Source organism: Orenia metallireducens, assembly GCF_003001995.1.
Taxonomy (GTDB): Bacteria; Bacillota; Halanaerobiia; order Halobacteroidales; family Halobacteroidaceae; genus Orenia; species Orenia metallireducens_B.
This window is the reverse complement of sequence record NZ_PVNB01000024.1, coordinates 1-57,671: the sequence shown is the minus strand read 5'-3', so window position 1 is coordinate 57,671 and position 57,671 is coordinate 1. Positions and strand designations below refer to the sequence as shown.

Annotated in this window: 48 protein-coding genes and 1 other RNA gene; 4 read left to right on the top strand and 45 right to left on the bottom strand. The window is 34.1% G+C overall.

The features are described 5' to 3' along the window. Positions 1 to 78 precede the first annotated feature (78 nt). The 32 genes from BX659_RS14570 to BX659_RS14415 all read right to left on the bottom strand — a co-directional run bounded on the left by BX659_RS14570 (position 79) and on the right by BX659_RS14415 (position 33,796). Positions 79 to 687, bottom strand: coding sequence for a YczE/YyaS/YitT family protein (locus tag BX659_RS14570; RefSeq protein WP_097017018.1), 609 nt, complete (start codon positions 685 to 687; stop codon positions 79 to 81). Further along, positions 687 to 1,313, bottom strand: a complete 627-nt coding sequence (locus tag BX659_RS14565) for a YigZ family protein (protein WP_097017017.1) — start codon at positions 1,311 to 1,313, stop codon at positions 687 to 689. Before BX659_RS14565 ends, BX659_RS14570 begins: the two co-directional genes overlap by 1 nt. A 69-nt stretch (positions 1,314 to 1,382) precedes the next feature. Next, entirely contained in the window at positions 1,383 to 2,690 is a 1,308-nt protein-coding gene (locus tag BX659_RS14560) for an AAA family ATPase (RefSeq protein ID WP_097017016.1), read from the bottom strand. Between the two features lie 268 nt (positions 2,691 to 2,958). Beyond that, positions 2,959 to 3,747, bottom strand: a complete 789-nt coding sequence (locus tag BX659_RS14555; protein ID WP_097017015.1) for a Cof-type HAD-IIB family hydrolase — start codon at positions 3,745 to 3,747, stop codon at positions 2,959 to 2,961. Between the two features lie 124 nt (positions 3,748 to 3,871). Further along, positions 3,872 to 4,447 (bottom strand): 5-formyltetrahydrofolate cyclo-ligase, encoded by a 576-nt coding sequence (locus BX659_RS14550; protein WP_097017014.1) that lies wholly within the window; start codon positions 4,445 to 4,447, stop codon positions 3,872 to 3,874. A gap of 556 nt (positions 4,448 to 5,003) precedes the next feature. After that, positions 5,004 to 5,185, bottom strand: a non-coding RNA gene (gene ssrS / locus BX659_RS14545) — 6S RNA. Positions 5,186 to 5,354: 169 nt separating this feature from the next. Beyond that, a complete protein-coding gene (gene aspS, locus BX659_RS14540; RefSeq protein WP_097017013.1) occupies positions 5,355 to 7,136 on the bottom strand; it encodes an aspartate--tRNA ligase in 1,782 nt (593 codons plus the stop codon). Positions 7,137 to 7,154: 18 nt separating this feature from the next. Next, positions 7,155 to 8,417: a histidine--tRNA ligase gene (hisS, locus tag BX659_RS14535; RefSeq protein WP_097017012.1), complete on the bottom strand. Its 1,263-nt coding sequence runs from the start codon at positions 8,415 to 8,417 to the stop codon at positions 7,155 to 7,157. 79 nt (positions 8,418 to 8,496) lie between these two features. Continuing rightward, positions 8,497 to 10,056 carry a peptidylprolyl isomerase gene (locus BX659_RS14530; protein WP_097017011.1) on the bottom strand — a complete coding sequence of 520 codons (1,560 nt, stop codon included), beginning with the start codon at positions 10,054 to 10,056 and terminating at the stop codon, positions 8,497 to 8,499. Positions 10,057 to 10,403: 347 nt separating this feature from the next. Then, positions 10,404 to 11,894 carry a coproporphyrinogen dehydrogenase HemZ gene (hemZ, locus tag BX659_RS14525; protein ID WP_097017010.1) on the bottom strand — a complete coding sequence of 497 codons (1,491 nt, stop codon included), beginning with the start codon at positions 11,892 to 11,894 and terminating at the stop codon, positions 10,404 to 10,406. Between the two features lie 66 nt (positions 11,895 to 11,960). Continuing rightward, positions 11,961 to 12,584 (bottom strand): MBL fold metallo-hydrolase, encoded by a 624-nt coding sequence (locus BX659_RS14520; RefSeq protein ID WP_097017009.1) that lies wholly within the window; start codon positions 12,582 to 12,584, stop codon positions 11,961 to 11,963. Positions 12,585 to 12,608: 24 nt separating this feature from the next. Next, positions 12,609 to 13,058, bottom strand: coding sequence for a D-aminoacyl-tRNA deacylase (gene dtd / locus BX659_RS14515; RefSeq protein WP_097017008.1), 450 nt, complete (start codon positions 13,056 to 13,058; stop codon positions 12,609 to 12,611). Between the two features lie 18 nt (positions 13,059 to 13,076). Beyond that, positions 13,077 to 15,233 carry a RelA/SpoT family protein gene (locus tag BX659_RS14510; protein WP_097017007.1) on the bottom strand — a complete coding sequence of 719 codons (2,157 nt, stop codon included), beginning with the start codon at positions 15,231 to 15,233 and terminating at the stop codon, positions 13,077 to 13,079. Positions 15,234 to 15,272: 39 nt separating this feature from the next. After that, positions 15,273 to 15,788, bottom strand: a complete 516-nt coding sequence (locus tag BX659_RS14505; RefSeq protein ID WP_097017006.1) for an adenine phosphoribosyltransferase — start codon at positions 15,786 to 15,788, stop codon at positions 15,273 to 15,275. Continuing rightward, the gene (gene recJ, locus BX659_RS14500; RefSeq protein WP_097017005.1) at positions 15,772 to 19,440 is read right to left on the bottom strand and encodes a single-stranded-DNA-specific exonuclease RecJ; all 3,669 of its coding nucleotides are present in this window, start codon (positions 19,438 to 19,440) and stop codon (positions 15,772 to 15,774) included. Before recJ ends, BX659_RS14505 begins: the two co-directional genes overlap by 17 nt. 352 nt (positions 19,441 to 19,792) lie before the next feature. Continuing rightward, entirely contained in the window at positions 19,793 to 21,463 is a 1,671-nt protein-coding gene (locus tag BX659_RS14495) for an ABC1 kinase family protein (RefSeq protein ID WP_097017004.1), read from the bottom strand. Positions 21,464 to 21,626: 163 nt separating this feature from the next. Continuing rightward, complete coding sequence (locus tag BX659_RS14490; RefSeq protein ID WP_097017003.1) at positions 21,627 to 22,100, bottom strand: DUF456 domain-containing protein; 474 nt, start codon at positions 22,098 to 22,100, stop codon at positions 21,627 to 21,629. After that, positions 22,090 to 22,446, bottom strand: a complete 357-nt coding sequence (locus BX659_RS14485) for a phasin family protein (protein WP_097017002.1) — start codon at positions 22,444 to 22,446, stop codon at positions 22,090 to 22,092. Before BX659_RS14485 ends, BX659_RS14490 begins: the two co-directional genes overlap by 11 nt. 176 nt (positions 22,447 to 22,622) lie before the next feature. After that, complete coding sequence (gene secF / locus BX659_RS14480; RefSeq protein WP_097017001.1) at positions 22,623 to 23,462, bottom strand: protein translocase subunit SecF; 840 nt, start codon at positions 23,460 to 23,462, stop codon at positions 22,623 to 22,625. A 5-nt stretch (positions 23,463 to 23,467) separates the two neighbouring features. Continuing rightward, positions 23,468 to 24,685 (bottom strand): protein translocase subunit SecD, encoded by a 1,218-nt coding sequence (secD, locus tag BX659_RS14475; protein WP_097017000.1) that lies wholly within the window; start codon positions 24,683 to 24,685, stop codon positions 23,468 to 23,470. A 351-nt stretch (positions 24,686 to 25,036) separates the two neighbouring features. After that, entirely contained in the window at positions 25,037 to 25,720 is a 684-nt protein-coding gene (locus tag BX659_RS14470; RefSeq protein WP_253250681.1) for an HD domain-containing protein, read from the bottom strand. Positions 25,721 to 25,980: 260 nt separating this feature from the next. After that, positions 25,981 to 26,367 (bottom strand): DUF134 domain-containing protein, encoded by a 387-nt coding sequence (locus tag BX659_RS14465; RefSeq protein ID WP_097016999.1) that lies wholly within the window; start codon positions 26,365 to 26,367, stop codon positions 25,981 to 25,983. A gap of 140 nt (positions 26,368 to 26,507) precedes the next feature. Next, positions 26,508 to 26,837 carry a DUF5320 domain-containing protein gene (locus tag BX659_RS14460; protein ID WP_097016998.1) on the bottom strand — a complete coding sequence of 110 codons (330 nt, stop codon included), beginning with the start codon at positions 26,835 to 26,837 and terminating at the stop codon, positions 26,508 to 26,510. 95 nt (positions 26,838 to 26,932) lie between these two features. Beyond that, a complete protein-coding gene (locus BX659_RS14455; RefSeq protein WP_253250684.1) occupies positions 26,933 to 28,063 on the bottom strand; it encodes an MFS transporter in 1,131 nt (376 codons plus the stop codon). Positions 28,064 to 28,206: 143 nt separating this feature from the next. Next, a complete protein-coding gene (locus BX659_RS14450; protein WP_097016996.1) occupies positions 28,207 to 28,698 on the bottom strand; it encodes a flavin reductase family protein in 492 nt (163 codons plus the stop codon). 18 nt (positions 28,699 to 28,716) lie between these two features. Further along, a complete protein-coding gene (locus tag BX659_RS14445) occupies positions 28,717 to 29,556 on the bottom strand; it encodes an MBL fold metallo-hydrolase (protein WP_097016995.1) in 840 nt (279 codons plus the stop codon). Between the two features lie 3 nt (positions 29,557 to 29,559). Further along, the gene (locus tag BX659_RS14440) at positions 29,560 to 29,967 is read right to left on the bottom strand and encodes an acyl-CoA thioesterase (protein ID WP_097016994.1); all 408 of its coding nucleotides are present in this window, start codon (positions 29,965 to 29,967) and stop codon (positions 29,560 to 29,562) included. A gap of 391 nt (positions 29,968 to 30,358) precedes the next feature. Continuing rightward, positions 30,359 to 31,165 (bottom strand): Mrp/NBP35 family ATP-binding protein, encoded by an 807-nt coding sequence (locus BX659_RS14435; protein ID WP_301178923.1) that lies wholly within the window; start codon positions 31,163 to 31,165, stop codon positions 30,359 to 30,361. 124 nt (positions 31,166 to 31,289) lie between these two features. Then, on the bottom strand, positions 31,290 to 31,649 hold the full coding sequence (locus BX659_RS14430; protein ID WP_097016993.1) for a NifB/NifX family molybdenum-iron cluster-binding protein: 360 nt from the start codon (positions 31,647 to 31,649) through the stop codon (positions 31,290 to 31,292). Positions 31,650 to 31,710: 61 nt separating this feature from the next. Further along, the gene (locus BX659_RS14425; protein WP_106231935.1) at positions 31,711 to 32,583 is read right to left on the bottom strand and encodes an ATP-binding protein; all 873 of its coding nucleotides are present in this window, start codon (positions 32,581 to 32,583) and stop codon (positions 31,711 to 31,713) included. Then, complete coding sequence (locus BX659_RS14420; protein WP_106231934.1) at positions 32,580 to 33,422, bottom strand: ATP-binding protein; 843 nt, start codon at positions 33,420 to 33,422, stop codon at positions 32,580 to 32,582. The genes BX659_RS14425 and BX659_RS14420 overlap by 4 nt, the downstream gene beginning before the upstream one ends. Before the next feature lie 8 nt (positions 33,423 to 33,430). Further along, on the bottom strand, positions 33,431 to 33,796 hold the full coding sequence (locus BX659_RS14415) for a NifB/NifX family molybdenum-iron cluster-binding protein (protein ID WP_106231932.1): 366 nt from the start codon (positions 33,794 to 33,796) through the stop codon (positions 33,431 to 33,433). A 413-nt stretch (positions 33,797 to 34,209) separates the two neighbouring features. On the opposite strand from BX659_RS14415, the gene BX659_RS14410 reads away from it, so the two are divergent. Together BX659_RS14410 and BX659_RS14405 are read left to right on the top strand one after the other, a co-directional pair. Further along, complete coding sequence (locus BX659_RS14410; RefSeq protein WP_106231931.1) at positions 34,210 to 35,472, top strand: DUF1576 domain-containing protein; 1,263 nt, start codon at positions 34,210 to 34,212, stop codon at positions 35,470 to 35,472. Between the two features lie 6 nt (positions 35,473 to 35,478). Further along, the gene (locus BX659_RS14405) at positions 35,479 to 35,829 is read left to right on the top strand and encodes a hypothetical protein (protein WP_097016988.1); all 351 of its coding nucleotides are present in this window, start codon (positions 35,479 to 35,481) and stop codon (positions 35,827 to 35,829) included. Between the two features lie 40 nt (positions 35,830 to 35,869). On the opposite strand, the gene BX659_RS14400 is transcribed toward BX659_RS14405, so the two are convergent. Continuing rightward, entirely contained in the window at positions 35,870 to 36,556 is a 687-nt protein-coding gene (locus BX659_RS14400) for a cell wall hydrolase (RefSeq protein WP_097016987.1), read from the bottom strand. A 353-nt stretch (positions 36,557 to 36,909) separates the two neighbouring features. Between BX659_RS14400 and BX659_RS14395 the strand changes: the two genes are divergently transcribed. Both BX659_RS14395 and BX659_RS14390 read left to right on the top strand, forming a co-directional pair. Continuing rightward, a complete protein-coding gene (locus tag BX659_RS14395; RefSeq protein WP_097016986.1) occupies positions 36,910 to 37,620 on the top strand; it encodes a YetF domain-containing protein in 711 nt (236 codons plus the stop codon). A gap of 110 nt (positions 37,621 to 37,730) precedes the next feature. Beyond that, positions 37,731 to 38,201, top strand: coding sequence for a cell wall hydrolase (locus BX659_RS14390; RefSeq protein ID WP_097016985.1), 471 nt, complete (start codon positions 37,731 to 37,733; stop codon positions 38,199 to 38,201). 107 nt (positions 38,202 to 38,308) lie between these two features. Here BX659_RS14390 and BX659_RS14385 read toward each other — a convergent pair whose 3' ends face one another. The 12 genes from BX659_RS14385 to BX659_RS14330 all read right to left on the bottom strand — a co-directional run bounded on the left by BX659_RS14385 (position 38,309) and on the right by BX659_RS14330 (position 57,445). After that, positions 38,309 to 38,989 (bottom strand): redox-sensing transcriptional repressor Rex, encoded by a 681-nt coding sequence (locus tag BX659_RS14385; RefSeq protein WP_106231929.1) that lies wholly within the window; start codon positions 38,987 to 38,989, stop codon positions 38,309 to 38,311. Positions 38,990 to 39,133: 144 nt separating this feature from the next. Next, positions 39,134 to 40,066, bottom strand: coding sequence for an AEC family transporter (locus BX659_RS14380; protein WP_106231928.1), 933 nt, complete (start codon positions 40,064 to 40,066; stop codon positions 39,134 to 39,136). Between the two features lie 334 nt (positions 40,067 to 40,400). Then, entirely contained in the window at positions 40,401 to 41,327 is a 927-nt protein-coding gene (locus tag BX659_RS14375; RefSeq protein WP_106231926.1) for a rhamnogalacturonan acetylesterase, read from the bottom strand. A gap of 20 nt (positions 41,328 to 41,347) precedes the next feature. After that, positions 41,348 to 41,791, bottom strand: a complete 444-nt coding sequence (locus tag BX659_RS14370; protein WP_097016982.1) for a DMT family transporter — start codon at positions 41,789 to 41,791, stop codon at positions 41,348 to 41,350. Between the two features lie 53 nt (positions 41,792 to 41,844). Continuing rightward, positions 41,845 to 43,839, bottom strand: a complete 1,995-nt coding sequence (locus BX659_RS14365; protein WP_097016981.1) for an FAD-dependent oxidoreductase — start codon at positions 43,837 to 43,839, stop codon at positions 41,845 to 41,847. Between the two features lie 87 nt (positions 43,840 to 43,926). Further along, entirely contained in the window at positions 43,927 to 45,114 is a 1,188-nt protein-coding gene (locus BX659_RS14360) for a Gfo/Idh/MocA family protein (RefSeq protein ID WP_106231924.1), read from the bottom strand. Between the two features lie 157 nt (positions 45,115 to 45,271). Continuing rightward, on the bottom strand, positions 45,272 to 46,582 hold the full coding sequence (locus BX659_RS14355; protein WP_106231923.1) for an ABC transporter substrate-binding protein: 1,311 nt from the start codon (positions 46,580 to 46,582) through the stop codon (positions 45,272 to 45,274). 290 nt (positions 46,583 to 46,872) lie between these two features. Then, the gene (locus BX659_RS14350) at positions 46,873 to 48,189 is read right to left on the bottom strand and encodes an extracellular solute-binding protein (protein WP_106231921.1); all 1,317 of its coding nucleotides are present in this window, start codon (positions 48,187 to 48,189) and stop codon (positions 46,873 to 46,875) included. 256 nt (positions 48,190 to 48,445) lie between these two features. Beyond that, positions 48,446 to 53,041, bottom strand: coding sequence for a bacterial Ig-like domain-containing protein (locus BX659_RS14345; protein WP_106231919.1), 4,596 nt, complete (start codon positions 53,039 to 53,041; stop codon positions 48,446 to 48,448). Between the two features lie 142 nt (positions 53,042 to 53,183). Beyond that, positions 53,184 to 54,119 carry a porin gene (locus BX659_RS14340; RefSeq protein WP_097016976.1) on the bottom strand — a complete coding sequence of 312 codons (936 nt, stop codon included), beginning with the start codon at positions 54,117 to 54,119 and terminating at the stop codon, positions 53,184 to 53,186. Positions 54,120 to 55,028: 909 nt separating this feature from the next. Continuing rightward, entirely contained in the window at positions 55,029 to 56,378 is a 1,350-nt protein-coding gene (locus BX659_RS14335; protein ID WP_172431838.1) for a hypothetical protein, read from the bottom strand. Positions 56,379 to 56,422: 44 nt separating this feature from the next. After that, on the bottom strand, positions 56,423 to 57,445 hold the full coding sequence (locus BX659_RS14330) for an alpha/beta hydrolase (RefSeq protein ID WP_097016974.1): 1,023 nt from the start codon (positions 57,443 to 57,445) through the stop codon (positions 56,423 to 56,425). Positions 57,446 to 57,671 lie beyond the last annotated feature (226 nt).

The window sequence follows — 57,671 nt, the reverse complement described above, 5'->3', positions numbered from 1 at the left end:
TTCCCTAGTATTAATATGTGTTTTATAGATTAAATCAGTATCATATTTATCAATTATATAAAATTTATCTACATTAAATTAAGCATTAATTTTACCCCTCTTTCTAGAAGATAGGTTCATTAATTTTAAGGAAAACCCCATAATAGGACCTATAGCCAAAGCACTCAAAACAGTTCCAATACCTACTGGACCTCCTAATATATATCCAATAATTAAAATAAAGATTTCAATGCTAGTTCTAATCCAACTGATATCGACCTTTAATTTTTTATCCAATGCTACCATCAAACTATCTCTAGGACCAGTTCCACATTCTGCAGAGATATAAACCCCCACTCCAAAACCAAATACTATTAACCCTAAGAATAAGTAGATATATCTAAAGATTAAACTAGCAGGATCAGGTAATAATAACATTATCCCATCTATTACGAAACCAACTAAGACTATATTAATCACTGTTCCCCAAGTTGGCTTAATTCTAGCCATCAGGAAACTGAGTATTATAATTACAAAACCAGTTATTTGACTTGCCCAACCTACAGTTATATTAAAATAATTAGTCAAACCGATATGAAATACATTCCACGGTGACACCCCTAAGTCAGCCTTAATGGTGAAGACTATACCGACACTTACAATAATTAAACCTAGCACAAATTGTAGCCAATCATGTATTGATTTCATTATCTAAATTTCTCTCCCTTTTCTTCAAAGCTAGCTTCTCCCCTAGTTGCATCTGTTATTCTCTTCTTAAAAGCAGCAATATAACTTGGTTTCATAACTGCTATCACTTCCACTCCATCATTCATATAATTGATAGTTTGAACCTCACCTTCATGCCCTTCTAAATCATTAATAACTTCTCCCATCCTATCATAAGAGATTGAAATCGCCAGCTCTACATACCTTATCTTCTCTACAATACCAGCCTCTCTAATAGCCTCTCTGGCTGAACCACCATAGGCTCTAATCAATCCTCCTACTCCATGCTTTACTCCCCCAAAATAACGGGTAACCACTAGTGCAACATTGGTCACCTCTTCCCCTTCAATCGCTTGTAAAGCAGGGGGTCCAGAAGAACCTGCAGGCTCTCCATCATCACTACACCTTTTGCTCGCTCTATCTCCTATCCCAACTTTAAAAGCATAAACATTATGCCTAGCATCAGCAAACTCTTCATTAATCTCTTCAATAAACTCTTCGGCTTCTTTGACAGTATTAACATTCTTAACTGAGGTAATAAACTTACATTTCTTTATTTTAGCTTCTACCCTAAGATTTCTCTTAATAGTCTTGTAACTATCTGACATATTACCGCTTCCTTTCAAGCTCTTTTAAATATTATATCTATTTTAATTTTTAGTAACAAGAGTTATTGGTTAATCTAAATTTTCTAAAAATTCTTTTATCTTCTTTTCATAACCATTTGTAGTGGCTTGATAAAATTTACTCCCTAGCAATTCATCAGGTAAATACTGCTGTTTTACATAATTATTAGCATAGGAATGGGGATATTTATAACCTTTCCCATGACCTAAGTTCTTAGCTCCATCATAATGGGCGTCCTTTAAATGGGCTGGTACCCCTGAAGTAGGTTGAGATTTAACTATCTCCAAAGCTTTATCAATAGCTACAAGCGCAGCATTACTTTTTGGTGCACTAGCTATATATATAACAGCCTGAGCCAAAGGTATTCTAGCTTCTGGCATACCTACATACTCTAAAGCCTGAGCTGCCGAAACTGCCACCATCAAAGCATGGGGATTAGCATTTCCAATATCTTCAGCAGCATGTACAATCATTCTCCGCACAATAAATCTTGGATCTTCACCTGCCTCAATCATCTGTGCCAACCAATAGATTGCAGCATCAGGATCAGAGCCCCGTAGACTCTTAACAAAAGCTGAAATAATATCATAATGGTTATCCCCAGACTTATCATATCTAATTGCTTTCTGTTGAATACTCTCTTCTGCCACCTCTAAACTTATTCTTCTAAGACCATTATCTTCTGGAGTAGTCAACACAGCTAATTCCAAAGCATTTAAAGCTCTTCTAGCATCTCCATTAGCAACCATTGCTAGATGGTCTAAAGCCTCTTCGCTTATTTCAACTTCATATCCTCCTAATCCTCGTTCCCTATCTGCCAGTGCTCTAGTTAAAACTTTAATCAAATCCTTCTTATCTAGTTCTCTCAACTTAAATATTCTGGAACGGGATATCAGTGGTGAATTGACCTCAAAATAAGGGTTCTCCGTTGTTGCACCAATTAAGATAACAGTCCCATCTTCAACTGCTGGTAATAAAGCATCCTGTTGGCTCTTATTAAAGCGATGTATCTCATCAACAAAGAGTACTGTTCTCTTATTATACATCCCTCTTCTTCCTTCAGCCCGCTTAATCACCTCTCGTAAATCCTTCACCCCAGAAGTAACTGCATTTAACTTCTCAAACTCTGCCTCAGTACTATTTGCAATAATCTGAGCCAATGTGGTCTTACCTGTCCCTGGTGGTCCATAAAAGATAGCAGATTGTAAGCGGTCGACTTGAATTGCTCTTCGTAATAACTTACCTTCACCTATGATATCCTCTTGTCCAACAAACTCATCTAAATTACGTGGTCTCATTCTAACTGCCAATGGTTTATCTTGACCATCACCTTGGTAGTTTTGACTAAATAAATCCATCATTACACCCCATTTTATTTTAAAATTTATAGCTTATAATTAGTTTTAATCTTATATGGATATATAACTCTAAAGTGAAACCTATAGTATTTTTACTCTCTTGATTTTTACTTGTCACTCATCACTCGTTACTGTCATCTAAATTTACTATAATTTTAATTTCATTCTAAAGTTGGATGACTATATTATATCATAAAAATAGCGTCGGAATATTCCGACGCTATCAAATAATCTATTTTTCTGTTAACAACTTATTAATCATTGCTTATTATTCAGAAAGAAATCTCTCTAAAGCATAAGCCACTCCATCTTCCAAGTTGGTCTTAGTAACAAAATCCGCCTGATTCTTTACCCCCTCAGGAGAGTTAGCCATCGCTATAGACAATCCAGCTATCTCAAACATAGCCACATCATTAAATTGATTTCCAATAGCAATTACCTCTTCAGAATCGATGTTCATCTTATCCATCATATATTTAAGAGCATTACCTTTTGAAACCTCTAAATCCATTACCTCAACATACTCTTCATCAGACTGAGTAATATATAGTTTATCCTCATACCTCTCAGCCAATAAAGCAAAAAGTTCTGACATCTTCTTAGGATCACCAGAGAATAGAATTTTTGTCGGTGCTTCTTTCAGCTTATGCTTTTCTTCAATAATAGCCTTTATTCCTTCTAAATCATTATGTACTTGAGCTATTGATTCTCGATTGGTAATTACCTTATCACCAAAATATAAGCTTATTCCATGAGAATTATTATAACCATATTCCAATATCTCTTCAGCCAAATCCAACTGAATCTGCTTATTATGATAAATATTATCAGTTAAAGGGCACTTAACTATTGAGCCATTAGATGTAACTAACGGTAAATATACTTCTAGTTCCTTAGTATAAGGATACAAAGATTGATAAGGTCTACCACTGGCTAAAATAAAATTAACACCTTGATCAGCAAACTTCTTAATAGTCTCTCTATTCTTATTAGAAACCTTATGCTCATCATTGAGTAAGGTTCCATCCATATCTACAGCTACTAACTTATACTTCACATTATCACCTCTTATTTAGTAATATCCAATTTGTATACTTCTTTATCCTTGATCAAAATCCTCTTATGAAACAATAATTTTATAAATAACTTTTAAACCAGATCATCTACAAAACTTAATTTTTTTAATAACAGATCAGCTCTCTACTTTCACTTATTATCTTATTCATCTTAATATCATATTCATCAACTACCACCTTATTAATAATCTGAAAATCAAAACAGATAGCTACTCTATTGATAGTTAAATCCTGAGTTAATAATCTATCATAATATCCCCCACCATACCCTAAACGATTACCCTTTCTATCAAAAGCAAGACCTGGACAGATAACTAGATCAGCATTAGAGAAATTAACTGGTCTTCTATATTCCTGCTTAGGCTCTAGAATTCCATAAGTACCTTCTGTCAACTCCTGATCATAATCCTTTAATTCTGATAACTCAAGTTTATTCTCCTTTATATTTGTAATTGGAACAATAACTCTCTTCCCTAAATCAAGAGCCTCTTTGATCATTGCTTCAGTTCTAACTTCATTCTTAAAAGATACAAAAAAGATTATACTCTGAGCAGCTTTGAACTTAGCTGAATCAAATAATTTGGACTTAATCTCATTGCTCTTAGCTATTATATCTTTTTGACTAAGTTTCCTTCTTAGACTTAACATCTCTTGGCGTTGCTCTTTTTTAGCTTCTATCATATGGAATCCCCTTTACTTTTTGGTCTTTATTATAAGGGAGACTATAGTTAATTGCAAGGATTAATAATTTGTGATAGTTAAATTTTAATATAGGTGATGATGGTTAATGGGTATATTGCAACACTTTTCACTTTAAAAAGTTAGTAAAATTATTAAAACATTTTTCGGGAAAGCTTATCAGCTTTTTTCCCGAGTGACTTTTACCATTGCCACAAAAGTCACCAAAAGGTCTAGAAAAAAATTTAACTCACTCAGCAATTAAAATAATGAACATTATCACTTATTAGACTCTCTAAATTAAAATTTTATAATACTCTAAATCCTAGCTCAATTTTTGCTTCGTTCAAACAGAAATTTTTTTCGAATTAAAAACCTTAAAATCTGTTTAATTATCAATTGTACACTGTTAATTGTAAATGCAAAAGTGTCGCAATATCTATATATTATCTCATTATTGCTTCTACTATATAAAAAATATATAAACTACTCTTTATCAACTTAATAGTTTTATCTTATTGCAAAAAATAAAAAAATCTAGCATTTCAGCTAGATAAAAAATTGTCCCGCAGTGCCGTACTAGATTTTGTATTTTGCTCTTGGCTTCAAAGTGGGTGCCCTCCCATCTGCTTTGTACTTCCTCTCTAGTTGGAGGCTTGTACGCCCCAGATGAAGTCCAGGCTCCCTTATAATATAGTGTTGGGCAAAATATTAATCCGATCTCGCACACCGCAGGACATTTATATTAAGTTTTTGTATGTCGTTCTTTTATGCCTTTCCTTAACTCTATTAAGATAATAACATACTTTAATATTTATCGCAAGTGAAATTGCTTGATAATTTATGGAAAATTTATTTTTAACCTTACGTTAACTTATAGTTAAGCAGAACAACCTCCAATAAATACAACTTAGTCTATCTCTATCTGTTCTTCTACCTCTATACCAAGCTCTTCTAATTGAGCTTCTGCTACCATTGATGGTGCTTCTGTCAATAGGCAGGTAGCCCTTTGAGTTTTAGGGAATGGGATCACATCACGAATAGTCTCTAATCCCCCAAGTAACATTACCAATCTATCAAGTCCAAAAGCAATTCCTCCATGTGGTGGAGCACCATATTGGAAGGCCTCTAATAAGAAACCAAACTTCTCTTCAATCTCTTCTTCATCCATATTCAATAGATTAAAGATTTTAGACTGTAATTTACTATTATTAATCCTGATACTTCCTCCACCAATCTCAATACCATTTAATACCAAGTCGTAGGCTTGAGAAAGCACCTTACCAGCATTGTCCTTATCTAATAAGTCGATATCCTCTTCTTTAGGCATAGTGAATGGATGATGTAAAGCAACATACCTCTTAGCTTCTTCATCCCACTCTAATAATGGGAAGTCAGTTATCCAGACAAAGTTAAACTCATCTTGGTCAATTAGACCCAAATCTTTTCCAATCTTCAATCTTAAGTTACCCAAAGAAGCTGCTACCACCTTTGGAGTATCTGCTACAAATAACAATAAGTCCCCTGTCTCAGCCCCCATAGCATCTAGCATACTATTCAATTCATTCTCAGCCAAAAACTTAGCTATTGGAGATTGTACTCCATCCTCTTTGATCTTCATCCAAGCAAGACCTTTAGCACCATAAATTCCAGCAAAGTCAGTTAATTCATCGATATCCTTACGAGAAAAATCAACTCCACCTTTGACATTGATACCTTTAACCTGTCCACCTTTAGCAATGGTACCACTAAAGACTTTAAACTCTGCATCCTTAACTGCATCAGATACATCGATTAATTCTAAACCAAAGCGGATATCTGGTCTATCACTTCCAAAACGATCCATAGCTTCATGGTAGCTCATGTGCGGAAATTCCGTTGGAGCCTCAAATCCAGCAATTTTAAATACCTCTTGAATCATACCTTCAATTAAGTCCATAATCTCTTCTTGGCTCATAAATGACATCTCTATATCGATTTGAGTAAATTCTGGTTGACGGTCTGCTCTTAAATCTTCGTCTCTAAAGCAGCGAACTATCTGATAATATCTCTCTAAACCTGATACCATCAATAACTGCTTAAATAGCTGTGGAGATTGAGGTAAAGCAAAAAACTGACCTTTGTTGACACGACTTGGTACCAAGAAGTCTCTTGCACCCTCTGGAGTACTCTTAGTCAACATTGGTGTCTCAATATCTAAAAAGTCCTTATTATCTAAATAATTTCTAACAGCTTGCTTGACCTTATGGCGTAAGATGATATTATCTTGCATCGGCTTTCTTCTTAAATCTAAATATCTATACTTTAATCGCATCTCCTCACTAGAGTTGATATCATCCTCAACTTGAATTGGAGGAGTCTGAGCTCTATCTAAGATATGTAATTCTTCAGCATAAATCTCAATTGCTCCAGTTGCTAAATCTTCATTAACCATCCCTTCAGGTCTAGCAATAACCTCTCCCTTAATAGCTATAACAAACTCTTTTCTCAACTCATCAGCAATTTCAAACATCTCTTCAGATACTTCTGGACTGAATACTACCTGTACCAACCCAAATCTGTCCCTTAAATCTATAAAGATTACTCCTCCATGGTCTCTTCTACGGTTAACCCACCCCATTAGAGTTATCTTTTCTCCTACATGCTCTCTTCTCACATCACCACAATAGCAGCTTCTCTTTAATCCTTTCATCTTTCAATTACCTCCCAATTAGTCTATACGCTTTGTCATCTCTTCAACTAGATTCTCTAATTTAATCTCTACCTGTTCCCCAGATTTCATATTTCTAATAGTAGCTACACCCTTATCCAACTCATCTTCACCTAGGATAATACTATAATTAGCATTATTTCTATCGGCAGTCTTCATTTGACTCTTGACACTTCTACCTAAATAATCCATCTCTACCTTTAAATCAGCTTTACGCAGCTTAGCTAAATACTTAAAAGCTTCCTCCTCTGCCCTCTCACCGATAGTTGTAATAAATAAATCTATACTATCATCTATTGGTAGCTCAATGCCTTGCTCTTCTATAGTTAGCAAGATTCTCTCCATTCCCATGGCAAATCCTATACCTGGGATATCCTTACCACCAACCTCTTGGGCTAATCCATCATAGCGACCTCCACCAAAGATAGTATCTTGAGCACCCAACCCTTTATAAATTACTTCAAAGGCTGTTTTAGTATAATAATCTAGCCCTCTTACTAAATTAGCATCAAGGATATAATCGATCCCTAATAAATCCAGATGCTTCTTAACATTAGCAAAATGTGTTTCACACTCTTCACATAACTCTTCATAAATCTTAGGTGCTGTTGACATAAACTCTTTATCTCTATCTGCTTTACAGTCTAGGATACGTAAAGGATTTCTCTCATAACGGTCTTGACAGTCAGAGCATAAATCTTCAAGATATGGTTTAAAGTATTCCATCAACTTCTCTCTATATACCTTCCGACACTTAGGACAGCCAACACTATTTAAGTGTAGCTCTAAATCCTTTAAACCTAACTCTTCTAATAAGTGAATACCTAAAGAGATAATTTCAGCATCTATTGCTGGATTATCTGCCCCTAAGACCTCTGCTCCTAATTGATGAAACTCTCTATAACGACCAGCTTGTGGTCTTTCATATCTGAACATTGAACCTATGTAAAAATACTTAGTTGGTTGAGCTTGTCCATAAATCTTATTCTCTAAAAAAGCTCTGACTACAGAAGCCGTTCCCTCTGGACGTAAAGTGATACTTCTACCACCCTTATCTTCAAAGGTATACATCTCCTTCTCTACAATATCAGTAGTCTCTCCAATTCCCCTTTGAAACAATGCAGTCTCTTCAAAGATTGGTGTTCTAATCTCTTTATAGTTATAACTGCTGAATATCTTCTTTGTTAAATTTTCTAGATACTGCCACTTGACTGTATCTTCAGGGAATATATCCTTAGTTCCCCTTGGGGCTGTAATACCCATTCTATCCCTCCTAAAATATTGAAAACAGTACATAAAATTTAGTAGTAGGGGCGTAATAAATTACGCCCCTACTTAAAAGTTACTCTGCACTCTCTTCTTTAGTTTCTTCTTTTTTTGACTCTTCTCTTTCTTGTTTTGCTGCTTCTTGCTGCTTACTTTGAATCTCTTTTACCTTATCCATCTGAGCTTTGGCTTTATCCTCAAGACCCATTTGGCTATAGATATTTGCTAATCTATATTGAGCCATGAGATCATCACCAGCTAGCTTGGAGAAAGTTTCATACTCTTCAAGTGCTTTTTCATTATTATCTTGCTTTCTATAAGCATCACCTAATGATAAGTGTAACTCAGCATTATCTTCATTATTAGACAATCCAGTTTGATAAACTTCAATAGCTTTATCAAATTTCTCATCCTTTGTATATAAATCAGCTAAGCTCACATAGAAATCAACTTGTTCAGGATAATTTTCAATTGCCTCTTGATAAGTTGAAATTGCCTCTTCTTGATTTCCATTCATCTGGTAAATTTGAGCTAAATTGTGATATAGATAGTATGCTCCTTGATTATTGGCAATAGCAGCTTTATAGTTATTAATTGCTGTTTCAAGATTACCATTTCTTGCTGCATCAAAGGCCTTAATCTCTTTGTCTTCAATTACAATCTTAGCATTATCTCTAACTTCTTCTAACCAGTTATTAACGGCTTCCTTCTCTTTTTGAGCTACTAATTTTTCTTTTATTTCTTCTTTCTTCTCTTCAAACTCTTTACCAGTAGCTTCTTTCTTATCAGTTACCTTAATAATATGATAACCAAACTCTGTCTTAACTAAATCACTAATCTCTCCAACTTCCATGGAGAATGCAGCTTCTTCAAAAGGCTTAACCATTCTACCACGAGTGAAAGAACCTAAATTTCCACCTCTAGAAGAAGATGGACCTTCTGAATACTCTTTAGCTAATTTAGCAAAATCTTCCCCAGATTTAGCTTTTGCTAATACTTCTTCAGCCTTAGCTTTTGCTTCTGCATCTTCTTTATCATCAGTCTTAATTAAGATATGGCTTGCAGTAACCTCTTCATATTGCTTTGCAATCTCTTGATCAGTTACCTCTATATTATCCTTTACTGAATCTAACATTGCTTCAATTCTCTTTTGAGTAGCCATATTCTCTCTAATAGTATTCTTTACATCTTCAATTGTTTGTCCATTCTTCTTAATAATCTCTTCAAACTCTTCTTTAGAAGAAGCATAATAATCGATCACCTGATCTAATTGAGCTTGAACATCCTCATCAGTAATCTCTGGCTTAATATCATTCTTCTTAGCTTCTTGAAGAATTAACTTTTGATTAATTATATTGTCCAAGATATTAGCCTTTAACCCTACAACTTGATTTGGAGCAATCTGATTTTGGTATTGGCGTAAATAACCTTGTAATTGATAAGCATATTCTTGATATGGTATCTCTTCACCATTTACAGTTGCTACAGCTTTATCGAACCTTTGAGCATAAGCCTCTTGTTGAGCCCCACTTTTTGTTCCTGGAGTATTCAAATAAACCAATGCACCTGTTGCAACAAAGGCAACTACTACTACATAAATTATAGCTTTTGTATGCTTTCTTAATAAATCCATCATAATTCTATTTTCCTCCCTCTATATATTTAATTAAAAGCTTTACCATAAGGTGAGTTCTTAGTTTCAGAGTGACTTTGAAACTTATCCATAACCACAGTATCTCTTTAGAACTTACTTAATAGAAGTGAGCACTTTAGAGGCACTAGGTATCGGATAAACTGTAGCCTATAGCTTATAGCTCATAGCCTTAAATTCTTATAGATAGGCTAATAATAAAAACCTTAAAATCAGACAACTAAGTTATATTGTAACGTATCAAAGTTAAGATGTCAATTTCAGCTATTTTGATAAAGAAGATAATTCAACCTTAAGAAGATGTTTGTGGTATAACTAGACAGAACTAGCACCTACTTAGTGTAAAATTTCTTTAATTTACTTATTTTTTCAATCGCTCTTTCTTCAATCTCACTACTATATTGTTCAGGAAATTTAGGGTTATATAACCTCTCTAAAGACCAGTCCTTAGGATTAACCAATTTAGTTATTGCTCCTCCCCCAAGTCCAATTACCGTCTCTCGCTCTTCCATCATGATAATATTATAAATAGATTCCTCTCCAGACCTAGCATATCCCACATTCTCTAAATTACCTAAAATATGCTTCTGCCTATACATATAATAAGGTATTAATCCTAATTTTTCTGCTAGCTCTTCTGTTAGCTGTATCATCTTCTCTACTTCTCTAGCAGAAGATAAATCGTTATCAGCTAGATTCTTTTTTAAGCGAGAAGCACGTTTAATTGCTAAGGTATGTACAGTGAAACTATCAGGCTTAAGCTTCTCAATCTCATCTAAGGTGTGCTCAACATCAGATAGATCTTCATTAGGAAGCCCAATAATAATATCCATATTGATATTTTTAAAACCAATCTCTCTAGCTTCATTAAAAGCTTCTATTACCTCTTCAACACTATGGCGACGTCCAATCTCATCTAAAGTTACTTGATTCATAGTTTGGGGATTGATACTTATTCTTTCTACCCCATAATCTTTTAAAAGTTTTAGCTTAGCTCTATTAATAGTATCAGCTCTACCTGCCTCAACTGTAAACTCTCTTAATTTAGGGTGTACAAAGTATATCTTCAATAAACTTAGTAACTTATCTAACTCTTCAGCAGATAAGACAGTTGGAGTTCCTCCTCCAAGATAAAGAGTATCTACCTCTAATCCTAGCCCATTGACTACTTTCCCCACCTCTTCTATCTCATAGTAGAGAGCTTTTAGAAAATCAGGCATATACCTTTGATTACTCTTGATAGGGTAAGAAGCAAAGGAACAATAATTACATCTAGTTGGACAGAAGGGGATTCCTACATAGATATTTACTTTATTCTTAGCCTTCTCTTGATTAGGAAGATAGTTGCGTTCTAGCTTAATCACATCTAGTAGTAACTTTCTTTTTTCCTTAGCAACACCATAGATATCTTCCAAGTAATTATCGATTGTTGGGTAATCAAATCCTCTATCCAATAAATAATGCCCAATCTTAGTTGGGCGTACCCCGATTAAAATCCCCCAAGGGCTCATCTTCTGCTTTAAATATTTAGTTAATAATCTATAAAGGCTTAATTTAAGCCGCTCTTTAACCCTCTTGGTAAAATCCTCTTCACTATAGATATCAGATAAAATCTCCTTATCCTTGATATTATCCTTTAAGAAGCTCCCATCTTGCAAATAGCTATTAACCTCAATTCCCTCAGAAGTATCCAATTCACCAATAACTGTTACTCCCTCTACTACTTCTTCTGTATGATAAAAATCTACTTCTGGCAACAATACCTCTAATGTACTTTTAACTGATTGATAATATTTTGGTCCTATATCTAGGTTTACTTTCATAGTAAAAATCCTCTCTAGTATAAATTAGCTACTAGCTGATAGCTAATAGCCAATAGCAATTTATTACTATATATATGAGTTTTCACTTCTAGCACGATTTAAAGTACTCTCTGGGCCATGACCAGGGCATATCTTTAAGTCTTCTTCAAAATCTAATATTTTAGCTATAGAGTCTCTTAAAGCAGAGTAAGAACCCATTGGAAAGTCGGTTCTACCAACTCCTCTAGCAAAGATGGTATCCCCTGTAAATAAGGTATCATCCAACTTTAAACAGATACTACCTGGTGTATGACCTGGAGTATGAATTACCGAAAAGACTAAACTACCACACTCTATCTCTTCACCATCTGCTAACAATCTATCAGCCTTAGGGCACTCCAACTGCTGACCCATCTCACCTATAAAAAAGGATAGGTTCAACTCAGAGTTCTGTAAAAACTCAGCATCATCCTGATGAATCAACAACTCAGCACCAGTTTCCTCCAATAATTGAGGATTAGCAGCAATATGATCATTATGTCCATGGGTATTGATCACATATTTGACCTTTAAATCATTGTCATCAATCACCTTTAAAATATCTTGAGCTTGTGAACCAGGGTCTATCACTACCGCTTCTTTACTACCTTCATCAGCAACAACATAACAATTAACACTCAATGCTCCTACAGATAATCTCTTAATAAACATCTCCCTACTCGTTCCTCCTTAAAATCAAAAATCTTTCTTACTATCTAATAGAATAGTAACAGGACCATCATTAATTAAAGTAACCTTCATATGGGTTTTAAATTCACCAGTCTCTACCTTCAACCCACAGTTTTTTATATAAGAAAGGAATTCTTCATAAAGCTTCTCTGCCTCTTTTGGTGAGGCCGCTAAATCAAAACTAGGTCTTCTCCCCTTACGACAATCACCATATAAAGTGAATTGAGAAACAACCAACAGCTCTGCACCTATATCTAAAGCAGATAGATTCATCCTGCCATCTTGGTCAGAGAAGATTCTTAAGTTAACTATCTTATCTACTAGATAGTTAATATCATCTATATCATCATCTTCTCCTATTCCCAAGAGAATAAGTAAACCTTTCTTGATCTCTCCTACCTTCTTAGCTTCAACCTCAACATCACTAGAAATTACCCGCTGTAAGATTACTCTCATTTATCATCCTCCTTATAGTCAAGCAGGATTTGCCCGTTGTACATTCAATACTCCATCAATATCTTCTAATTTACGAATAATATCCTTCATATGCTCTAAGCTACTTATCTCTAAAGAGAGGTTAATATAGGCTAGCAGATTCTTAGTAGTACGGGCATTAATTGATGTTATATTCACTTTAGCTTCTGAAATGACAGTAGTTACATCATTTAATAGTGATTGCTTATTCCAAGCTTCAATCTTCAACTCAACCTCATAAGAAGTCTGCTGGTCTACATACCACTCTACATCTACAATTCTCTCTTCTTCAGTCTCCTCTAAATTCTTAAGGTTAGGGCAATCTCCTCTATGAACCGATACTCCACGACCTCGAGTAATATAACCAACTATATCATCACCAGGAACTGGATTACAGCATTTAGAGATTCTAACTAAGAGACCATCCATCCCTTTAACTTTAATCCCTTTGTTCTGTCGCTTTCTTTTGATAATTCTCTTCTTTCTTAATTTATCAAGTTCATATTCTGGACAGTCCTTCTTTTCTGGTGGAATTAGTCTCTTAACCACCTGAGAGACTGAGAACTTATTATAGCCAATCCCTGCATAAAGACCTTCAACATTAGCAACCCCTAACTTCTTAGCTATCTCTTCAAGCTTTTTAGTCTTCTCTGCTTCTTTTAAGGTAAAGTTCTCTTTCTTCAATTTTGATTCTAGCATCTCTTTGCCCTTAATACTTGCCTCTTCTTTGCGTTGCTCCTTAAACCAATGCTTAATCTTGCTTTTAGCTCGAGAGGTCTTAACAAAATTAAGCCAATCACGGCTAGGACCACTATTATTAGAGGTCAATATCTCTACAATATCACCATTTTTCAAGCGATATTCTAGAGGAATAATCTTCCCATTAACCTTAGCCCCAACACAAGTATGACCTATATCAGTATGAATATTATATGCAAAATCTACAGGACTAGCCCCATAAGGAAGAGAAACTACATCACCTTTAGGGGTAAAGACAAAGACCTCATCTTCAAAAAGATCTATCTTCAAGTTCTCCATAAACTCTTTGGCATCATTTAAATCCTTCTGCCATTCTAATAATTGGCGTAACCAAGAGATCTTTCTTTCAAAATCTTCATCCTTCTTATTACCTTCCTTATAACGCCAGTGGGCAGCGATACCATATTCAGCAGTACGGTGCATCTCCCAAGTTCTAATTTGGATCTCCAAAGGCTCCCCTTTAGGACCAATTACTGTTGTATGAAGGGATTGATACATATTAGATTTTGGCATTGCTACATAATCCTTAATTCTACCTGGCATTGGATTCCACAACTCATGGATAATCCCTAAGACCTGATAGCATTCCTTAACAGAAGTAACTATTACCCGTAAAGCAGTCAAATCATATATCTCTTTAAACTCTTTTCCATACTTAATCATCTTCTGATAGATACTGTACAGATGCTTTGGTCTACCATAAAGGTCGGCTTCAATATCTACCTCTTCTAGCTTGCCATTTAAAGTAGATATAACATTTTCGATATAAGCTTCCCTCTCTGCTCTATTTTTAGCTACTTTTTTGGCCAATTCATAATAATGATCTGGCTCTAGATATCTAAAGCTTAAATCTTCTAGCTCCCATTTTACATGGGAGATTCCTAATCTATGAGCTAAAGGAGCATAAATTTCCAGGGTTTCAGTAGCTTTTATAATCTGCTTCTCTTGGGGTAGATACTTTAATGTTCTCATATTATGGAGTCGATCAGCTAATTTAATTAAGATTACTCTAATATCCTTAGCCATAGCCAAGAACATCTTGCGCAAGCTCTCAGCTTGATGCTCTTCACGAGATTTAAAATCTATCTTACTTAGCTTTGTCACACCATTAACTAGCAACTCTACCTCTGGACCAAACTCTTCTCTTAATTCTTCTGCTGTTACTTCAGTGTCTTCAACTACATCATGTAAGATAGCAGCAGTAATCGAAATTACGTCCAGCTCCAATTCTGCCATTATTTTAGCTACCTGTAAAGGATGACTAACAAAAGGTTCACCAGAAACTCTATATTGACCTTCATGGGCATCTTTAGCAAAGTAATAGGCCTTCTTAACTAGCTCGATATTCGGATTTTCAGTATAACTGCTTATTTTTGCTAATAATTGCTCTAAAGCCATAACTTATTGCTCCTTTATCAAAAGATTAAATGTCCCTATTTATTCATCAATAATTAAAGAAAAGACCTCATAATCTCCTATCTTCTCTCTACCATCTAAAAATCCTAATTCCATTAAAAATGCAATTTCAACAACTTCTCCACCTAACTGTTCAACTAAGTCTACAGTTGCCTTGACAGTTCCACCAGTAGCTAATAAATCATCAACGATTAAAATTTTAGCACCTTGCTCAATAGCATCTTTATGTATCTCAATTATATTACTTCCATACTCTAAATCATATTCAGTCTTAACTACATCACCAGGTAATTTACCTTCTTTTCTAACTGGTACAAACCCTTTGTCTAATTTTAATGCTAGAGGAGCACCGATTAAAAACCCTCGTGCTTCTATCCCTAAGACTAAATCAATATCTTTATCTTCATATCGCTTAGCGATTCTATTAATAGCTTCTTTATAAGCGGCTGGATCTTTTAATAAGGTAGTAATATCCTTAAAAGCGATACCCTCCTTAGGAAAATCTGGAATAGTTCTTATCTTATCTGCTAAATTCAACTTTCTTCTCCCCTTTCACTTTTATAAAACTTTTTGGATAAATTGGTTTATTGATTAAATTTAATAATTTATCTGGTGATTCTTCTAAAGCAAACTTTTTAAATTCCATAAAAGCCTGCTTATCCTCAATACCTTCATTATATCTTATTGAACTGCTTAAGTCTAGTTTTACCTCTGGTTTAGGATGTAGCTGAATTATCCTGCCACCCTCTTGAATTCTAGTTAAAAGCTTTAATTCCTCTAAAATTCCTAAACCTGCAGAAACAGTACTTGCTTGTACCGACTTCTTTATCTTCTGATTTATCTCATCTGCCAATTCTTGATTAGTCGCAAAGACCTCTCTATCTTTAGTCTGCAATTTATTTAAAGCAATATATAATTGAGCCAAAACTTCTCTGTCAGGAGCCATAATATCTAAGATAAATTCATTGATTCTAGCATCCTGCTGTCCATATAAAAGATGAATATATGACTCTTTACCATCACGTCCAGCTCTTCCACTCTGTTGGTTAAACTCAGTACGGTTGAAGTTCAAATGGTATAAGATAATATGCCTAATATCAGGAATATCTATCCCTTCACCAAAGGCACTAGTAGAGATAACAATCTGTAGCTCACCATCTCTAAACTTCTCCTCTACCAAAACCCTCTCTTGATTGGTCAATCCAGCATTATAAAAGACAATCTGCTGCGCTAAGAAAGGATTAGCCTCCCTTAACCTACTAGCTATTTCGATACTCTTTTCTCGACTATTGACATAAACAATTACTTTCTCACCTTTAACAATTATATCGTCAATGTAAGAATCTTTATCAACAGCATTTCTGTTGTCAATTAACTTTAGATTAGTACGAATATAGGGGTCAATTATCAAGTTATCTATCTTTAAAGCATTGACTATCTCTTTAGCAACCTGATCATTAGCAGTGGCTGTTACTGCTAAAACCAAAGGATTTTCTAATTCTGCTAAAAGTTCAGGTATCCTCTTATAGGTGGGTCTGAACTGATTAGATGCTAAACCGATATGATGGCTTTCATCAACAACAAAGAAACCTATTCTATCTCTAATATTCCTAAACCTATCTAAATTATATTCAATAAATTCTGGAGTAGTGAGTAGAACATCAACTTGATTACTATTTAAAGCTTGATTTAACTCTTCTCTTTCCTTGATAGTCAATGAACCATTCCCTTTATAGACCCTAAGCCCTAAAGGCGCTAACTTCTCCTGTAATGAGCTATATTGATCATTAACCAGAGCCCTTAGAGGATAGATGATTATTGTCATCAGATTAGATTTGATAGCTTGAAAAGCCGAAAAGCTCTGAAAGACTGCTGATTTACCCCTTCCAGTTCCAAAGATAGCTAAGGTATTATTTCCTTTAAATAGACTATCAAGGGCTTCTGCTTGTTTTTCTCTAAAACTATACTCCCCAATTAATGATTTTCTAATCTCTTCTAAAATTTCAGTTTCAGATTTGGTAGCAAGTTGAGCCCGATATAATCTCAGCTTAGAATCCTCTTGCTTATCTAAATAATCTCTGTCCCTCTCTATAAAGAGATTGACACCTAGGCTTCTGCCATCATCTCCTCCTGTTATGTCAGAAGCAATGGCTTTATATTCCACCCCATTATCTAGATAAGGTGCTAAATGCTTAGCCAACTCAGCTTTAAGAAAGCCAATCTGCTTTTTATTATCAGTCAATACCTTAATAGCATTAGAATCATACTTATTATCTGGCTCCCTTTCTAAAGTAAGTAGATCACCTTTGTTGACCTCCTCTTTGATTATCTCTTGGCGACCTTCAAAGGTAACACCAACTACTTTAGTATAGAAGGAATCACTAGCTCCAATCCCTCGATAAAAATCATCTGCTAATATCTCTTTACTTTTGGCAAATAATTGATCTACAAAAGATAGCTCTGGAAATTTAATATCCTTGATAGTCAAGCTGACAGTCTCTTCTCCACCAAAATCATTGATATCCATAGTAAATGCCAAAGAGATATCTTCATTTTCTACCAGAAGATTTCTTCTTAAATCTGCCATTCTCCAGCCAATAGCCTCTACACTCCTACCACTTTGAGCAAAATTAATCTTAATATGGCTCTCTTCTTTACCAAAAAGATGAAAGCTATCAACAGCTAACTCCTTTAAAGCAAACTTAGGACGAGGATTTGCACAGCCATAAGGCTCTAATTTGGCTAATTGATAGACCAAATCCTTTGAAACCTCTTCTATACTAATAACTTGTTCCACTTTCAACCGATCTATTAAATCTTCCTCTGTTAAGACCTGATCTGCATACTCATTGATCATCCTTCTTAATTTTGGAATATCTTCTGGCTGTAAAGAGCAGCCTGCTGCCTCCTTATGCCCACCAAAGCCTTCAAAGCACTCTTCACAATACTTAAAGGCTTCATAAAGATGAAAGTTACGAATACTTCTAGCTGAACCCAAGACTCTACCATCTTCAGCATAGGTCAATAAGACCACTGGTCGATAATACTTCTCTTGAATCTTGGAAGCTGCATTACCAATAACTCCAGGGTGACCTTGGGTTAAAGGAATTACCAATACCTTCTCTTGCTTTAAATCAATCTCTTTGGCAATATACTCCTCAGCCTGTGCCAAGATTTCAGTAGTAATCTCCTGGCGATCAGCATTCATTTCCCTTAGATGTGAGGCCAAATCATCAGCCACCACTATATCAGGCTCTGTAAAGATCTGCACACCTAAATAGGCTTGTCCCAAACGTCCAGTAGCATTGATACAAGGTGCTAGATAGTAGCCTATTCCTCCAGCACTAATGTCCTTCTCTTTATAACCGACCTTACTCTTTAAGATTCCTAAATTAAAATCTCCTCTACCAGCAAAGCCATTAATCCGCTTTAGACCATAATAGACTATTATTCTATTCTCCCCAATAAGGGGCACAATATCAGCAATAGTACCAACTGCTACTATACTAATATACTCCATTAAGTAATTAGGATCTGTTAAATTTTTTAATCTAGCCAATAGGGCATGAACCAATTTAAAGCTTACTCCTACCCCAGCTAGCTTTTTAAAGGGATATTGGCAATCTTCTTGCTTGGGATTAAGTATAGCTACAGCTTCAGGTATCACTTCTGGTACTGTATGATGATCAGTAATAATCACATCAATTCCTAGCTTATTGGCTAGTTCAACCTCTTTGACTGCTGAAATCCCACAGTCTACAGTTATAATTAATTCAGCACCTTTGTTAGCTAAAATCTTAATAGCCTCTTGATTTAACCCATAGCCTTCTTTAAGCCGATTTGGTATATAATAATCAACATCAGCTCCAAGTTTCCTTAATACTGTCATTAATAAAGATGTACTAGTAATACCATCAGCATCATAGTCTCCATAAATAAATATCTTTTCTTGATTTTTAAGAGCCTCTTCTACTCTATTAAAAGCTAAGTCCATATCCTTCATCAGAAAAGGATCATGTAAATCCTCTAAGCTAAAATCTAAAAACTCCTCGATCTCTTGAGGAGTTTTTAAACCTCTATTGGCCAAAATCCTTGCTATGACTGGATCTATATTCAAACTTGCAGCTAATTTATCAACATCACCTTGATCTATTTCTTGGAATATCCACTTTTTTTCTTGATTTAGCATGATTCTCCCCCATTTTTGCAGATTATAATCGGCAACACTGATATACATTCTTCATAAAAGTCTGTTTTCCTTCTTAAAGATTTATGTAATTTTTATTTTGAGTACTATTGATAGTTTAATAATTTCTCTAAACTCTAAATATTCTATGTAAATAAATAACTTTGAAGTGAAACTTACTGGGGAAATTGCGACACTTTAATTTCAGTGTCAGTGTTGGTTGTCAGTGGGAGTAAAAACCTTAATGACAACCTACTGACACTGACACTCACACTGACACAAAGGTGTCGTACTATCTATATATAACGACATATTTAAATTTCACTCTAAAGTTGGATGACTATAATATATTATATCAAAATCTCCCTGATCGCAAAATAGAGATGACCAACCAGATTCCTAGCACTGCAGCAATTAAATAGCCTGATATTCCTACAACGGGAAAACCTAAAAACTCTGGTCCCTTATCTGCTAACATAATTAAGGAAGAACCAACAATCAAAGAGGCAATGATTAAAGAGATCGATAAGCGATTACTTACAATATCCAATTTAGAGATTAAGGGTTTAATCCCTACATGGTGAAATTTTATCTCTAATTGATCCTCTTGCATTAGATTAAATATATTATGTAACTCTTCAGGTAAATCTATTATGTAATTACTAATCTCCTGTAACCGCTCTAAAGTATCTGCCATTAATCGCTTAGGACTTAGTCTCTTTTTAATAATCTCATAAGCAAAGGGTTTAGCTACAGTTAGGATATCAAATTTAGGTTCTATTTTTGATACTACCCCTTCAACTGTAATTAAGGCTTTGACCAATAGGATGAACTCTATTGGTAGTCTTATCTTATATTTGAAGGTCAAATCCAAAAGCCTATTCATAACCACCGATAACTCTACCTCTTCTAAAGTTACACCATGATAATCCTCAATTAATCTAGCAAAATCTCTCTTTAAGGACCTCATATCTATCTCTTTAGTTACCATCCCTAAATTTAACAGCTCTTCAATTGCCTTATCTGTATCCTTTTTAATTAAGGCTATAAATAGATTAGCTACCCTCTCTCTATCAGCTTGAGTTAGCTGACCCACTAATCCAAAATCAATCCAAGACACCTTATAATCTCTAGTGATAATAAAGTTGCCAGGGTGGGGATCACCATGGAAGAGTCCATCGATCATAATCTGTTGCATAAAGGATTTACTGATTGCCTTAGCTAAAGTCTCAGTTTGAGAGTTATCTTTTAATTTATTAATATTATAGCCATCGATAAACTCCATAGTAAAGATTCTCTTAGTCGTTAAATCCCAAAAGACCTTAGGGATGATAATATCATCTTCATCAGCAAAATTCCTGCGAAATTTCCTTGTATTTCTACCTTCTATTCTATAATCAAGCTCCTGCTTGATCATATTAGAAAAGTTATTTACTATCTCCACCGGATCGATGAAATCATCACTAAAGACTCTATTCCTTAAAAGCCCCGCTAAATTAGTCATAATATCTAAATCAGTCTCTATAGTAGAGTGAATTCCCTTTCTTTGAACTTTAACTACAACCTCTTCTCCATCCTGTAAGATAGCCTTATGTACTTGTCCAATAGAAGCACTTGCCAAAGGAGTAGGAGAAAATTCACTAAAATATTGACTATAATCTCCATTTAACTCTCTATTTAACTGTTTAATTACATCCTCAAAATCCATAGGTGGAACCTGGTCTTGTAACTTCTCAAGCTCTTCTATATAGTTTCGAGAGATCAAATCAGGTCGAGTACTAAGCAGTTGCCCTAGCTTAATATAGGTAGGTCCCAACTCCTCTAATACCTTCCTCAGTCTAATTGCTCGGGAGTCTTGTTGTGGCTTACTTGGTTTTAACTTCTTAATCCTCTTACTTAAAGGCAAAAACTGGCGTAACTCCATTACTTCTATTAAATAGCCAAAACCATGTTTAATCAAAACCTCTACTATATCTCTATATCTTTTGATATTCCTATAATGCATTCCAAGATCTTTAAAGAGCATATATATCACCACCATTTAGTGTACAGTTGACAATTGACAGTTAAATTCAAACATATTCATACTTCTTTATAAATCGATAATTTTTAATTTATTTCAAATTTATAACTGCCAACCTCTAACCGTTAGCCATCAACTAGAAAGTATTCCACTTGCTATCTATAACTTAGAAGATCTTTACCAATAATAAAGTAGTCATTAATATTGCAATCAGAAAAGAGATTATTGAGCCACTAATATTTCCTACAATTGTGCCTACTCCAACCTTTAAAGCCTCTTCAAATTTCTTACCTTTTAATAATTCTACAGTGATTGCTCCTAAAAGCGGACCTATTACCAGACCAACTGGACCTAGAAATATTGTAGCTAATATCCCACCACAAATAGCACCTATCACTCCAAATTTACTTGCGCCAAAGTACTTAGCACCTAAGACACTTGCTAAATAATCCAATCCCTCAGCCAATATGCTCAATAAGACCAATATCCCAATAAATCCCCAGCCATAAATAGCAAATTTGCTAATAAAACCATAAATTAATGCTCCTAATAAAATTAAAGGGGTACCAGGAACTGCTGGTACTAAGGTTCCCAAAACCCCTAATGCTGATAAGATTGTAACCATAATCTCAATTATCATCTTCAGCTACCTCTATCCCATCACCTTTTAAGCTCTGTATCTCTCTTTCTAAAGATTTAATATGTAGCTCTAATTTAGCAACCTTCTCATTTAACTCTTTTATTTCCTCTTTTTTCACAATCCCTACCTTATTAAAGGTATTCTCTATCTCTGTCTTAATCTTATCTCTCATCTGCTCCTGTTGCTCTTTAGCTTTTTGGGTCATATTATTAATCAGTTCATTTGCTTCATCTTTACTTACCTTACCTTCTTCTACAAGCTTTTGAACCATCTCTTCAACTTTATCCTTGGTTAAAAACAATGCACCTAACCCAGTAACCATCATCTCTTTAATGAAGTTTAACAAATTTATCACCTCCAGAAGTTGTTAATAATTATATCACAACTCTTATATTTTTCCAAATACTACAAATCTAATACTAGGATATGAAGATTTTTTATTTATATAACCTAAACCATAAAATAAAAACGACCCCCAGTTTCTAAAAACCAAGGGTCATTAAATATAAATTATTATTTAACTTATCTTCTTTCATCCCACTCTACTAAGATAGGACTAGCTACAAAGATTGAAGAGTAAGTTCCTGATAAGACACCTATTAATAATGCCAACATGAAGTTTTGAATCGTTGTCCCACCCAAGAATAAGATAGCTAAAACAGGTAATAACGTAGTAAGTGATGTATTGATAGAACGGGGTAAAGTCTCTACAATTGCTTCATTATTTAATTGAGCAAAAGTTTCCTTTTTAGCCAATCTCATCTTCTCTCTGATTCTATCGAAGATAACTATCGTATCATTAATTGAATATCCAACAATAGTCAATAAAGCAGCTACAAAGGGACTGTTAATCTCAACTTGTAATAATGAAAAGATCCCCAATACAATTAAGACATCATGTAATAAGGCCAAAATAGCTGCAATAGCAAATCTAAATTCAAATCTCATACTAATATAAGCCACGATAGCAAGAGCAGCTAATAATAATGCCCAAAAAGCTTTGTTTCTTAACTCTTTTCCGATTGTTCCTCCTACCTTCTCTGTTCTTTGCATCTTTCCAGAGAACTTAGCTTCAATTTTATCCTCAATAGCAGTTATCTTTGAAGCAGGTAGTTCTTCCATCCGAATTAAAACACCATTTTCAGTCTGTTGAATCTTAGGTGCTTTAGTCAATCCAAACTCATCTAATGTACCTCTAATCTGGTCATTAGTAACTGCTTTATCAAAAGTAAATTCAATAATCGTTCCTCCAGCAAAGTCAATTCCTAAGTTCATACCTTGAAATAAAATAGAGATTAAACCTGCTAAGATGACAATTGCTGAAATCGACATCCATAATCTTCTTTTACCGATAATATCCACAATCATTACCTCCTTGCCCAACCAAAAGCCTTTGGTTTATTTACTAGATCAGTACTTAATAATAGGTTTAATAACATTCTAGTCACTACAATAGCTGTGAACATACTTACTAAGATACCAATACTTAATGTAATTGCAAAACCTCTTACAGTTCCAGTTCCTAAATAACCTAAGATAGCAGCTGTAATTAAAGTGGTGATATTAGAGTCTAAGATAGTTGTAAAGGCACGGTCAAAACCAGATTTAACTGCTGCCTTAACTGTCTTACCTTGACGATACTCATACTTAATTCTTTCAAAGATAATTACATTTGCATCTACTGCCATACCGATAGATAAGATTAAACCTGCAATACCTGGTAAGGTTAAAGTAGCATTTAATCCAGCCAAGATACCTAAAACAATAATACTATAAAAGGCTAAGGCTACTGCTGCTACTACCCCTGATAGCCAATAAGTAATAGCCATAAAGATTACGATTAAAATCAATCCAATGATTGCTGCTTGAATACTCTTATCAATAGAAATCTTTCCTAAAGTAGGTCCTACAGTTCTATTCTCTACTACCTCAACTGGTACAGGTAAAGCACCCGCTCTAAGTAATAAAGCAGTCTGTTGAGCATCCTCTAAATCTTTAAATCCAGTGATCTGACCTTTTTCTCTGATTACGCTCTGTACCGTTGGTGCAGTTAATAGCTTATTATCCAAATAAATAGCAATTACTTTGCCAATATTCTTTCTTGTAATTTCAGCAAACTCTTTGCTTCCACCTTTAGTCAATTCAAAGCTGACAACTGGTTGATTAAACTCACCACCATAGGCAGCTTTTGCATCCTTCAATGCTTCACCAGTCATTACAACCTCTCCAGCCTCATTCTTAAACTGTAATTGGGCTGTTTTCCCAATAGTTTCAATAGCTTGATTAGGATCTTCAATCCCTGGTAATTCTACTATAATTCTTCTGTCTCCTTGCCTTTGTACAAGTGGCTCAGTCAAGCCTAATTCATCAACCCTACGATTAATAACATTAACTAATCGATTCATAGCATCACTGTCAACTTTAGCTGTTTGGGTATCCTGTGCTTCTAACAGTACATGGGTTCCTCCCTGTAAATCTAATCCTAATTCCATGCTTTCATTCAATGGATATAAGAAGTATACTGCTAGTCCTAATAATGCCACAATGAGAATAAAATTAAACATCCTTTTCTGTTTCCAGTTCATAATCCTGTCTCCTTTCTCCTTATTAAAATAAAACTTATCCTTAATATAACATTTCTTTTCTCAAAAATTAGCTAATCTTAAAAATGTTATCTATAGGATAAATCCTTGGTTTAGTAATAGATAGCACTAAACTCTGCTTCTACCCATCAGTATAGTACCTTATTAAATAGGCTTATGTAAAATCTTATAAATACTAACCCTAGGATAAATATAATATTAGTTATCAACTTTTTAGTATCAGATAATTGCATAAAAGGTATTATCAAATACCAAAAATAATAACCATATATAATATTAGACAACATATCTATTATATCCTTTAAAAAAAAGCTTGTCAATCAATCAAAGCCGTTATAATAGCTTAGTATTATTAATTATCAAATGAAAATTACAATCTAAAGTTATCGCTGCTTTCCTAGACATTAACATCCTTGTTAGAAATATCTCAAAGTACTCTATAACTGAAATAATCTCTAAATCAATCTCTAACTCCAAAGTAATCGTTTTGTCATATTTATTTACCTTAATAATCGACTCTTTGGCAGCATAATTGACCCGATCATGGATATCAAAGGTAGCAAATTCTTTATTTCTCACTCTAGTATAATGGACATCAGATTTATCGGCTATAATCAATGCTGCCGAAATGACATTGACTGGCTCTCCAAAGTTCTCATCATGATTGCCTATAGCACCAATAACCATTGCAATCTCCTCATAATCCATCCCCATCTCCCTTAATAAATTCTCAGCAATTATAGCTGAATGCTGGTCATGGTCATGGCGATTAACTACATTACCTATATCATGTATATATCCAGCAATCTTACCTAGCTCTATTATCCTTGTAGAGTAGTCCAATTCTGTTAAGATATCACCTACTAGCTTGGAAATTAGACCTGCATGCCTAAATCCATGCTCAGTATAGCCCATTGATGCTAGATGTTCATTGGCCTTTGAAATATAGGCCTTAATTAAGGGATGTTTTTTAACCTCTTCTACTGTAATCAATCTTTCAATAGTCAGCTCACTCATCAGTCAATCCACTCCTCTATCTAATGAATTAGGTTTAAGTTTAAGAATTAGAATTAGACTCAAACTTAAACTCATAGTTAGATTTAAACTAAAGTTAGTCTTAACTTAGTATGGATTTATTCTGATAATATATTCATAAGGCACAAGATCGCCATTAATCAGGTAGAAATCTAAGCTGAACACTAAACATACAAATGGTGGATATCTGAATTCAGATATCCACCATTTTAAATAGTTAGTATTTTGTTCGAATTCTTCTTCTAATCAAGACACTTTGGACACTTACTTTGATGATTACGATGTTTATGCTTGTGTTTAGAGCTAAACTTGTCACCACAAGAAGGACATTTAAATTTAGCCAGGCGATAATCTCCACCTTCAAAGCGGATTGCCTTTCCCTCTATTAAAGCCTCAGCAATCTTCTTTCTAGCTGTAGTCAATACTCTCTGAAAGGTAGGTCTTGAGACCTCCATTCTTTCAGCTGCTTCTTCTTGGGTCAAATCTTCTTTATCCTTTAATCTAATAGCCTCTACTTCTTCTATCGTTAAATTAACTTCTTCTAAACTTCTTTTAGGAGCTCCAGCAGGTTTAAAAAAAGTAACCTCTGGTAGATATTCGACTCTACGCTTTTTCGTAGGTCTAACCATAATATACACCTCGTTTCAGATTAAATCTAAACTAATTATATCATAGTTTAAGATAGATATTAAATCTAATTGATTATTTAATAAATCAGCTAAATAGTTAAAGGCTTACCTGTAAAACGAGGTAAGCCTTTAACTTTAAATTAATCCTCTTGTTCAGTTTCTAATTTAGCAATTTGATTTTGAATGTTTTCTAATTGCTCTTGTAAGAGTTGAGCTTCCTCTTGAAGATAGTCAATTTCTTCATTAACTGTTAACTCGATATTAGGATTATAAGCTGAAGTATTGAAAGCATAAGCTCCTCTTCTTCTAAAAGCAGCTTTCCGACCTTTTCTAGCAAAACCACGTCCAAAACCTCTCCCGCCCCTTCTATTATCAAAACAACCTGGACCATCATAACCAGCACAATAACCAAGACCTCTACCTGTCATAGTACCTAAACCTTCAGGACCTCTTCCATTTCCTCTAGGCATTTAAACCAACTCCTTCTTTGTTTTTGAACATATGCTCATTATAATTGTATTATAACTCTATTATGATCATATGTCAATAACTTGTTTGATAATTTCTAATTTGTATCCGCTAAATTCAAAATTAAAGGGATAGATAACAATAATAATAATGGAACAGTTCTATAAACTGTGGTTAATCCATATAAATCAGCTCCTTGACCAATAATTAAAGTAGCTAAAGCTGTACTTATAAAGCTAATTGTTTTATAAAATCCATTAATAATTACTGTTGGTTTCGAATCTGCTTCTTGAACTAATGTAAGTATTACAGGGTTGATTGAATAAATGAAAAATCCTAAAATAATAAGTAATATCAAAAGATAAACTCCAGATGATAAAGTAAGTCCTAACATAGTAATTGAAGTACAGATTACAGATATCAAGATCATCTTCTCACGCCCAATGCTATCAGAGATTGAACCACCTAGATAGGTATCTATTGCCCCAGAAAATTGTACAATTGTTAATGCTCCACCTGCTAGCCATAAAGATGCACCCTTAGTAACAGTTAAATAAGTTGGTAAAAATAAAGTTAAAGATATTTTAATTAAACTCCAGAAAAATCTGATAGCACCAATCTTTAAAATAAAGTTTGACTGTTCTTTTAATAGTGAGAATAATAGTAGCTTATGCTCTTTATCCTCTTGTCTATTAAATATATTATCTATCTTGATATCTTTAATCTTGCTATAAAGAAGCAAGGAACAGATTAATCCTACAGGAATTAATCTATAACCTCCCTCTAATCCCCAAATCGAAATACTACCTAGAATTACTAGAGGTCCTAAAGAACGAGCAGCCTCTCCTCCTAATTGATAAAGACTGATCCCTGTACCAATTCTATCTCTACTAAGTTCTTTGATTATAGGAGGAGTAGAAATATGAAAGGCTGCTGAAGTAATTCCAGTAATAAATAGTAAGACCAATAATATCATATATGATGGAATAGTACCTATTAAACTCATTAAAATAATCATCGTTATAGGAGCTACTATAATCAAATAATTTAAATATCTTCTATCAATTCTACTAATAAATGTTCCAATCGCTAAACTGAATAAAGAAGGTAGATCCCTTATGATATTTAGTAAACTAACTTGAAAATAACTCAAAGCAAAACGTTCTATCAATAAGGGTAATACTGGTGATAAAAAAGCTCCAAATAGATCGTGTAATAAATGAGTTATAGCAATTATAATTACTTCTATTAAATTTCCTAGCTTTATTGTTTTTCATCAAATAAATCTCCTTTACCAATATAATTAGATAAAATTAAAGCCTCTCTATTTAAAGAGAAGCTTAGTAACTTTTATTTGATTTTTAAAATATTCTATAAAAAATCAATCTTAGATAAATCAACTTTTTCTTCACTAGCGACCAATTCTTCATTGATATGTACCTTATCTACCTTTCCAATAAACATTTCATGGGAACCAGTTAGAATTGAATCAACTACACTACATTCAATATTAACTGGAAAATTAACTAACAGTGGGGCATTAACCACTGTTCCATCTTTTACTTCTAAATTTAAATTTTTGATTTTATCCTCATCTCTACCACTATGACTACCTAGGTAAAAATATTCTTTCTCCAAATCTTTAGGAACTAAATTGACCACAAAAACACCTGTCTCTTTAACTATATCATAAGAATAACGTGAAGGAACAATCCCTACCATCACCATTGGAGGATCATAACTACAATTAGTAGCATAGGCTACTGCTAAAGCATTATCTCTCCCCTCTTGATCACGGCAAGAGACTATAACATTAGGTCTAGGATGTAAACAGCTTTTAAAAGGTGCTAACTCTTTTTTCATTCTTCTTCCTCCTCTATATTAAAAGATAAACTCTTCACCAACTTGCCTTAATTTAACTTTATCTTTAAACTTAGCTAACATAGCTTGCAAGGCATTAAATCCAGTACAATGTAAAGGGACAATCAACTCAAAATTAAGCTGAGCTAAATAACTAACAGTCTCGTTAATTCGTTTTTGATTAGCATTAATTAAATGCATTCCACCAATAATAGCATGAATCTTTTGACTACCGATAAGGGACTTGATATGCTCTAAAGTATTGATTACTCCAGCATGGGTACAAGCTAATAAGACTACTAAACCCTTTTTAGTCTCAATAAATACTGCCTGCTCATCAATAAAATTATCCTGTTGAATTTGCCCTGCAACCTCTCTTTTAAACTTATTAGACACTTCTTCTAACTTATATCTTCTTGGAATCTCACCAGTCATCCATAACCCTGCACTAACCTCAGTAGCTTTTCTAATGGGCTTAAAATTTTGTATCTCTTCTTTCTTTACCTTAAGTCCACGAGGGACTAAATTAACCTTTTTATCAGAATATTTGGGGATAAAGACCTCTGGGTGAGCAAAGACTTCAAGTTCAGAATTTAAAGCTAGAATTTCTTGCAAGCCATTGCCATGATCATAATGACCATGGCTTAATATAACTCCATTTATATCAGAAACTTTAATTCCTAAATTCTTCATATTATTGATCAACACTAGACCTTGACCAGTATCAAATAGATAATTCTTTTCTCGATAACTAATTAAAAAAGAGAGTCCGTGTTCAGCTAATAAATTCTCTTTTGCTACCCTATTCTCTACTAAGATCATAACCTTGGCACAAGATAATTCATCTAATCTTAATTCCATAATCTACTCCTCTCCACAGATAACCTCCCAAATATCTGCTCTTTCCCGTTCTAAAGAAAAAGGTTTAAAGTCTTGATTAACAAAAGACTGTTTAGTACTAGCTAGCAGCAGCAGTTCTCCATCCTTCTTAATTTCATAGCCAAAAGTGATAATCACTCGACTTAATTCTTTAATAAAAACTTTAATTGTTACTATATCATCATAATAAGTTCTCTGTTTATACGAACAATTAACTTCTATAACAGGTAATAGAATTCCAAGCTCCTCTAATTGTCGGCAACTAATCCCCTGCTCTCGTAGATATTCATTTCTTGCTTCTTCAAGCCATTTGATGTAATTACTATGATGCACTATTCCCATCTGATCTGTTTCATGATATTGTACTCGATGCTGATATTGATAATACTTCACATGTAACCTCCTTACATGAATAAATAATTTTAAGAGTAAAACCTAAATATGAGATTATATAGAGATATTAAGACACTTTTGAATTTACAATTAAAAAGATTTTAAGGTTTTTAAGCCGAAAAAAATTTCTGTTTGAACGAAGCAAAAATTGAGCTAGGATTTAGAGTATCATGAAATTTTGATTTAGAAAGTCTAATAAGTGATAATACTCATTATTTTGATTGCTGAGTGAGTTGAATTTTTTTCTAGACTTTTTGGTGACTTTTGCGGCAATGGCAAAAGTTACTCGGGAAAAAAGCTGATAAGCTTTCCCGAAAAATATTTTAATAATTTTACTCACTTTTTAAAGTGAAAAGTGTCGCTATACACCCATTAAGTATCACTCTAAAAACTATCTTGCTCTCTGAGCAATCAACTTTTCAGCTACAGCAATAAACTTCTGAGTTGCTTCAGCTTCAGGTTCAGCTATTACAACTGGCTTACCTTGGTCACTGCCTTGACGAATAGTAGCCATTAAGGGTAATTGAGTTAACAATTTGCTATCTAACTCTTTAGCCATCTTTTGACCGCCACCTTGACCAAAGATATACTCTTTATCTCCACACTTATCACATTGATAATAAGACATATTCTCGATAATACCTAAAATATCAGAATCAAGCTGTTTAGCCATACTTCCTACTCGACTGGCTACCTTAGTAGCAGCTACTTGGGGAGTTGTTACAATTAGGATTCCTGCATCTGAGATCTGCTGCATGATATTTAAGGGCATATCACCAGTTCCTGGAGGAAGATCAAATAGAAGATAATCTAACTCTCCCCAGTGAACATCCTTCATAAACTGTTCCAATACTCCCAACAGCATCGGCGCTCGCCAGATAATAGCCTTATTTTCAGCAATCATAGAACCAGCCGACATGACCTTAACCCCATTAACCTCTGGTGGGATAATCTCTTTCTCATTAAATGCTCTAGGCTTATCAGTTAAACCGATGATTCTAGGAATACTAAAGCCATGAATATCAGCATCAATAATTCCTACCCTTCTACCTAATTTATGTAAAGCTAAAGCTAGATTGACTGTTACAGTTGATTTACCAACTCCACCCTTACCACTAGCTATAGCAATCAATCCTTCATTAACAAGTCCATGCTCTAATTTAAACCAACCATCTTCCACACTATACATCTTTTCCATCTACGACTACCTCCCTTGTTTATTGCTTAATTTATGGCAAAAATGAAGAATGGAGCATTAAACTCTTCTAGAACTTAGCTTCTCCATTCTTCATGATTAACTATTAACTTTTTAATTATCAATTCTAATGGCTACACTCATGCTCTGCTGTATCATCATGGTTACAGATATTATCTTTTAACTCTAAATTATTGGCTAAATAAGAGTTAACTACATCTTTAACTAGTCCACTTGCTCCTGTAACTACTTCAATCTGATTTTGATTAAATAAATCTACTGCTCTCTGCCCCATCCCTCCAGCAAGAATTACATTAACCTCTAATCCATGAAGAAATTTAGGTAAAAAACCAGGCTTATGACCAGGATTGGCTATCCTCTCTTCTCTGACAACCTCTTGATTATCAACCTCTACAATAGTAAATTCTGGACAATGACCAAAATGACCAGCTACTGTACTTCCTTGACTAGGTATTGCTATCTTCATATTAACCACTCCTTATTATTTAGTTAAGAGTTAAAAGTTAAGAATTAAGAGTTTTTAACTTTTAACTCTTAATTCTTAACTCATAGCTTAGCTCTTGCCAGAGTTCTTTAAGAGCAGCAGCAACTTTGCTCTCAGGAGCAGATTCTACTACCAACTCCCCTTGTTGCATCGCTTCTACAATTACTTTGCTAAAAGGAAGCTTACCCACTATCTTAACTTGAATTTGCCGACAGAAACTCTCTATCTCTAAGCTAATCTCTTGATTTAAATCATACTTATTAATAGCTACTACAGCAGGCAGATTAAAATACTTAACTGTCTTTAGAACTCGTTTTAAATCTGCTAATCCTGATTTAGTGGGCTCTGTTACAACTAACACACTATCAACTCCATTAATAGAAGCAATTACAGGACAGCCTATTCCTGGGGAACCATCTATTAAAAGCAACTCCTTCTCTTGTTGTTGGGCTAAGCTTTCTGCTTTCTCTTTGACTTGACTGACTAGCTTACCAGAGTTTTCAGCTCCTATCTTTAGCTTAGCATGTACCATTGGAGCAAATTTGGTCTGAGAATAGTAAAGATCTCCTGTCTCTTCTAACTCTAACTTTAGTGCATCACTAGGACATTTGGCTACACATAGTCCACAGCCCTCACAACGGATCTCATCTACTTTAAAATCAGAAGTAATGGCTTTAAAGTTACAGAGTTCTCTACATAGACCACACTCAATACATTTAAGCTGATCTTTGACAGCTACTTTTGCTCCTTTGAAGACTTCCGCTTCAATTACCTCAGGCTTCATTAATAGATGCATATTAGGAGCATCTACATCACAATCTGCTAAAATTAAATTATCTGCCAAAGCTGCTAAGTTGGCAGTTACTGTAGTCTTACCTGTACCACCTTTACCACTGATAACTGTTAATTTCTTCATCCAACCACCTGCTTTATTTTGGTAAAGACCTCTTGAAAATTCTCTTTCCATTCAGGCATCTCTTCTACAAAGGGAGTCCCTTGTGAGTATAAGCTAGCAATCTCTCTTTTAAAAGGAATCTTAGTTAAGATACTAATACCTTCATTACTAGCATAATCTTCAATCAATTTATCAGCATCTTCTTCTGAACGGTTGATTATAATTCCACAAGGTTTACCCAATTCTTTAACAACTTCTACTGCCATCTTTAGATCATGTAGACCAAAAGGTGTTGGTTCTGTTACTAAAATACAATAGTTAGCATCAGAAATTGCTGCTATTGTCGGGCAGGTGGTTCCCGGTGGAGCATCGATAATTACAGTTTTATCTTCAGAAACCTTTTGATTTAAAGCTTCAATCACAGGTACTGCTGAAGCTTCACCAATATTTAGCTCTCCCTGCCAAAACTCCATTCCTGCAACTGATTTATCAACTCTAATCTTACCTACTTCTTTATCCTCTTCTCTAATTGCCTCTTTAGGACAAATATACTTACATCCTCCACAGCTATGGCACATCTCTTTAATGATAAGTACTTCTTCTCCTAATAGCACTAGAGCATTATACTCACAGAAATCAACACAGCTTCGACAAGCCCTACATTTATTTTGATCAATTATTGGAACCTTTCTCAATACTTGTTGGTATTCTTCTCCAAAGTCAGGTCTAATAAAGATATATGAATTAGGTTCTTCTACATCTGCATCCAAAAATTGAACATTAGTTAAAGACAAAGCTAAATTAGTTGCTACAGTAGTCTTACCTGTACCACCTTTGCCACTTAAAACTGTAATCTTCATCTTAACACCTACATTCCAGCATGACCATTATTTGTTGGAGCAGCTACCTCTTTTAAATCATTATTTTTATACTTACTAAGTACTTCTTTAATTGTTTCTTCCTTAGCAGAATATACTTTAATATTAGCCTTACTTAAAACATTAAAGGCTTTTGGCCCAACATTACCAGTAATTAATCCTTCAACACCTTGATCCACTATAGTTTGGGCAGCTTGAATCCCTGCTCCACCAGTAGCACCTTTGGCTGAATTATCAATAAAGTTAACTTTATCATTATCGAAATCAATTATTACAAAATAAGGTGCTCTCCCAAATTTAAGATCAATTTTTACATTTAAATCAGTATTATTGCTAGCTGTTACTGCAACTTTCATCTCTGTGCCCCCTTTTTCATTATTAGCATATGTTCATAATTTAGTTTATGATTATTATAACCCACTTATAATCATATGTCAATAACCAATTATAGTAATTTGTTCATTTTTCACAAGAGACACTTCGATATTTAGCTATAAATAAACGGATAGCATACTATAACATATATTGACTATATAATTATCAGGAATAATTTATCATTTTAAAGTTAAATTTAAATATGACGTTATAGATAGATATTACAACACTTTAGTAATCAGTGCCGGGTAACGAGTAAGAAGCTCTTCTCATCACTTGTCACTTGTCGCTCGTTACTGTCTTAATTTTCCCATTAAGTTTAACTTTAAATTTATAGACCTATATGTTATAATCATCTTGTTTTCTACGCATAAGTACTCTGTATTGAAAGGAGATGAATATTATTAAGGAGAAATTCATAAAAAAGCGAATATCTGAGGAAACAAAATTTAAACTCTTACTCCTCTACCCTATCTCATTAATATTATCTGCCTTTATCTTTGAGCATCCAACAGAGATTAATCATGGCTTTAAAAATATTATATTATCTAGCGACCTACTAATTAGCGACTATTTAGGTATTGGGGGGTTAGGAGCAACCTTACTTAATTCAGGTATCTTAGGCTTATTCTCATTATTATTACTCAAATCAAACAAGGTCAGAATAACGGGAATAAGTATAGCTGCTCTCTTTACTGTAATGGGCTTTGCTATGTTTGGAAAGAACATATTAAATATAATACCTGTAATTATTGGAGTAAAGCTCTATTCTATTTATCAAAAAGAACCTTTAAGTAAATTTATAATTGTGGCTTTATTCAGTACAGCCTTAGCTCCTGTTGTTACTCAGAGTATCTTGGTATTTGGCTATACAGACAAAGGAATATTCTTAGCGGCTCTGATTGGAATACTTACAGGATTTATCATCCCACCAGTTGCCTCCCATTTATTGAGTAGCCACCAAGGATTTAATCTATATAATATAGGCTTTAGTGCAGGACTAATAGGAACCTTATTAATGTCATTATTCCGCTCCTATGGGATAGAGTATGATAAACAATTAATTTGGACAACTCAATATTCTCAAGTACTAAGAATGCTTCTGTTATTTTATTTCTTATCGATGCTTCTAATTGGATATCTATTAAATAGAGAGTCCTTTAAAAGATTAAAGAAATTATGGAAGAGATCAGGTAGGATAGTAACCGATTTTGTAACCCTTGATACCTTTGCAGTAACACTGCTTAATATGGGCTTAATGGGTTTACTCTATATGTTGATATTAACTCTTATTGGTAGCCCTTTAAATGGTCCCACAGTTGGTGGTTTATTTACTATTGTCGGCTTTTCAGCCTTTGGTAAGCACCCCTTCAATACAATACCTGTAATTTGTGGAGTATTGCTAGGTAGTGTCACAAAAATTTGGGGGCTTAGTGACCCAGGTCTGATCTTAGCATTACTATTCTCTACAACTTTAGCCCCAATCACAGGAGTATTTGGCAGTTTAAGTGGATTACTTGCAGGTTTTTTACATCTATCTGTAGTAATGAATATAGGATACTTACATGGCGGATTAAATCTATATAATAATGGTTTTGCTGGAGGATTGGTAGCGATAATTCTCTTTCCAATATTAGATTCTCTCAAAAAGGAGTGATAATTGATGAAGCATGAGAAGATGAAGATAATTAAGATTCTTGATGAAATCCTATCCTTCTCTCTTAATAATCAAGCAGATGAAATAGATATTAAAATCAAGGTCAACGAAGAACAGACAATAATTAAATTTAAAGATAATTCTCCAAATCTAAATCAAGATAAGCTTGAAGAAATAGAAGAAATGTTAAATATAGAGAAGCAGCCTGAAGTAGAAGAGTATTATTGGGAATTAATTGGACAAAATGACTATTGTGATGAATTATCTGTAGTAGGCTTAATGATAGATAAGGCAATCATTACTTATAAACCCCAAGAAGGACTTGAAGTAACCTTATATAGAAATAATCAAGAATAGAAAAGAGCCTTTTACTATTAATAGTAAGAGGCTCTTTTAATTATGCTGCAAAGAAATGACGTCCAATTCTAGTGATTATTGGACGTGTATAAATCCAATATGAGGTTACTTTAGCTGGATTATAGTAAAATACAGCTCCTCCAGTTGGATCCCATCCTTTTAAGGCTGCTTCTACAGCTTTACGCATACTTGGATCTGGATCTAACCAGAACTGTCCATCATGGACAGCTGTAAATGCCCACGGCTGAAAAACAACTCCCTTAATTGTATCTGGGAAACGATCATCTAACACCCTATTGATTACAACGGAAGCAACAGCCACTTGTCCTTCAAAGCTCTCTCCTCTAGCTTCAGAGTAAACTGTTCTTAATAATAGATCCATCTCTTCAGCAGTTACATTCAATCGGTAATTTGAATTACTAATATTTAAATTGTAATTGCCCTTTAATTTTCTAATAGTTTCATAGCCTGCAAAACCATCAATTCTTAGATTATAGTTCTTTTGAAATTCGATTATAGCTCTTTCGGTGATAGGACCATAATACCCAGTAGGCTCAACATGGAAATATCCTTTACTTGCTAACATGTTCTGTAAAGCTTTAACATCCCTTCCTCGAGTACCGAAGTATAACATTCTATTGCCTAAAGCAGCTGCTTCCCCAACTGAGGTCATAAAAATCATCAAAGCTAGTATCATCACAAAAGTAATTGTAAATTTATTTTTCATATTTTTCACCTCCAAAGTTTTATCAACGAATCTAATTATACAGATATAGTCCTTATCATTCAAAGGTATTTATTGTAAAATTAATCACAGAAATATTATACCCCCTCCAAGTATAACTCTATTTAAAGATTAAAGACTCTTTTTAGCCCTTGCTTACTCATATCCTGTTAGCAACTTACTATTTATAAATATAGTGCCTCTCTTACTAGCTCAACACATCTAGCTGATTTTTCTTATTCTAAACTTTATACGAAAATTTTTGCATATAAAGTTTGTACAAAAAGATAATACTATATAACAAGTTAATACTTTTAAAATTTCTAGATTTGATTATTTGTTAAAGGAGACTAAATATGATACTTTCTCTAATCATCAAAACTACTATAGCCTATTATTTGTTACTCTTTATGACTAGAGTAATAGGAAGAAAGATACTTGCTCAAATGACCTTCTTTGACTTTGCAATTGGAGTTACTGTAGGAACAATTACAGGAAATATCGCACTCGGAACAAAAACTGATAGTCTATCTGCTTCTATAGTTTTAACAGTCTTTGCTTTATTAACTATTCTAACTGATTTTATTCATTTAAAAAGCCATCTATTTCGAAAATATTTAGATTCTGAGCCTGTGGTTTTAATTAAAAATGGGAAAATAGTTTATGAAAACATGAGAAAAACCCGTTATACTATCAATGAATTGATGATGCAATTAAGGAAGAAGAATATTTTTGATATAGGAGATATTGAGTTTGCCCTAGTAGAGCTTGATGGTAAGATTTCAGTACTCCCAAAATCACAAAAACAGGCTCTCACCCCACAGGATTTAAATCTCTCTACATCCTATAAAGGTCTAACTAAAGACCTTATAATTGATGGCAAGATCATGAATGAGAATTTAGAGGATGCAGGATTAGATAAAGATTGGCTAATGACAGAGTTATCCCATAAAGAGGTAACTGATTACAAAGAAGTATTATATGCAGGTTTGGATACTACAGGTAATCTTTATATTTCTTTAAAAACAGAAGAGAGGGAAGAAGATGGTCAATATGGGTTAGAGTAATATTCTTAAGAGACGATATTAGACAATTGCTAAACTAGATTATAAAAATATTAAAAGTGGTACAAACTATATAAAGAAATCAGATTTTAAATCTTCTAAAGGAGGCTAAAATGAAGAAAAAAACTATAATTCTGATAGCAGTATTACTTATTGGAGTTTCTATCTTCTATGGATACTATAATGCAAAGTTAGCAGAAGCTAAAACACCATCATGGTTTTGGAGTCTATCCCCTACTACAAGATTAATGGTTAACACCGTCCATGCTGAAGCTAAAGGTGAGCCTTATCTTGCCAAGGTTGCAGTAGCAGCGGTAATGATGAATCGTGTCAGAAGCCATAAGTTTCCTAATACCATTGCAGGTGTAATTTATCAGCCTTGGGCCTTTACCCCTGTAGCTCATGGACTTGTCTGGAGCCAAAGACCAACTGAAGATTCAATTAGAGCAACCCTTTCAGCCATCAGAGGTTGGGACCCTACATATGGCTGTCTCTACTTCTACAATCCAGCTACATCTTCTTCTAGATGGATTTACTCTAGAAGAACAGTTCGTAAAATAGGCAAGCATATCTTTGCTAAATAAAATTATAAAACCCTACTGGTTTTCCAGTAGGGTTTTTCTATAAACTATTAACAACTATACCTCCAACACTCTAACGTTTTAGAACTTAGTTAAACTATCTACTTTAATTATCCCAAATTCTTTACAAAAGTTAATTCTGACTCTTTGTTTGATAGATAATAGGATAGTCCAATTAAACCAATAGATAGGTCCTCATTTCTTACCATAACATTATTAGGGACTTCTATATAAGTAGGGGCAAAATTTAAAATCAATTCAACACCAGCCTCTACTATTATATCAGCAACATCCTGAGCTGCCTTAGCAGGTACAGCTATAATAGCCATTTTGACCTGATTTTCAGTAAGAATCGCATCAATTTGTTCTACATCATAAAACTCTATACCAGCTAAATCTCTAATAGCTTTATTAAAATTTATATCAAAGACATACTTAATATTTAAGCCAATCTTCTTAAACTCATCATAGGATATCAAAGCTCCACCCAAGCTTCCTGCTCCTATTAATGCTATCTCTACGTTATTATTCAAGCCTAAGCTCTTCTCTAAAATTTTTAATAAATACGAAACAGGATACCCCCTGCCTCTGACTCCAAAGTCATGATAATAGGAAATATCCATCCTAAAATCATATAAATCTCGTCTTATCTGATCTGAACTAATCCCTAGTATTTCTCCCAATTCCTTTGATGAAATATAATCTACTTTATTCTCTTCTAATCTCTTTAAAGAACGATAATAAATAGCTAATCTCTCAAGCACTGTATTTGAAATAGTGGTCTCTCTCATATCTAACCTCCCTACCAACCTTTTATATATTATTTATGGATTATTACGACTCTTTCTTAAAATGGAGAATTAAAAGTTTAAGAACTTGCCTCTCAATTCTCCATTTTCCATTCTCAATTGCTAAAGTAAAACACAACTCATACTTTAAAAGATATATTTAGAGATAAATATTACTCCTGTTAAGGTAAATAAACTCAATACTGTCGTGGTCAGTACCACCTGTGAAGCAAAATCAGGTTCATTATCAAATTCTACTGCAATTAATGCTGTATTAACAGCTGAAGGTACTGACGAAGAGATCAGTAATACCTGAGCCATAACACCATCAATTCTTAAAAATAAGATCAATAGATAAGCCAAAACTGGACCACCAATCAATCTTACTAAGCTTGTCAAGTAAACCTCTATATTTCTAAAATTAAATTTTGTCAAAGATAATTGTACTCCTAAGGTCAGTAAAGCCACAGGGACGAGTCCATTCTTCATATAATTAATAGCTGGCCATAAGAAACTTTGGGTAAAATCATAGGGAATCCATTTTAACATTATCCCTAACATAACTGCATAAGCTGGTGGCATTCTAAAGACCTTCTTAATAGTCTCTTTATAATGCATCTGCCCACGACCTGCATTATAAAACCCTAATGTATTAGTAGTTAAAGTTTGAACTAACAGAACCATTATTTGAATTGAGACTGCATAAGCAGCATACTGGGTATCTGCAAAGACAAGGGTGACTAAAGGTAAGGCAAAGTTACCTGAATTATAAAACATAATCGAATTCTTAAAGGCATTTCTCATTGAAGTAGAATAGCCTCTAAACCTAGCAATTATAGTAGCCACAGTCATCAATACTCCTAAGAAAACCACTGCATATAATAAGACCTTTAATAGATTAGTATCTATATCAGTCTGATAAATTTTAACTAAACTTAAAGCAGGTACAAAAATATAAAAATTAAGCTTACTTAATGAAGCAATATCTAAATTAAATTTCTTAGAAAGGATGTACCCTAGATAGATAATTAAAAAGATTGGTGCTATATTATTTAATAATATAAATAAAAAGATACTCACGTTTATCTTACACTCCTTATATAAAGTTCATTTATCTATTTTTTACCTGTTGTTCTAATTTTATTTCAATATAGGTAATAGTAGTTAATGTATACATTGTGATAATTTAGTGATGAGTAACAGGTAACGAGTAAAAATCCCTTATCGTCATTTGTTCTTCGGGTTCTTTAACCCTTTGTGATAGGACAATTGAAATTTAGCTCCCACAAAGAGTCTTTATCTTTTTAAAGAATCATAGATAAAAATTCTCAATAAATTTTTTCTTATCTACTCATCACCCGTTACTGCCTTAATATCTATTATATCAAGTTCTCTACTGGCACAAGGAGTATTTTTATTTTTTTATATCCTTTAATGAATTCTTTAATAAAGATAAGTCAGTCTCTCTTATCGCTTCTGTTACAAGATAACTTACTGTATATGCTCCTTGCTCTGTTAAATGAGTTGTGTCATCGCGACCATTTGGATAATTTTTATATTCTCCTGGCTCTAAAATCATGTATAACCTTTTTGCTTTTTCAAAGCCTAATTTATTATAAAGTTCTTCTGTCCTTTTAGCCATATCTAATACAGGGACATTCAACTTCTTGCCAAGCATTCTTACTGCTACAAGATAATCCCCATGAGTATCAACTATTTTTCCTGAAGTACTATAACCTAAACGCTGAATTGAAGTTAGAAGTACAGGTGTTGCTCCTTTACTTCTTGCAAGATCTATATATTTTGTTAAATATCCTCTATATGTTGTAAAAGGGTCTGTGTATCTCTCATCATTTTTCTGATCATTATGTCCAAACTGTATAAATAAATAATCACCTTTTTTAATCTTTTGAGCCATCTTATCAAAATATCCTTCATCAACAAAGCTTCTTGAGCTTCTGCCTGAAACCGCCATATCATCTACCTTAATATTATCATAAAAGAAATCTTCGAATACTTGTGCCCACCCTGTTCTAGGATATTTCTCTGCTTCATAAATACTTGCAGTTGAATCACCTGCAACAAAGATTGTAGCCTTCTCTAATCCTTGAGATGCTTTGCTTTTATCATCATCATTTTTAAATGCTTCTACATTCCACAGCTGCTTACCTTCATCCCAATAATCTTGTTGTTCAACTGTCTCCTTTTTATCTTCTTTTAATGGACCATGGCTAAATGCATTTGCTATTTTAGAGTAGCCTACATTAAATAGTGCTGTAAATAAACAAATTAATACAATCGTAAACCCCAGTGTTTTTTGATCAACTAAATTCTTAAGCATAATTATATCCCCCTATTTAATTAATTTTTCTTCAATAACACCAATCCTAAGACCATAAATATTACCCCTAATACCTTCAAGAAATTAATCCTATCCTGAGTAAATCCAAATAGACCATAATGGTCTAAAATTAAAGCGACAAGCATCTGCCCAAAGATTATCAACCCTAGTAAGAGAGTAGCTTCTAATTTGGAAGATAAGTATACTGTGGTAAATACATAAAAAGAACCCAAGACTCCTCCTATCCATACCCACCAAGGAGCTTTAGCTAACTGTGATATTTCAGGCCATTTCAATCTTAAAACTATATTATAAAAGAATAAGGAAATAGCTCCAACAGTAAAGGAAATCAAAGAGGCTTGTAGTGGATGATTTAGCCAAGATTTTAATTGAGAATTGATTCCTATTTGAAAAGCTATAGCTACTCCGCCTAAAAAAGCTAAGAACATAAAAGCTGTCTCCATAACATCCCTCCTTGATCAAAAATTATCTTTCTTTGCTATCAATCTAATGAAATTTATTTGATAATCTCACCTTTCATATACTTATTCCAAACATTTTCAAACCAATTATCATCATTTGGAATCTCTTTAACCTGATCCCACTTAAAGCTACATTGACCATCTTGATAGATTACTCTCTGTATCTTATCAGCAAAGTTCTCCTTATCTAAGCTAAATCTGAACTCTTCTACAAAATTATCTATAGGTAATAAGCCTGCTTGGTCATAGACTAGATAAGATCCTCTACTCTTTCCACCCTCTTCAATATAATTTTGGATTGCAGAGAGGTAGACATATTGAGTAATTAGCATATCATAGTTATGGAAAGCTAAAGGTAATTCCTTAATCGAAGATAACTTTGTTCTAGTGGCTAACGAGGTTAAATCCTCCTTAGCTGCTGTGGCTGCTTGTTTAGCAGAATCTAAAGAGCGAATATGGGCACCATTTTTACTCATTCTCTCCCCAATCTCTGCTCGAATATCTAAGACTGTACTATCATTCTCAATACTTTGGGCAAAGCTTTCTCCTAAATCTATCTTGTCTTCAACCTGTTCTGTAGATCTTTGAATAAAATCAGCTATCTTTAAAGGCTCTTGTTGATAAACTGCTGCAATATACTGTGCTGCTCTAGTACTACCTACCTGACCTGAATTCAAAGCACTTCCACCTGGTCGATAGACACCATGGCTTCCATTGACTTCTCCTACTGGAAAGAAATTATGCAAGTTACTCTCCCACCAGTGATTTCCTTCAAGTCCACCATTATTATGTTGGGCACAGACAGCAATCTCTAGATATTCTTTGTTGATATCAATTCCATTATCAAGATATAAATCTATTGCTGGCTGATTCATCTGGGCTAACCGATCAATTGGAGTTCCAAAAATGGCATTTGAGCTCTCTAAATATTGATAGGTCTCTTCATTTACCAAAGAGAAATCCAGTTGACCTTCTTCATTACTAGCCCAACTTGGATTAGTGGTAAAATCAAGCCAAACTCTCCGCCCCTTAATCACTGTTTCATTATAAACGAGAATATCGATTAGAGAAGAACCAAAATTATTTACTTTTTTGGGATCAAAGGGCCATTGATATCCTTTTAAAAAGACTGCATCAAGCATGGTACCTGGATCTTCAAAGTACTCTTCTAAAAACTCTTGCTCATCATTGCCCTCTTGATCTGTAGAGATATATCTAGGTAGTACCTGCTGATAGGTTCCCGATAGATTCCATCTAAATTTAATCGAAGCAATTCCATATTGGGATTCTGTCAGATTCTTACCCATTACCCCTGCTTCAAAAGCTAGTCCTGATGCCCCTGTCTGGCTACCTGGATAAACAGAAGTAGCATACATCCCTGCTGGACCTCCAGTAGCATAAATGATATTGGTACAGTTAAATAGAGCATATCTCTTATTTATATCCTCTAAATGATTTAAATTCAAAGCCAATAATCCAATAGCCTTCTCCTCATTTTGATCAGTTAAGATTCCAATGACCTGATAACCAGCAAAGATTTCGATACCCTTCTGCTCTACCTGTTTTTGCAGCTTCTCAGTCATAAATTTAGAGGTTAACGGACCAGCTGAGGTTGCTCTTTGGCGAGGATCATGATCTGTCTTATAGCCTACATACTCCCCAAAAGAATTATGGGGAAAGGGAACACCTATATCTACTAAATGATAAAAAGATTGGGCAGATAAGGCTGCTTCTACTAAAGCAATATCCCCATCCATGCTTCCACCATCATATAGGGTCTTAGCCATCTCTAAGACTGAATCAGGCTCTCCACCTGCTAAGGTCAACTTATAATAAGTCTGCTTATCAGAACCAGTGTTTCTAGAAGTCCCCATATTAATCCCTTCTGTTACAATAGCAATATCTTGCTGTCCAAAGTTATAAAGGCGATCGGCAGCATTAAATCCCGCTGCTCCTGAACCGACCACTATTGTATTTAAGGAATATATATCTATTCTTATATTATTAAATTCTATCTCTGTCTTTTTCATCTTATAGCCTCCTTATTTAACTCTAATATCACCTTTTAATTTATAATTAAGCAACTATTTTTAAGTTTGTTGCAGAATATTTGTCTTTTATAATTTCACTAACTTACCAGACTTAGCCCAACTTATACCTAATTCTGTTGGTAATAAATATTTATCATAACAATCTTCTAAAACTCCATCTAAACCTTCAACATATCTAATCTCTTCATTATTATTATAAGCACTTCTAATTAGCTTTTCTGCAAATCTAGTAGCCTCTCCCACAGACTGGTGAATTCCTTTAATTGCTTGTACCTGAGCTAAAGTAGCTTCTGGACCACAATAGATAGATTCTTTATTCTCTACAGCATCAATTGCCAACCAGATCTTCTTAGTATCATCTTTAAAGGGATCACCATAATTTTTCATACTACCATCTTCAAATTCTGCTATAATCTCTGCCCCCTCTTCACTCCCATCATAAGTTACAACCCCTTGTTCAAATTCAAAGACAAAACGGGGATTGACCCTTTCTTTGACAGCATGGGTAGCATAGAATAATACCTCTGTACCATCATTGACCATCGTCCTTAAAGCTACTGTATCGAAGGTTTCGATATCATTAACCTTATAGGTCTCTGCTTGAATAGATTTAAGAGTAGCACTCTGGTTTATTTGGCTTCCTAAAAGATAATACATATTATGCAGAAAATGAGCTGTGGCATTATTGGCTACACTATCAAAGACCCAATTACCCTTATTATCCTTTATCTTGCCAGCCCAGTTATTACGATTATAATAATCAATACTTCGTGGCCATAAAACTATAGTCTTTAGTCTGACTGCTCTTCCTAGTACTCCTTTGATAATATCTCTTTTTAACTCTTGAATTGCATCACTAAAGGACCACTGATAGCCAATAGCTACAAATTTTCCACTTTGATTCTTCTTGTTAATTATTTGATTTCCTGACTCAACAGTAGCAGATAATGGCTTTTCACATAATACATTACTACCATTATCTAAAGCAGTTACTATATGCTTTAGATGATACTGAATTGGCGAAGAGATACAGACTAGATCAGCCTTTTCTTCTAAATAGAATTGATCCATTGTAGAATAAATTTGAATTTCTCTCTTCTCTAACTCTGCTAATCTCTGACACCCTTGAGGATAAGGATCGACTACTCCTCTTATCTTGTAATTTCTCTCTTTCTTATTATCTAATAGAGCATTGACGTATTTATTGCCATAACCACCGATGCCAACTAATAAAATATCCAAGGGTTTATCCACAAATAAACCTCCCTATTGAAATAATTAATATTGTTATAAAGTCAATCATTAACTCAAATCTTTTGATAATCTAATTAGGAAGGAGGATAATTCCCCCTTCCTAATTAGATTAGTAATTAATAGAAGAGAAGTTCTAAGTTCTTTCTAAAGCTTTATCTTAAAATATAGCACTTGCATTCTTTCTAAATTCCTTTGCACCTTGTTCAGGAGTAATTTGCTTATAAATAATCTTCCAATAGACCTCTTCATAGGCTCTAATTACTTCCTGAGCTATAGGTGGCTCAGCAGGTAGAACAGAACCAGCATTAGCTGCAGCTTCATCAACAAAATCAAAGACTATCTTGTCATACTCACTTGCATCTGCTTTGATTGCTGCTTTTACCTTGCTTTCAACTGGAGTTCCTCTATCTGTTCCTAATATCTTACCTGCTTCAATATCATGGAACCAGAAATTCAAGAATTTCATTACCTCTTCTGGGTACTCTGTATTCTTACTTACTGTCAGCAACATAGCTGGGTTTAAGTATCTACCTTCTTGAACTTGATCTTTAGCTCTAGGATATAAGAAAGGATATAGTGTTTTGCCAGCCCCTGTTGAGATGGCAGCAAGCTGATTACTCCAGTAATTTGTTGCAGTTGCAGCTTTCTGTTTAGTTACTAAATCCTCTTCAATTGCACCAGCAGTCTCTTGTCTTTGTGATGCATTCTGTACAGCTCCTGCATTTATCAGGTCTAAATCCATCTTCATAAAGTCTACAAACAACTGATCATCATCATAGCCTAAGCTCTTACCATCTTCAGCAAAGAAGCTTGCTCCATGCTGCCTTAAATAAACTGTAAAACCTGTACAATCTTGTTGAGCTGCTGGAGTTGAAGCTCCCAAAATACCTAGTTTATCATGAATCTTCTTAAACATCTCTGCTCTATCTTGCCAAGTATCATCTGTACTTGGATAAGCTACTCCTGCTTTATCAAATAATTCTTTATCATAATAGCCTGCTGGAGCATTAACCCCTGTAGCCATACCCATCTGCTTGCCATAAATTTTACCCATCTCTAGATAAGCATCACCAATATTAGCAGTATCTAAAGTACCATTCTTTATATAAGGAGTTAGATCTAACAACTGATCATTTTTAACATAACCACTCATATATTTACGGACATGTTGAATGATATCAGGTAAGTTCTTTCCTGCTGCTTGAGCATTCATCTTATCCCAATAACCACTCCAACCTGTATACTCTGGTTGAACTTTAATGTTAGGATACTTTTTTTCAAATAATTCTATAACCTTTAATGTTCTTTCATGTCTACTTTGAGAGCCCCACCAAGCAAAGCGAATTGTAACTTGATCATCTTCACTCTTATCATCTCCACCAAAGATCCACCATGCACTACTTGTAACTGACAAAGAACAAACCAACACTAAGGTAAAACTTAATATTAACCATTTTTTATTAAACATATATTCCCTCCTAAATTTTTATTTATTTCTAATTGTTATCATATATTATAGTCATCCAACTTTAGAAAGAAGTTTAATTATGAAATTATAAAGAGATAATGCGACACTTTTTAATAACCACTAGCTACTGGCTACTAGCCTCTAGCTTTATAAGTTCTTAGCTAATAGCAGATTTATCACGGAGGGTTTATGATTTTCAAACCCATAGGAGAGGCCAGTAGCTAGTAGCTAAAGTGTCACTATATCCCCATTAAGCTCCACTTTAAGATCTGATATTTATAGTAAGTTTACTAATATCCTAAGATATTATTTGCTTTCCTTCTAAACTCTTTTGATCCTTCTTTAGGACTGATCTGTTTATAAATAACCTTCCAGTACACCTCTTGAAATGCTTTAATAACTTCTTGATACTCAGGTGGCTCAGGAGGAAGAACAGAACCAGCATTTTCTGCAGCCTCATCAACAAAGTCAAATACTACTTGATCATATTTATCTGCTTCTGCTTTTACTGCCGCTTTCACCTTACTTTCAGTTGGAGTTCCTCGATCTGTACCTAATATTTTACCTGCTTCAATATCATGGAACCAGAAGTTAAGAAACTTCATTACTTCCTTTGGATGTTTTGTATTCTTGCTTACTGTTAGTAACATCGCTGGTTGTAAGTATCTTCCCTCTTGAACTTGACCTTTAGCTATCGGGTATAGGGCAGGGGTTAATATCTTACCAGCCCCCATTGATAAAGCTGCAAGTTGGTTACTCCAATAGGTTGCAGTTGCAGTTTTTTGTTTAGTAATCCAATCTTCCTCAATTGCACGTGCAGATTCTTGTCTCTGAGAAGCATTTTGTACGGCTCCTGCTTTTATCAGATCTAAATCCATTTGCATAAAATCTACATATAATTGATCATTATCATATCCTAAGCTATCTCCATCTTCAGAGAAAAAGTTTAGTCCATGCTGTCTGAGATAAATTACAAATCCTATACCTTCTTGTTGGGCCAATGGAGTTGAAGCCCCCAGAATACCTAATTTATTATGGATTTTCTTAAACTTCTCTGCTCTATCTTGCCAAGTATCATCTCCACTTGGATAAGCTACTCCTGCTTTATCAAATAATTCTTTATCATAATAAACTGCTGGTGCATTAACTCCTGTAGCCATCCCTATTTGTTTACCATAAACTTGCCCCATTTGAAGATATACATCATCAATATTGCTAGTATTTAAAGTACCATTTTCTATATAGGGAGTTAAATCTAGCAACTGACCACCCTCAGCATATCCGTTGATATATTTACGAACATGTTGAATAATATCAGGCAAGTTGTTTCCAGCAGCTTGGGCATTCATTTTATCCCAATAACCACTCCAGCCTGTATACTCTGGCTGAACTTTAATATTTGGATATTTCTTTTCAAATAATTCTATAACCTTTAATGTTCTCTCATGCCTACTTTGAGATCCCCACCAGGCAAAACGGATTGTAACCTTATCATCCTTTATCTTCTTATCATCTCCACCAAAAATCCACCAAGCATTACTAGTAACTGATAAAGAGAACACCAATACTAAAGTCAAAAATAGCATTAACCCTTTCTTATTAAACATATACTTCCCCCTTAGCTTTCATTGGCTTATTACTCATAGCTATAATTAGATTTATAGCTAAGAATTAACACTCAAATGCAAATAAAAATTTAAAGGTGAAAAATATAGTGAATTTTAATAAATATTAAGGTATGATCTAGTACTATCCTATAGAGCTTTGAAATTTTAATTATAGGATAGCACCTTTTGCTGGTTTTATTATATTGGTCAATTCAGCTATCATAGCAGATAAATATAGTAAAAATTCTATATCTACCTAATTTATAGGTACTTTAATCTCATCACCTGGATAAATTAGATCTGGATTCTCTAAATGATTTAATCTAGCTAATTCTGGCCACCATAGTCCATAATCAACAGCAATCTGACTTAAAGTATCTCCATACTTGACTAGATAGATTTGATAACCTCTATTAGCTGATTTACTTTCAATTGGCTTAAGGAAGTCTCCCAATAAAATGTTACCTTGGGCATCCCTTTTAAAAGGTAACTTTGGATTGACACTTACAAAGTCCTCTTCTGTTATCCTTTCACCAAATTTATTCTCTGAAACAGATCCATTGAACATATAGTTATTGGCTGCTTCTAGCTCTTTTGGATAACTATCTGCCTCAATCTTTTTGGTGCTTAATGAAATAAAGCCATCAATTTTAAAATCAAGCTCTATTCCTTTATAGCTACTAAAATCTATATTAGCCCCAGCATTGTTAAAGCCAATATTATTGATAGCAATAACCCCTGGATTACTATTGCTAGTAAATCCAACTGCTCCATTTCCAAAAGCTATACTCTGGGTAATAATATGTGCTACATGAACACCTTCACCACCGAGTTTAAATCCATTCTTATCACCATCACCGACAGTACCATCTGTTAGAGTACCATTATTGTAGGCAATAGACTTCTCAATACGAACAGCACCAATAGCTCCTGTACCTACTTTGGTATATAAATCCCAGCCATCATCGATATTATTATGGGAGATACATCCTCTAAAGACATTACCTACACCTGAGGTAAGCTTAGCTGCAAAGCCATCTGCATTATTATTCGATGGGTCAGCATTATCAAAGGAGGTAGAATTAAGGATTAAGTTATAAGATGGCCACTTAGACTTATCATATTCAGTATAGTCTGTACGACTGATCTGTAATCCTGTATCACCATTCTCATAGAATAGACACTCTTCAATTATATTATGGTTACCACCGACAACAAAGCCTCTCTTATTTGGTGCTGAACGGGTAAATTCAATACCTTTTACATGCCAATAATCACCACTTAAAAGAACACCTTCAGTCTTTTTAGCAAAATCTATAATTGGTCTGGCATTTGGTGCTGCCACAAGATATTTTCTAGCTTTAGCAGTACCACTATTATGTTTCTTTATATCCAGTATTGAATTACGTACATATCTACCATCAAGTAGGATAATTTTTTGACCAGCACGAACAAAATTAATTGCAATATCCAAATCAAGTGGATTATCTAGTGTACCTGTTCCATCTGCTTTAGCAGTTGGTGAAACATAGATGTTACCATTTTCATTATATGTCTTCATTTCAACGGTATAATTCTTGACTAATTTATCATAAGAAGTTAGATACTGTGTATCATCAGGCAAGAATATAACACTAAAGTTAGTCTTAGCATTCTTAGCTATCTCTGTATCTATTGAGAATTCTTGATCAGCTTTAAGTGCTTTATCTTTAGCAATAACTTTTCGATCTTGCTTAACAACAACTGTGCCATTAACGTTCGATTCTAACAGTAACTTATAATCAATTTTAGAAGTCTTTTCTAATGATAAGAAGTCAAAAGTAGGTGTCACTGCTTTCTTAGGAGGTTCTACCTTTGGTGCATCAGTTTTTGCTGCTGAAACTCTAAAATCTACATTGCTTACTTCAATATGTCCAACACGAGCAGCGAAGAAGCCTAGATAAATCTTTGAATTTTGAACATTCAATAACTGAGGTTTAAATAATGTTACCTCTTTACCATCATTAAGTCTTCCTACATAACCACTATTTGTCTTGGCTAGAGTCAATCTATATTTCTTAGAAGGATAGGTATTACTTGTTGTAGGTCTTTCTTCTTTAATCATCATACTTGAGAGACCATTACTTCCTGCTCCATCTGGAGATTCAACACCAGTTCTCATAAAGAGCTGTGTTCCATTAGGATCTTTAGTCCCTCCACTAAATCCACCTACACCAACAATGTTAGAAGCAAATACTCCAGTATCATCAAATTCCCCTATGGCATCTCTTGCCATAATACCAAAGCCTTCTTGACCATCATGTGGAGTTTTAGCATATTCAATCACTTTAATATCAGCAGACAATACGAAATTATCCTTTTTAGCATCAATTACTGTGTAATAGAAACTGATACCATCATGGTCTGTTGCAACCTTACCACGACCATTGATAGAAGCAACCTCGATTGTGCCATCTGCTTTTACATTAGCAAAATCATTTTCTTGATCTGTAGATTGGCCAAACCTGGTGTATTTCCACTCATATTTCTTCTGCTTTCTTACAGTTACTGGATAAGTAATAGGTGCAATTGAGTTATTATCAGGAATAATCTTAATCTGATAGACTCCAACCTTGCTATTATCAAAGTTTGATACATTAACTTTGTAATTATAACTAGCCAATACTTCTCTATCAAGATTATCATAGACCTTAGAAACTTCTAAGCCTCTACTTGTAAAATCCTCACCAAGATAGAAGGTAGTCTTAGGATAATCTGTAACTTCAATACCCCTTAACTCTCTTCTCTTTACAGTTAAATTTAATTCTGCTGTTTCTCCTTTATATGAAATAATAACCTCTTTTTGCCCAGCAGTTCTAGTATCTAAAGGAGTTAGCGAATATTCATCTTTACTAAGCCTTACTTTAGTGTCATCACTATATCTTGCATATACAGTCATACCACTAAGATCTAATTTATCACCAAGAAAATATAAACTCTTCTTAGGTGCTTTACTAATTTCTAATCCAGCAATTTCAGCACTATTGACATTTACTTTAAAACTAGTTGCTGTACTAGGAGTTTCAGTTGATCTAACAGTTACTAACTTCTCCCCTGAGCTGTTAAATAGATATTCTTTTCCGGTAACCGATTTCCCTTCAATGAAGAAGGTATATTGATCACTTCTAAGCTCTTCAACTTTATAGCCATTATTATATTCAGCTATCACAGCAAAACCTTCAGGATCAAAGCTATCTCCCTTATAATAATCGGTTTTAGCTGGATAATACTTTATCTTCAAAGCTGTACAGGTTAAAGGATTTATCTTTAAGTCAGTAGTTGTAGTTACTCCATTGTAATTTATTGTAATTGTGTTAGTACCTACTACACTACTATCAAAACCTGCTACAATATAATCATCCTGTGAAAGTACCTTTTGAGCACCATCAGAGAATTCTGCTGTTACTTTCAATCCTGTTAAGTCTAACTTTTGCTCTAAAAGATAATCAGTCTTCATTGCAGCTGTATCTACCTTGAGATCTGTTACCTTTCTAGTATCTACATTGATCTTAATATCACTAAAGGTAACTGCTGTATTTCTAGCAGTATAAAGACCAACATAACGGGTACTACCTACAAAACCGTCAAAATTAGCAACTACTACAGGGTCTTCATTACCAAACTTCAATACATAAGTATTACCAGATTTCTTAATACTCAAATCATAGACAGCACCTGCACTAGGCACAGCTTCATTTACTAATTCTCCTATCTTGGTCTGCCCCTTTGCAGTTCTATAAAACCCTGTCTTGGGAACATCTTTTTTAGCATTAAGAATTCCAGCAGCCAGAGCATATCCTATATCATGTTTATTACTCTGATTATAAAGTACCTTATCTCTAACCATTAGACCAAAGGATACCTGATTATTTATAGTAAAGGACTCTACCTTAGCTTTAGCTGTAATTTCAAAGTTAGTATTGGCATTAGTTTCCTTGAAATAATAAGCTATTCCTTCTGATTTACTCTCAATCTTACCTTTATTATTAGAACTTCTTAGCTTAACACTTCCATCACTCTTCTCTCTAATCTCAAAGTTCTCTTCAGTTATTTTGTCCTGTCCACCGACATTGCCAAAGATACTTTTTTGCCAATCACTAAATTCACCTTCAATGCTTAAGCTTATATTACTAAAGGTAACCGTTGTATTTCTGGCAGTATAGAGACCTGCAAATAATTTTCCACTTTCAAACCCATCAAAATCATTGATTATCACAGGCTCTTCATTACCAAACTTTAGTACATAGGTATTTCCTGATTTCTTAATACTTATATTATAAACACTACCAGAGCTAGGGATAGCATCATTTACTAATTCCCCTACTTTGCTTTGCCCTTTGGCAGTCCTATAAAATCCTACCTTAGGGATATCCTTTTTAGCATTTAAAATTCCTGACGCCAAAGTATATCCTATATCTTCTTTATTACTCTGATTATAAAGTACCTTATCACGAAGCATTAGACCAAAGGATACCTGATTATTCATAGTAAAGGATTCTACTGTAGCTGTTGCACTAAATTCAAAGTTAGCATCAGCAGGAACCTCTTTAAAATAATAAGCTATTCCTTCTGATTTACTCTCAATCTTACCTTTATTATTAGAACTTCTTAGTTTAACAGTCCGATCACTATTTTCAGTGATTTCAAAGTTTTGAGTAGTTATCTTATCTTGACCACCTACATTACCAAAGATACTTCCTTGCCAATCACTTGAAATACTAATCATCTGATCCTCAGCACAAACTATTATTGAAACCAATAATAGAGATAAAACTAACAGACAAATAGTTGGTACTCTTTCCAAAGTCAGCACTAAACAACCCCCTTTTTATCATATCTATTCCCTGCTTCTTATCTAAAGCATTGCTTTAAAGTCTAAAACAAACTATTTATAAATAAGGAAGAGCGGGCGCATATTCTCCCGCTTCATTCCTTATAGTGATAAGATAGTCAACTTAGAACTTATATCTGATTCGTCCCATAGTTTTAGTCTCATCATCACTCTTAACATAATGTTCAAATTCTAGCTTAGTATTTTTAGTGATTTGGTATTTAGCACCAAGAGCAAGACCATTATACTCAGCATCAGTATCTTCAAAACGAGGATTAATAGCATATTCTGCACTAACATCAAATTTGGAACCAGCAACCTTCTTCCACTGAAAACCTAACACAGGGTCAATACCATCAATACCCTTACTACCATAACGAGAATATTTCTTATCATTAGCACTATAATCAACAGCATTAACAAAGAACTTCATCCCATTATCAAGCTTATAATAAACATCCAAAGCTAAAAGATCTGCATCACTAGAGCTACTACTGCCTGCAGCAGGTTTTGCTAAATCAGCATAACTGATCTTAGCTCCCCAGTTACCAGCATTATAGTCAGCAGTCAAACCATACGCACCAGCACCAATCTCTTCTTCCTCATCATCAGCATAAGGTTGGTACAATACATCAAAAGTCAAACCATCTACTGAAGTATTAAAAGTAGTAGCAGCCATAATATCAACACTTGGAAATTCATGATATTCTGCAGATTTCAATAAAACACGACTTGGAGTGAATTTATATCCATAGTGACCAGCCTTTATAGAACCCCAAGACTCTTTATATTTTACATAATACTCATCTGCATACATCTCGCCATTATCTTTATCAGTCTCATTTTTTACTCTAAATTTAGCAAAAACATGAAGTGAATCACTTAAGTCATCTTCTATACTAACTCTTAAATCAGATTGAGCATAGTTTTCATCATCTTTAGTTTCATCCTTGTAAATGTTATAACGAAAATCTCCCTTGATAGTTGGGTTTGCCATAGAAACTGTAGTGAATGCAAAAATTAATAAAGCACTTAATAACAAAATTGAAAATCTTCTCATTTTAAATTTCCCCCTAATAATAGTTTTTTAGTTTAAAATAAAGCCTTCAAAATCTTTAGATCACCTCCTTAATTTAATAATCTATCGCCTAATATTAAAAACCTGCTAAACTTATATTGATATCATAAATTATTGATATCATCAGTTTTAACAGGCTTATAGGCTTATAGACTTATATTGTATTTTATAAACTTATTGACTCATTTTGGGAACCGTTTTCCAAGCTCCTAAATTATTGCTTTACTTGTACTTATAAGTAGTTCTCTTAATTGAATTAACTTATACTTGCTTGACTCTAAAATCAGATTTAAAAATCATTTTTTAGAAATAAATTAGCATGGATCAAAGATTAATTAAATCTCAAAATCTTCATTGTATCATCTTATATTTTCATCTATGCCAATTATCTTTGTATTTTATCTTATAGAGTTGGATGTCTATCTCTTAGAGTAGGTTTCACCCCAAGGGTACTCCCTTAAGAAGACTACCCTCAGGGTCTGCCTAACAGGCAGTTGGGGAAAAACAATAGTACTTTGTGGAGCAACTTAATGAAAAAAGTGTCAAGCCTAAGCATTATAGGCTTTAATGGGGTTGTAAACTTATATTAGTTATATTATATTTTTATAAAATTATACATTTTGTATAATTTATATAAATTATACCTTGTTTTTCCTCATATGTCAAATGTTTTTTGAAACTTTTTTCTGATTTCAAGAGAATAAATCAGATTTATTTATTTATTCTTGATAAACAACTTATAAAATTAACCTTTATAAGCTTATCTTCTCAATAAATCATAAAGAATATAAATATATTCCTAATCAGAAATTTTATCTGCCATATTACCTAATCTCAAAATCTCCCATCTGATCACCTCTATAATTTTAATTAGCTATCTGATCTAGTTTATCAACAGAGGATATAATCTTTCTCTTCTAAGATACCTTTACTAAAGGCATAATACCAGATCACTATACTTTCAACCCCTTCACCAATGCTAATAGCTATAGCTCCTAAAACAGCAACCTCTATATCTATAATTGATACTAATAACCAGAAAGATATAGCAACAACCACCAAGTTAATTGTCTTGGCTATCCCGATTATAGAAGTATTCTGCTGTTGCATCAATACACCCCAATAGGCTTCTTTGAAGGCACGAATCACTGGAAATAATGAAAAAGCAATCATAACCTGTCGAGCAATTTCAGTAACTGGTTCTGAAATAGAGATCAAGGTATTCAATACCCAATAACCAATTGGACTAATTGCTGTAATGAATATCAAACTACTAACAACTGCCCCTGACCCTACACAGAAGTTGCGAATCTTATTCCAATTATAATTATCAAGGTGATATGAATAAACCAAAGAACACTGATGCAACATATCAAGAGCACCCACCAAGACCATGACTAAAGTCCAAGCAACACCATAAGCTGCCAATGAATTGGTTGCTGTATGGCTATGAGCTATACCACTTTGGATAACAGGCTGCACAAACTGGATTAAAAATGACATCAGCCCTATAGGTATAAAGAATTTAATGATTTTAGATAATGTTAACTTTTCATCATCTTGGATAACGATTTCCTCTATCGCCCCCTCTAAAGAGCCATAGTAATAAATTAAAGCTCCCCCAATGAAAAGTGTCTCAATTCCAATACCTACCACCCAAACTAAACTACCTGCTACAACCCCTGAAACTGCTTTACTGTATGTAATCCACCATAGGAACAATAAAATAGCAACTATTCTTAGCAATACTCCAGGTGTAAGCAGTTGGGTCTTCTTTAAGCTAATAGCTATTCCCTGATAGATATTACGTAAGGCCTCAAGGAAAGGAATAAAACACATAATCCTCAAGGCAACATACCCAAAAGCAATCTGCTTAGGCTCTGTCAACCCAATTACCTTACTTAATAAAAAACCACCTAAGGGAGTATAGCCCAATAAAGATAATATGAAAAAATAAGTTCCACTTAATAATAAGATAAATTTAGTTGCCAGATAATAACCTTCAACACTCTTCACTAAAGACGTAATTACTTGGCGACTCATATGAATAGGTGATTTTATAATATTACTTATACTTTTGGCCACAGCAAATACAGCCAAGGTCAATTCAGGAAAGGGCAATCGAGCCAAGGTAGCATTGACAGCAGTATGGGATATTCCAATTATAGCCGGCATAACAGCAAGGGGTAAAAAGAAATAAAATAATTGACGATAACTAATTTTTTTGAACTCTTCTGACATTGAGACTGAAACTCCTTTCAGATACATTAACTCTCTTCAATCAGCTATAACCATCTTTTAAACCATTCACAGGGCTTATCAGTAGCAACCTCATGCCCTTTATCGATAATATCTTTAGCTACTTTATCTTCAATATCTAGACATTGATATACCTCTTTTATCCTCTGATAAGCAGTTAATACACCATCAATAGGGAAGATATTATCTGTCAGTCCAGCTTGGATTAACAGAGGTCTAGGAGCAATCATCCCAATAATATCAGCTAACTCGGCATACTTCAATATCCCCGGTATATAGTTGTCTAAACAATGCTCTGTTGACATAATACTATCCTTGAAGGTATTGGTATAACCACTGATTACAGCTACCCTTATTCTCTCATCAAGAGCACTAGCTAAAGCAGCCACCATCCCTCCCCCTGAAAAGCCCATACAGCCTATTCTTTGACTGGCTACATCATTTCTACTTAACAGATAGTCGATACTTCTACTAATATCAATTACCCGCATCCCTGCCAGAGTCTTACCAAACATCAATAGATAAGTAGCCAGTTGATAACAGGAATTTTCAGTTGGAGTGCTATGATTATCCTCTGCTAGCCTCCTCTCTCCAAAACCAATAATCTCAGGAGCAATCACTAAAAACCCCTTTTTTACTAAGTCTAGAGCAAAATTATTATGGCAAGTTGGCTTTTGATTCTCCAAACCTGCTGGAGTTAATCCTACAACCTCTTTACTACCATAGCCATGACCATGGCAGGCTACTATAGCTGGGTATTCTTTTCTTTTATCCTTTGGAATTAAGAGATAAGCAGAGGTCTTTAAGTAGTCATTTATATTAAAGACCACTCTCTGCCGTAGATAAGAATCATATTCTACCTCTTCACTGATCTCTGCTTTTAAAGGGGTATTATCTTCTACTGTAATCCCACCTAATGCTTCAATCAGAGCTTCCTTCAAGTCTTCTCTCCAATTAGACCACTCCTCTTTACTCTTAGAAGCAAAGGTATACTTTGGAAGATGATCTTGGTACAGTACTTTAAGATATTTATCAGGATTTAAAGACATATTATCCTCCTTTCTTATAAGATCCAGAATGGAAATCAACTATATCTTATTATAAATGAAACAATATAGAGATATTACGACATTTTTACTTTTTTAGTTTTTTTCAATGATATCTCATTTTTAAGTTTTTATCACTATCGTTGCATTGTTAAAAAATACAATTGAAACTCTTACTATATTTTATTACTCATAGTTTTAAATTTAACAATAGGACAAATGTCCTATT

Bases quoted from the DNA above. Each gene is read 5' to 3' on its own strand.
- BX659_RS14570 (WP_097017018.1), bottom strand. From the start codon at position 687: ATGAAATCAATACATGATTGGCTACAATTTGTGCTAGGTTTAATTATT.
- BX659_RS14565 (WP_097017017.1), bottom strand. From the start codon at position 1,313: ATGTCAGATAGTTACAAGACTATTAAGAGAAATCTTAGGGTAGAAGCT.
- BX659_RS14560 (WP_097017016.1), bottom strand. From the start codon at position 2,690: ATGGATTTATTTAGTCAAAACTACCAAGGTGATGGTCAAGATAAACCA.
- BX659_RS14550 (WP_097017014.1), bottom strand. From the start codon at position 4,447: ATGATAGAAGCTAAAAAAGAGCAACGCCAAGAGATGTTAAGTCTAAGA.
- aspS (WP_097017013.1), bottom strand. From the start codon at position 7,136: ATGAAAGGATTAAAGAGAAGCTGCTATTGTGGTGATGTGAGAAGAGAG.
- hisS (WP_097017012.1), bottom strand. From the start codon at position 8,417: ATGGGTATTACAGCCCCAAGGGGAACTAAGGATATATTCCCTGAAGAT.
- BX659_RS14530 (WP_097017011.1), bottom strand. From the start codon at position 10,056: ATGATGGATTTATTAAGAAAGCATACAAAAGCTATAATTTATGTAGTA.
- hemZ (WP_097017010.1), bottom strand. From the start codon at position 11,894: ATGAAAGTAAACCTAGATATAGGACCAAAATATTATCAATCAGTTAAA.
- BX659_RS14520 (WP_097017009.1), bottom strand. From the start codon at position 12,584: ATGTTTATTAAGAGATTATCTGTAGGAGCATTGAGTGTTAATTGTTAT.
- dtd (WP_097017008.1), bottom strand. From the start codon at position 13,058: ATGAGAGTAATCTTACAGCGGGTAATTTCTAGTGATGTTGAGGTTGAA.
- BX659_RS14510 (WP_097017007.1), bottom strand. From the start codon at position 15,233: ATGGCTTTAGAGCAATTATTAGCAAAAATAAGCAGTTATACTGAAAAT.
- recJ (WP_097017005.1), bottom strand. From the start codon at position 19,440: ATGCTAAATCAAGAAAAAAAGTGGATATTCCAAGAAATAGATCAAGGT.
- BX659_RS14495 (WP_097017004.1), bottom strand. From the start codon at position 21,463: ATGCTCTTTAAAGATCTTGGAATGCATTATAGGAATATCAAAAGATAT.
- BX659_RS14490 (WP_097017003.1), bottom strand. From the start codon at position 22,100: ATGATAATTGAGATTATGGTTACAATCTTATCAGCATTAGGGGTTTTG.
- secD (WP_097017000.1), bottom strand. From the start codon at position 24,685: ATGAACTGGAAACAGAAAAGGATGTTTAATTTTATTCTCATTGTGGCA.
- BX659_RS14470 (WP_253250681.1), bottom strand. From the start codon at position 25,720: ATGAGTGAGCTGACTATTGAAAGATTGATTACAGTAGAAGAGGTTAAA.
- BX659_RS14465 (WP_097016999.1), bottom strand. From the start codon at position 26,367: ATGGTTAGACCTACGAAAAAGCGTAGAGTCGAATATCTACCAGAGGTT.
- BX659_RS14460 (WP_097016998.1), bottom strand. From the start codon at position 26,837: ATGCCTAGAGGAAATGGAAGAGGTCCTGAAGGTTTAGGTACTATGACA.
- BX659_RS14450 (WP_097016996.1), bottom strand. From the start codon at position 28,698: ATGAAAAAAGAGTTAGCACCTTTTAAAAGCTGTTTACATCCTAGACCT.
- BX659_RS14445 (WP_097016995.1), bottom strand. From the start codon at position 29,556: ATGGAATTAAGATTAGATGAATTATCTTGTGCCAAGGTTATGATCTTA.
- BX659_RS14435 (WP_301178923.1), bottom strand. From the start codon at position 31,165: ATGGAAAAGATGTATAGTGTGGAAGATGGTTGGTTTAAATTAGAGCAT.
- BX659_RS14430 (WP_097016993.1), bottom strand. From the start codon at position 31,649: ATGAAGATAGCAATACCTAGTCAAGGAAGTACAGTAGCTGGTCATTTT.
- BX659_RS14425 (WP_106231935.1), bottom strand. From the start codon at position 32,583: ATGAAGAAATTAACAGTTATCAGTGGTAAAGGTGGTACAGGTAAGACT.
- BX659_RS14420 (WP_106231934.1), bottom strand. From the start codon at position 33,422: ATGAAGATTACAGTTTTAAGTGGCAAAGGTGGTACAGGTAAGACTACT.
- BX659_RS14415 (WP_106231932.1), bottom strand. From the start codon at position 33,796: ATGAAAGTTGCAGTAACAGCTAGCAATAATACTGATTTAAATGTAAAA.
- BX659_RS14410 (WP_106231931.1), top strand. From the start codon at position 34,210: ATGAATATTATTAAGGAGAAATTCATAAAAAAGCGAATATCTGAGGAA.
- BX659_RS14405 (WP_097016988.1), top strand. From the start codon at position 35,479: ATGAAGCATGAGAAGATGAAGATAATTAAGATTCTTGATGAAATCCTA.
- BX659_RS14400 (WP_097016987.1), bottom strand. From the start codon at position 36,556: ATGAAAAATAAATTTACAATTACTTTTGTGATGATACTAGCTTTGATG.
- BX659_RS14395 (WP_097016986.1), top strand. From the start codon at position 36,910: ATGATACTTTCTCTAATCATCAAAACTACTATAGCCTATTATTTGTTA.
- BX659_RS14390 (WP_097016985.1), top strand. From the start codon at position 37,731: ATGAAGAAAAAAACTATAATTCTGATAGCAGTATTACTTATTGGAGTT.
- BX659_RS14385 (WP_106231929.1), bottom strand. From the start codon at position 38,989: ATGAGAGAGACCACTATTTCAAATACAGTGCTTGAGAGATTAGCTATT.
- BX659_RS14375 (WP_106231926.1), bottom strand. From the start codon at position 41,327: ATGCTTAAGAATTTAGTTGATCAAAAAACACTGGGGTTTACGATTGTA.
- BX659_RS14370 (WP_097016982.1), bottom strand. From the start codon at position 41,791: ATGGAGACAGCTTTTATGTTCTTAGCTTTTTTAGGCGGAGTAGCTATA.
- BX659_RS14365 (WP_097016981.1), bottom strand. From the start codon at position 43,839: ATGAAAAAGACAGAGATAGAATTTAATAATATAAGAATAGATATATAT.
- BX659_RS14355 (WP_106231923.1), bottom strand. From the start codon at position 46,582: ATGTTTAATAAAAAATGGTTAATATTAAGTTTTACCTTAGTGTTGGTT.
- BX659_RS14350 (WP_106231921.1), bottom strand. From the start codon at position 48,189: ATGTTTAATAAGAAAGGGTTAATGCTATTTTTGACTTTAGTATTGGTG.
- BX659_RS14340 (WP_097016976.1), bottom strand. From the start codon at position 54,119: ATGAGAAGATTTTCAATTTTGTTATTAAGTGCTTTATTAATTTTTGCA.
- BX659_RS14335 (WP_172431838.1), bottom strand. From the start codon at position 56,378: ATGTCAGAAGAGTTCAAAAAAATTAGTTATCGTCAATTATTTTATTTC.
- BX659_RS14330 (WP_097016974.1), bottom strand. From the start codon at position 57,445: ATGTCTTTAAATCCTGATAAATATCTTAAAGTACTGTACCAAGATCAT.